Below are 57671 nucleotides of genomic sequence, written 5' to 3' on the forward strand. Positions count from 1 at the left end.
AATTGATAAGGATTTTGGTAAAATAGATGCATTAGTTAATAATGTAGGTGTTTTGGATAAACAATCAAAAGTTGAAAATTTAGAATTGGAACGTCTTCAAAAAACATTCAACTATAATGTTATAAGCTATTTTTTATGTTGCAAAGAAGCAATAAAAAGAATGTCTTCAAAAAATGGAGGAGCTGGAGGAGGAATAGTAAACGTTTCTTCTATTGCTTCAAAAACAGGAGCTCCAAATGAATATGTTGACTATGCTGCATCAAAAGCAGCAATTGACGCGCTAATTATTGGCCTCTCTAAAGAAGTTGCTAATGAGAAAATAAGAGTAAATGCGGTACGTCCTGGTTTTATTTACACAGATATTCACATAGATGGTGGTGAACCAAATAGAGTAGATAGAATAAAAGAAGAAATCCCTATGAAACGTGGTGGTAAACCAATTGAAGTTGCCCAAGCAATTTTATGGCTACTCTCTGAAAAGTCTTCTTTTTCTACAGGTATTTTTATTGATATTACTGGTGGTGTATGAAAAACTACTTCCAACAAAATGTATAATTAATTACTAGTTTTAGATTGGTTTGTATTTGCTAAACTAGGGGATTAAAACACACAACAAACCATATACAAACACGCTATCAAAACCTCTAATACGCATCAACATCAATAATAAAACGGATTGGTCTAAAATCTTTAACCGCTTCAAAAGTATTTCTGATTTTAGTTATTTGCTCTTTGGTTTTTCCTAACGATTGTTTTGGTGGAATTTTAATTACTAAGTTTTTAATATATAAGTTTCGAACACGAGAAACAGCTGGAGCTGTTGAATCCAAAACATTTTCTTGAAACACATTTTGTAACGACTTTGCTAGCCAATTCACCCCATTTTCTACACGATTGTAATCCTTGTGTTTTAATGTAATTTTTATCACTCTATAATACGGTGGATATTGAAATTGCCAACGTTCTTGTAACTGTTCTTTATACATTTCTGTATAATTTGTCGTAGAAACCTGTTGTAAAATTTGATGATACGGATTATATGTTTGTATGGCTACTTTACCTTGTTTTTTACTTCGCCCTGCCCTACCCGACACTTGTACCATTAGTTGATAAGCTCTTTCATGCGCTCTAAAATCCGGAAAATTAAGCATAGAGTCGGCACTTAAAACACCTACTAACGATACGTTTTCAAAATCTAGTCCTTTTGATAACATTTGTGTTCCTACCAAAATATCAATTTCCTGCGCTTCAAAAGCGCCTATTATTTTTTGATATCCGTATTTACCACGAGTAGTATCTAAATCCATTCTTCCAATTTTATACTTCGGAAAAAGTTCTTTTAGTTCTAATTCAATCTGTTCTGTTCCAAAACCTTTCGTGTCTAGTGTCGCGCTACCGCAAGCTCCACAACTATTAGGCATTGATCGTTGATAACTACAATAATGGCATTTTAATTCACGTCGGAACTTATGAAACGTTAAACTTACATCACAATTTGGGCATTCAGGAGAAACTCCACAAGTGGTACACTCTACAACAGGTGAAAATCCGCGACGATTTTGAAACAAAATAACCTGTTCTTTTTCATCCAATGCTTCAGTAATCATTTTTAATAAACGATCAGAAAAATGACCTTTCATTTCCTTTTTTCGATGTTTTTCTTTTACATCAATCAACTCAATTTTTGGCAATTGAATATTACCAAAACGCCTATTTAGTTCAACAAAACCATATTTATTTTGTTTTGCATTAAAATAACTTTCTAAGGATGGTGTTGCAGAACCTAATAATACTTTTGCTTGATGTAAATGCCCTAAAACGATGGCAGAATCTCGTGCATTATAACGAGGCGAAGGCTCAAATTGTTTATACGAACTTTCGTGCTCCTCATCAACAACTATTAATCCTAAGTTATTAAAAGGTAAAAAACCTGAAGAACGAGCTCCTAAAATAATTTGCGCTTTGGGTTTATTTTCTAACACATTATTCCAAACCTCTACACGCTCATTCATTGAATATTTTGAGTGGAATACTGATATAAAACTCCCGAAATAACGTTGTAAACGTGTAATTATTTGTGTTGTTAAAGCTATTTCGGGTAATAAAAACAATACTTGCTTTCCTTCTGCAATAACTTCTTTTATCAGTTTTACATAAATTTCTGTTTTACCAGAACCGGTAACTCCGTGCAAAAGCGTTACATTTTGAGTATCAAAAGAGGTTTTTATTTCATTAAAAGATTGCTGCTGAAATTCGTTTAATTCTTTTATTTGGTTGGTTTCACCTTTAAAATTAATTCGATCTGTTTGAATTTCATAAAACTCAAAAATATCTTTGTCAACCAACGCTTTTATTACTGTGGATGAAGTGCCTGATTTGTCTTCTAATTCCTTACTCTTTATTGGTTTTTTAGAAACTGATAACTGAAAATAAGTCAATACTGCTTCTCGTTGTTTTTTTGCTCTAGAAAGCGCTTCTAACAAACTCTGCAAAGCTTCGTTTGAGGTGTATTTCGAATTTAAACGAACATATTTTACCAATTTAGGTTTATAGGTTTCGTAAATTTCTTCTTTAATAAAAGCAGCTTCTTTGTTTATCAATCCATCAATAATAGGTAACACCGTTTTCTTACCTAAAATATCCGATACTTGATGAATAGTTAATTGTGAATGATTATGTAACGCTTCAAAAATTAAAAATTCTTCATCAGTTAAACTTGTTTCATCAGTAAAAGTTTCGTTTTTATAAATAATCGTTTCACTTTCTAATAAAAATGCCGATGGCAATGCTGCTCTATACACGTCTCCTAAAGAACACATATAATAACTAGAAATCCATTCCCAATGTTTTAATTGAGGCTCTGTTACAATAGGTTTTTCATCTAAAATTTGATGAATATCTTTTGCTTCGTATAATTCTGGCGCATTTTGATGAATATTAAACACCAACGCTGTATAAATTTTACTTTTACCAAAAGAAACAGCCACGCGCATTCCTTTTTTAAGGAATGAAAACTCTGTCTCATTTACCGAATAAGTAAATGTTTTTTTTAACGGAATTGGTAATATAACGTCGATGAAATATGGTGTCACTTCGAGTGATTTTATGATTGAAATGAGTAAAATTATATCGAGAAGTTTTATATTCTATTCTTGATAAAATTTTAATTTTCTCTTATCCGTTCAAATAAATTTTACTCGAACTGACAAATTCAAAACTACACAAAAATCACTACATTGTAAACAGAAAAATAAAGGTATTTATGACTTCATTAGAATGGAAAGCAAAAGGGAATATTATTAGAATTAATGATCGAGATATTTTTGTTATTGATGAAGGAAATCATAATAAAACATTAATCATTTTACACGGATACCCTACTTCGTCTTTTGATTATTATAAGGCGTTGCCTTATTTAACTAAAAAATATCGAGTGATTATTCACGATCATTTAGGATTTGGTTTCTCTGATAAGCCTTTAAATTATTCCTATTCTTTAATTGAGCAAACGGATATTGCTTTATTACTTTGGGAAAAACTATGTTTACAAAATGTTACTTTATTAGCACACGATTACGGAACAAGTATTGCTACCGAAATTATTGCGCGTTCCAATATAAATCAAGCAAATATTACGATAGATAAATTGATTTTATGTAACGGAAGCATGCATATTGAATTGGCTAAACTTAGAACAATTCAGAAATTATTAAAAAGTAAAATTACAGGTAAATGGGTTGCTAAATTGGCGAATCAAGCTCTTTTTAATCGAAATATCAGGAATATCTATTTTGATAAATCTAAGGTTTCTCAAGAGGAATTAAACGAAATGTGGTTTCAAATTAACCATAATAACGGGCGAAAAGTGATACATTTATTAAGTAATTACATTAACGAGCGTTATTATTTTTGGCATCGTTGGATTGGTGCTTTAACACAAACTAATATTACAACAAAAATTGTTTGGGCTACTCACGATCCTATTGCTGTAAAAGCTATTGCTACACAATTACAGAACGAAATCCCTAATAACGAGTTGTTTTGGTTAGATAACACAGGACATTTCCCGATGCTTGAAAATCCGAAAGAATGGAGTGAATTGGTTTTAAAAGATGAAGTTATTTAGCTTCTAAATGAAATTTATTAATGATAGACTCAATGCGTCAAACTGAACTTGTTTCAGGTTCTCATAACAATTAACAAGCTTCCTATCTGATGTGATTCCGAAATAAATTCGGAATGACGCTTAAAAATAATAGTATGAATAAAATTAACTTCTCACTTCTAAATGAAGATTATTCTTAATTATTCGTTATTAACGATAGACCAAATACGTCAACCTGAACTTGTTTCAGGTTCTCATAACAAATGACAAGCTTTCTGTCAGATGTGATTCCGAAATAAATTCGGAATGACGCTTAAAAATAATAGTATGAATAAAATTAACTTATAAATTTTAAATATAAGTTTTCAACTTTAGTTCTAGCCCAAGGAGTAGTTCTTAAGAACTTTAAACCAGATTTGTAAGTAGGATTATTTTTAAAAGCATTAATCTTTAAAATTTCACCTAATTCTTCCCAACCATATTCTAAATACAGTTCTTCTAACATGGTAGCTAATTTTATTCCGTGAAGCGGATTATTGGGTTGTTCTTGACTCATAGTATGTTTAAAACAACAAAAGTAAAGTTTCTACTTGATTAATTCGTCTAATAATTCTCTAACTTTAGCACTATTCCAATTTGCTGCACCTTTTTTATCGGTAACAATGTTTCCTTTTTTATCAATAATAAAAGTAGCAGGAATCGAATTACTTTTTAATTGCCCTGGAGTTTTACTCAACGTATTATAGGTTGGTAAATTATAATTGTTTTTGATGTAAAAACCATCAATCGTATTCCAATCTTCATTACTTATAAAAACAAAGGTTACTTTGTCTTTATAATCATCATATAATTTTTGAATGCTTGGCATTTCTGCAATACAAGGAGGACACCAAGTTGCCCAAAAATTTATGAAAACAACCTTATTTTTGGTTTCATTAAAATCAATATTCGCCGTATTTAATCCTTTTAAGTTCCAGTTGTAATCCGTTAATTTTTCTTGTTTATCATTAGTAATAACCGAAGGTGAAAAAGAAATCAACCTTATAAAATATACTTTCGTTGGCGGATACAATAGCAAACCTATTATAATTACAAATACAATATTAGAAATCGTTTTTTTGGTAAACTTCATTACTAGTTATTTAAGACTCCTCAAATGTACTACTCTTCTCGATTATTTACTTCTTAAAATATTAAATTGAATGACACTATTTGTTTGTCATATTTTCAATATTTTAGCAGTACTTTTTATAAAACAAACAACATTAAAATGAAAAATACTGCATTAACACATATTCATGAAGCTTTAGGCGCTAAAATAGTTCCGTTTGCTGGTTACAACATGCCTGTACAATATGAAGGTATCAATATAGAACACGAAACTGTTAGAAAAGGAGTTGGTGTTTTTGATGTAAGTCACATGGGTGAGTTTTTCTTAAAAGGAGAAAATGCGTTGGCTTTAATTCAGAAAATTGCTACTAACGATGCTTCTAAATTAGTACCAGGAAAGGCACAATATAGTTGTATGCCAAATGCTGATGGTGGAATTGTAGATGATTTAATCATTTATATGATTGCCGAAAATGAGTATATGTTAGTGGTAAATGCTTCTAATATTGAAAAAGATTGGAACTGGATATCTAAACATAACGATTTAAAAGTTGAAATGGAAGATCGTTCTGACGATTGGTCTTTATTAGCTATTCAAGGTCCAAAAGCTGTTGAAGCAATGCAATCTTTAACGTCTGTAAACTTATCTACTATTAAGTTTTATACATTTGAAATTACTGATTTTGCTGGAATACCAAACGTAGTTGTATCTGCAACAGGTTATACAGGTTCTGGAGGATTTGAGATTTATGTTAAAAACAAAGATGTTGAACAACTTTGGAAAAAAGTTTTTGAAGCTGGTGCTGATTGGGGAATTAAACCGATTGGTTTAGCAGCTCGTGATACCTTGCGTTTAGAAATGGGATATTGTTTATATGGTAATGATATTGATGATACTACTTCGCCTTTAGAAGCTGGTTTAGGTTGGATTACAAAGTTCACGAAAGACTTTGTAAATGCTGAAGCTTTAAAAGCTCAAAAAGAAGCTGGTGTTACTAAAAAACTAGTTGCTTTTGAATTAACAGAACGTGGTATTCCTCGTCATGATTATGATATTGTTAATGCTGATGGAACTAAAATAGGTCGTGTTACCTCTGGTACAATGAGCCCTTCATTAGGAAAAGGGATTGGTTTGGGATATGTTACCAAAGAACTTTCGAAAGTAGATTCTGAAATTTTTATTCAGGTTCGTAAAAAACAAATTCCAGCAAAGGTGGTTAAATTACCTTTTTATAAAGGATAATTAAACATTTTATATATAAAAAAAGCAACTCAAATGAGTTGCTTTTTTTATGTTTGAATACTAACTAATTTTAGTTATTCTCTTTTTTATCTTCTTCTTTAGAAACTTTGTTCCAAACTTTTATTTCATCTTCTGCAGTTACACCTTCAAGTATTTCTACATTTACTCCATCAGATAATCCTAATTTGATATCTTTTCTTTCAAATTTCTGTTCTCCCGTTTTAATTTCAATATATGGCTTTTCAGTTTTTCTATCAAATTGTAATAACGCTTCTTTTATAGATAAAACACTATCTCTTCTTGCTAAAACTATTTCAGCATTTGCACTATAACCCGCTCTAATGAAATGAGAATCATCTAAAGTAACATCCGCTTTAATTTTAAATTGAACTGCTCCTCCTTCATCTGTTCCTTTTGGAGCGATAAAGTTTAATACAGCTGGGAATTTTTTATCTTCAATAGCTCCTAAAGCTACTTCAATATTTGTTCCTTTAACCAACTTACCTACTTCTGATTCATCAACCTGACCTTCAAAAATCATTTTAGTCATATCAGCAATACGAGCAATAGTTGTACCTGCATTAAAATCATTTGTTTGAGTAACTTGATATCCTTTCTTTACTGGAATTTCAACAATCATACCAGAAGTTGTAGCTCTAATACTTGTATTTGCTGCATTCCCTAAACCAGAAGTTGTTCCTTTTTTGATGATATCCATATCAGATCTTGCGTTCGATAAAGATAAGTTTGCATTGTTATAACTCAATTCAGAGTTTTCAAATGCTTGACGAGAAATTACTCCTTTTTCAAAAAGTTTTTTATTTCTATCAAATTGAACTTTTGCATTATTAAAAGATAGTCTTGCGTTTTTAACACTTCCGTTAGCTCTATTTAATGAAGCTACATTTGGTACTACTCTTACAGTTGCTATTAAATCTCCTGCTTTTACAATTGCTCCTTCTTCAACTAAAATCTTATCTACAATTCCAGCTATTTGAGGCTTAATTTCAACTTCTTCTAAAGGAACTACTTTACCAGTAGCTACACTTTTCTTAACGATAGTTGCTTTAAATGCTTTTTCTGTTTTATACTCTATTGGTGAAGCGCTATTCTTCTTTCCAAACCATATTAACACTACGATTAATGCTAACGCTATTCCGCCAAAGATGATTACTTTTTTCATTTGTTTTTATTTATATTCTTGTTAATTGACTTTTTTATTCTTCTCTTAATGCTTCAATTGGTTGTATAATTGTAGCCATGTATGCTGGTATAAATCCAATAAAAGTTCCTAATATTATTAACACTGCATAGGCTATTAATACAATTGGAATATTTACTGTTGGATTTGTTAAAATATCTGCTGAATCAATCAACATTAAAATTAACCCTCCGGCAATAATACCTAATGAACCTGCTAATAATGTTAAGAAAATTGATTCTAATATAATTTGTTGACGTATTTTTATAGGTGTTGCTCCTAATGCTCTACGAATACCAATTTCTTTGGTACGTTCTTTTACCGTAATTAATAAAATATTACCAATAGCAAAAACTCCTGCAATTAATGTTGCAATACCAACAAACCATGTTAAAAACTGCATTCCAGTTAAAAACCCTGTTACTTTTGCGATTTCTTTACCTAAGTTAAACCCGTTAAAAGCGCGGCTATCATCTGGGTGAATTTTATGAATGTTTTTTAATAATCCTTTAACATCTGTTTCAACTTGCTCAATATCAAAACCTGCTTTACCAGTAACCATCATCCATTGAAATTTGTTACCCGAATTATAGACTAAACGGAAGGTACTAAACGGAATATGTATGTTGTTACCACCACCACCAATTCTACCTGGTTTATAAACACCTACGACTTTATAACCGATATTGTTTACTTTTAAATAAGTACCTAAAACCTCTTCTTCTTTATCGTATAATTGTTCATAAACATCATCACTAATAACACAAACTTTTTTGTTTTCGTTGATATCATTTTGATTGATAAAACGACCTTCAATTAAGTTTTTCTTTTGAACTTTATCTAACAAAGGATAATCTCCAAAAATAGTAAGATTTGCCGTTCTTATCCCTTTAACAACTAAACCACCCGTAGCATTTCTTGGTACTACAAATTCTATTCCTTCAATTTCTGATTTAATTTTTTCAACATCATCTATTGTCAACTGAATTTGTCTTCCTTCCTGAAAACCTTTAAAAGCTTTTGATGTTCTACCACCCGCCATAAAAACACTATTGGTTGCAAAATCACCAAACATGCTGTTAAAACCGTTTTCAATTCCTTTGGCGGCTCCTAATAATCCTACAAGAAGTAGAATTCCCCAAAAAGCTCCAAAAATTGTAATTGCAGTTCTGGTTTTATTTTTACGAATACTTTCGTAAATTTCTTGCCATACATCTTTATCAAATAGAAATTTCATAATTAATCTGCTCTTAAAGCTACTATTGGTTTAATTTGTGCTGCTCTTTTTGCTGGTAAATACCCTGCAATAACTCCTGCTAATATCAATGTTATAGTAGCTCCTACTACAACTGGTTTTGATACTCCTGGGTTTAAAATAAAATACTTTTCTAAACTTGATCCAACGAGTTCTAAAATACCTACTCCAATTACCAATCCTAAATATCCTGCTAAAGCGGTTATTAAAATTGATTCTAACATAATCATTGTTATAATAGAACTTGGTTTAGCTCCTATGGCTTTTCTAATTCCTAATTCCTTAGTACGTTCTTTTACAACGTATACCATAATATTACTAATACCTACCACTCCTGCAATTAAAGTTCCTAAACCAATTATCAATATCAAAATACCTAAACCAACCATCATACTTGATACTTGTTTATTATCTGATGCATAATTGTTTACTCTAATTCCTCTTTGATCGTTTGGATCTATTTCATGTTTCTTTTTTAATTCACGAAGCATTTGACTTCCAAATGCAATAGCTTCATCAATACTTAATTTAGGATCGTATGTTAATCCAAAATCACCTATATGGTCGTTATTTCCATAAATTTGTTGCATTGTGGTAAATGGTGTGTAAATGTATCGTTCATCGCTATCACCTCCTGGATCAGAAAAAACACCGATAACTTTATACATAATTCCGTCAATGTTTAACTGCTTACCAAAAGCACTTAATTGACCGAATAAATCTTTTTCAACCATACGCCCAATAACAATAACTTTAGATCTTTCTTTTAAATCTCTAAAATTTAAAAAACGTCCTTCTGTTATTTCTGCAGATTCTAAAATATCATATTCAGGATATACGCCTCTAATTGTATAATTGTCTTCTTCTGTTTTATATACAACTTTTGATCCTCTTTGGATACGCGGACTAATCATTTGAATTTTATCAGAGTACTTTTCTTTTAAAAATTCAAAATCATCATTTTTAAATTGAACTCTTCTTCCTACCTGATGCCCTTTATAAGCTTTAGTAGTTCTGTTTGAACTAATATAAATTGAATTTGTTGCATCTGATGCAAACTGTTCTTTAAACGTATTTTGAAGTCCGTTACCAATACCAAAAAGTAAGGTAAATAATAAAATAGCAAAGGAAACCGTAAAACCTGACAATATAGATCGTAGTTTATTTTTGCTAATGCTTTGAAAAATTTCTCTCCAAGTATCTAAATCAAACATAATTATATTGCTTTAGCATTGGTATACTCGTCACTAATAATAACACCATCTTTTAAACGAACAATTCTATTGGTTTGCTCTGCTACTTCTTCTTCGTGCGTAATTACAAAAACGGTCATTCCTTCATCATTAATTTCTTGTAACAAATCCATAACAGAATCTGTTGTAGAAGAATCTAATGCTCCTGTTGGCTCATCGGCTAATACCACTTTTGGCTTGGTTGCTAATGCTCTTGCAATCGCTACACGTTGTTTTTGACCTCCCGAAAGTTCATTTGGTAAATGATGTGCCCAATCTTTTAACCCTACTTTTTCAAGGTAATTTAAAGCAATTTCTAAACGTTCTTTTCTTGCAACACCTTTATAGTATAATGGCAAAGCAACATTTTCTAACGCCGTTTTGTATGATATTAAGTTAAATGATTGAAAAATGAATCCTAAAAATTTATTACGTAAGATGGCGGCTTTTTTCTCATTTAAATTTTCAATTAATTCTCCATTTAAATAATACTTTCCCTCATCATGAGTATCTAATAAACCTACAATATTTAATAAGGTAGATTTTCCAGAACCTGATGATCCCATAATCGATACAAATTCACCTTCCTTTATATGTAAATCTAATCCTTTTAAAACATGAAGTGAGTCTTTTCCTATTGGATAAGATTTGTGTAGGTTTTCTATTTTAATCATAGTATTAGTTAATTTTTATATCAAAATAAATATTGATTTTTTCTTTAAATCTTTATTTACTTTCTTACTAGACGCTTCTTGTTTGATAATGTTACACTAATTATCTATATTTTTGTTTTAATTTTAATTAAACTACTTAAATGATTGATTTACCTAAGGATAAGCAACTTATTTTATTTGACGGAATTTGTAACTTTTGTAATAAATCGATATTAATGATTATTAAACACGATACTGAAAACAAGTTTATTTTTGCGTCTTTACAATCTGATATAGGAAAAGAAATTATAGCAAATCTAGCTATTGATACTTTAAAAATTGATTCTATTATTTTATATAAACCAGGTATTGCTTATTATATAAAATCAACTGCGGCTATAAAAATTATGAATCAATTTAATGGCTTATGGATAATTTCTTATTTATTATGGATTTTCCCAGAAGTTATCCGAAATGTTGTATATGATTTTATTGCTAAAAATCGTTATAAATGGTTTGGTAAAAAAGCGCAGTGTATGATTCCTACAAAAGAAATTCGAGCTAAATTTTTATCATAAAAAAAATCCTACCAATTAAGGTAGGATTCTTTCTTTTTCTTTTTTATAAATATGCAATTCTCCCGCTGTTTAAAACCTAACTTTTAATCCTAAATTATAATTTCTACCTCTAGCTGTATAAGCATTTACATCTTGAAAGTTTTCATTCAGTAAATTAGTCACACTTCCAAAGAATGTTACTTTATCTTTTATTACTTTGTGGTTTATGAAAAAGTCAATAATACTATAAGAATCTAAAATTCCTCCAAAAGTTTCTCTCTCACCTGTATACCTGTATGCTGCATTTACAAAAGTCTTTGAAGCCAATTGATAATTAACACTTGCTCCAAATTTTTGTTTTGGTAAATTAATTATACTTACTCCTCCTTTAAAATTAACGTAAGTATAATCAGCTAAAATTGATAGTTTTTTTAAAGGTTTATAAATAACTCCTGCTTCAATACCTTTTAAATTAAATGTTCCAATATTATTTAAATACCTTCCTGCACTATATGCAACTTTGTCTGTTTCCTCTCTATAAAAATAAGTAGCGTTTAAAGTTAAATTATCTAAAACATCAAATTCAAAACCACCTTCAATAGTAAAATCTTTTTCTGGTGTTAATTCGTCTATATTATCCGCTCTATTAAAAATCTCAGTTAAAGTTGGTGTTATAAATGCGGTACCGTAAGAAGCAAATAATTTTAAATTTTTATCCTCTAAAATTTCAAAATTATAAGATGGGTTAATATTATAAACAAAATGATTTCCATATTCATTATGAATATTCATACGAACACCACCATTTACATTAAATCCAAAATCAGAATTATAGTTTAATGATACGTAAGGGTCATAAAAATGTTGCTTTGCTGTACCTTTAGCTATATTACTATAAGATGTTTCTTGTAACATATCTTGATACTGTGCCGTAATTCCTGTTAAAAAAGAAAACTGATTAGAAAGTCTATAACTATTAAACACATCAAATCCTTTTACTTCTCCTTGATAAACACTTTTCGAAGACGAGTTAGACTCTCTATCTATTTCAGTATAAAAAGCTCTTGCTTTTAACTCTCCTTTTGCATATTTAAAATCGGTACTAAAAACAGCTCTATTCTGTTTACCTCCAGAAACATAATCAGCATCTTCAGGTGGATAAGAAGAATCAAATTCGTTATTAAATTCATTAAAACTTCCTTGAATACCTACTTTAACTTTATTATTAATTTTATAGCCAATTTTTAATAAAGCATTTTGACGGTAAAATTTATCTTCCTTATTTGCTTTACTGTTTAAGCTTTCAATTGCAGATAAACCAGATGAGCTATTTGAATTTAAACCTAATAAATAAGTTACCTTATCTACTTTACCTTTAAAATTAAAGTTAGCTTGTAATTCATCTCCTGCAAATGTTGTGTGTTCTGCTGATCTATTACTACCTAATGATGTTGTAAATGTCCCTTCGAACTCTTTTTTAGACTCTTTCTTTAAAATAATATTAATTACTCCTGCTGCTGCACCAGAACCATATAAAACTGAAGATGCTCCTTTTAATACTTCAATAGATTCTATTTGGTTTAAATCTAATTGTCTTAAATCAAAGTCTCCAGCAATAGATGATGGATCATTAACATTAATACCGTCTATTAAAACCGCAGTTTGTTTATTTCTACCGCCTCTAATATAAACACCTAAATTTTGTCCTCTATTACTTTGAGATCCATTAATTTCAATACCAGGAATTTCATTTAACAATTGTGTTAACGATTTTCCTTGTCTTTCTTCAATCTCTTTTGTTGTTAGTTTGTAAACTATTTTACCAACATTTTTTTTACTCATCTTTGTTTTAGTTGCAGTTACAATAACTTCATCTAATTCTTCGATTTTCTCCTGCTCTTGAGCAATAATTTTTGTGCTTGCAAATAATGTTGCAATAGCACCAACAATTAATAATTGTTTGTTCATTTTTAATGATTTAATTTTTACAATTAATCAGGTAAATTTCGTGTACGATACAAAATAGTAATAAGTACAGTAACCTTTATCCCGAAAGTTTTACTTTTTTTGATTTTGGCAGGTCTCCTGACTTACGTCTTGTAACTTACCTTCCCATTTTAATAAAAAACAGTGGTAAAAGTGATAGTTACAAGCTTTATAGCTTACAGTTGCGGGAACAGTTTTGGATTTTAACCAAATTCCCTTTTAATTTCTTTAAGAAGATTTCTTTAAGAAAACCAAATTCGCGGCAAATGTAGTTTAAAAATTGGTATTACAAAATAGTTTTGTATCCTTGTTGCAAAAATATAAAAATGATGAGTGTTACTTTTTTAAAAAAATATGTATTCTTTATACTTTGCATATTGATAACTTCCTGCAAACCAAAAAACAAAGTAGAAAACCCTAGTAAAAACAAAACTAAAAGTAGTATAACTCATGCTTTAGGTTTTAACTTAATTGAGAAAGAAAACTCAACGACACTTATTATAAAAACACCTTATCCAAACGCTAAAGAAACATTTACTTATAGTTTAGGTGCTGAAAATACAGATATAAAAACTCCCATTAATAAAATAGTAGTTACTTCAACCACTCATATTCCTGTTTTAGAATTATTAGGTAAAGAAAAAACTTTAATTGGTTTTCCGCACACTAAATATGTTTCTTCAGAAAAAACAAGAGCTTTAATTGATAGCGGTTTTGTACGTGAACTTGGTAAAGAACAATCTTTAAATACCGAAATTTTATTAGATATTAAACCTGATTTAGTTGTCGGTTTTTCGATGGGTAAAACAAACAAAACACTAAACACAGTTAAAAACGCTGGAATCCCAGTAATTATTAATGGAGATTGGTTAGAAGAAACACCGCTTGGTAGAGCTGAATGGGTAAAGGTTTTTGGTGCTTTATATAACAAAAGTAAAAAAGCAGACAGCCTTTTTAATGCCATAAAAAACAATTATTTAGAGGCTATAGAAATTGCAAAAAAGGCAACAAAACAACCTACAATACTCTCTGGTGCAATTATGAGTAAAGATATTTGGAACTTACCAGCAGGCGAAAGTTTTGTAGCACAATATTTAAAAGATGCTAATCTTAATTATTTATGGAAACACACCAAAGAAAAAGGGAGTTTATCGCTAAGTTTTGAAAGTATTTTAGACAAAGGAAAAGAAGCTGATTTTTGGATTGCTCCTGGTTATTTTACTTCTAAAGAACAAATGTTAAATAGTAATAAACATTATGCTGAATTTAAAGCTTTTAAAAATGATAACATATATTCACCTGCTTTGAAAAAAGGAAAAACTGGTGGTGTTTTATATTTTGAATTAGCGCCTACTCGACCTGACTTAGTTTTAAAAGATGTTATAAAAATTACACATCCTGAATTGTTACCTAACTATAAATTAACCTTTTTCGAAAAAATGAAATAAGTTTAGTTTAATACTTTATTTAATCTATAAAACTAAAGTTATTATAAAAAATATTCTGTATCGCATGAAAATTAGTAAAAACCAATTAAAATTTCACGTATTTTTATCAATATTTTCATTTCTGATTTTACTTTTTTCTTGTCAAGACACAGTTAATAAATCGACTAAAACCGAATCTATTGGTCCAAAAAATGGTGCATTATTAATTGGTGGTGGTGGAATGACTGATGAAATGTGGCAAGTATTTTATGATTTTGCTGGCGGAAAATCGGCAAAACTTGTCATAATTCCAACCGCTTTTGATGAAAACTCGATAAACTACGATCCAGAATTTAAAATTTTAAAAAGGCAATTTACTAGTCGTGGATTTGAGGACATTCAATTTATGCACACAAGAGATACTTTAGTCGCAAATAGTGATGAATTTATACAACCTTTAAAAAATGCCACAGCAGTTTGGTTAACTGGCGGAAGACAATGGCGAACTGCAGATGCATATTTAAATACAAAAACTCACTTTGAGTTAAATAACCTTCTAAAACGTGGTGGAATTATTGGCGGACATTCAGCTGGTGCATCTATTCAGGGTTCTTATTTAGTAAGAGGTGGACGAGATTTAAATGGTAATTATAAAATAATTAGCAATTCAGATGTAGGATTTGGATTTGTTACCAATACGGCTTTTGATCAACATCATCTTGATAGAAATAGACAATATGATATGTTTGATTTATTAAAAATTAAACCAAAATTATTAGGTATTGGTATAGATGAAAATACAGGAATTTTAGTACAAGGAAATGAATTTCAAGTTATAGGTAATAAATTTGTATCAATTTATGACAATACATTTTGGTCGCCTTTTTTCAATAAAATTGATACACTTGAAAAAGGAAAGAATAAATTTTATGTCTTAAAAAATGGTGATAAATACAATCTTAAAAAGCGAAGAATTCAACTAAATAAATTCTTAAAACCAAAAAAACTTACTTCTAACCAACAAAATGAATATCTAGGTACTTATTTGTTTGAGAAAAGTAAAGTTTTCTGGAACAACATCATAATTGAAAATGATACTTTAAAATTCCAAATTGTACGTAGAAATATTGTTAGAGATCCAATTCCTATTTATGCTTACAAAAAAGATTTATTTTTTGATACAGATGCAGAATTATGGTTTCACTTTGAGCGAGATAGCTTAGGTAAAATTATTAGTTTTGATAAAAAAACACATAAGTTTATAAACGGTATGAATCAAAAATTTAACAAAATTTCAAAATAAAAACTATGCACTAATAACATAAGTATTTAAAAATAAAAAACTGTTCCCGTTGCTAAAAATTCAATGACTTCCCTTTCTGTACTAACCTTAATTTAATAGTTAACTAACCTATTTTTCAATAGTTCGAAAAGTTAAATTAATTCGTGGTCGGTGTATTTTTTTTGTGGGTGGTAAACGATGTAACCAATGCTTTTGTGTTTCGTCTTTCATCACCAATAATGAACCATGTTCTAATACTTTATAAACCGTTTCTTTGGTTTCTTTATGTTTAAAACCAAACTTACGTTCGGCACCTAAACTTAAAGATGCAATGGCTCCTTGTTCTTTTAAATCTCGTTCACCATCACTATGCCAAGCCATTCCTTCAGATCCGTCGTGGTATAAATTTAACAAGCAAGAATTGTAGGTTTCGTTTGTTTGTTTTTCTACCAATTCTTTTAATTCTAACAATTCATTCGTAAAAAGTAATGCCCTTTTAGTACTGTTTGAATAAGAATAATCAAAAGAACTTTCTGCATACCAAGCTACCTTTCTTTTAGTAAATATTTGTTTTCCAAATATAATAGCTTCATCATTTTTCCATTCTATGCTATTTAAAAGAGTATTATAATAAGTATCAGCTTTTAATCTTGATAAAACTATTCCGTAGTAATTTACAGTTCCATCTTTGGGAAGTAAGTTTTGAGGAAAATCATTAAATTGTGAGAATAAATCCATCGATTATAAAAATAAAAAACTCCCGCTTAAAACAGGAGTTTTCATAGTATTTATTTAAAAACTAATTTCTAAATTTATTTCTTGTAATAATATGCTTTAATTTCTCTTTTAAATCGCTACCAGTATCATATACCATCTGTTCGTTAGATGGAAAACGTACAGATTTTAACTTTGTTAAATTCAAATAATTGTTATCTAACGCTCTTCTATCACCTTTATAATTTGCATATACATGTTCAAAAACAAACTCACTTTGAATAGGAAAACTTTCTATTAATTGATTGTTTGAATTCTGATAATATTTTACAACTCCAATAACTTTACTACTCTTATATTGCGTAAATCGATATAATTGACATCTGATTTTTCTAAATTTATCAACTTTAATTTTATTTCCTAAACTATCTTTTACGTAAACTCCTTTGTTGTTTACTAAATATTTAAAACCATCTTTAAGTTGTTTTTCTTTTATAATTTCTTTTTCATGAATTTGTTCAGGAGAAATTTTAATTTCTCTAAGGTTTAATTCTAAATCAAAATCATATCTAATTTGCTTGTTTTTTTGTGAATGATATACGGTCCATAAATTATTTAATCCATACGTATCCATCGCTAACAAATCGTCTTCTAACCTTCTTGGTATTATTTGATCTGTTTCATTACTTACTGATAAAAAAACATAATCAGTACCTTTAATATGGGCTTCTTCAAGTAAATCTCTAGTATTTTTATAATTCGAACTAATTTTATCTAAATATTTTAATTCATCATAAGCTCTTCTATAATTTATCTTATTTCTAACTCCAGATTTTAACAGAGCTACACCATTTTCATATAAATAGTTCGCATAATTTTCTTTAGATTGTAGAATTTCATTATCATAATTCGTTAATTTAAAATTTACATTTTTTAACGGTAATAAAGGTTTTATCTTTTCTTGTCTATTATTTAAACGATGATATAAGTTATAAATGGTTTCAAGATTTTCTGCATTATCTTCTTTTTCTAAAAATGAAATTCTAGAAAGATCTCTATCACTTGCTTTTTTAAAAGCATTGTGAAGCATTACAACGTATGGTTGATTTTTTTCTTTATACTTATTTTTCGCTAAGTTTTTAACCGACAAAGAAATTGCCTTGTCATAATCACCAGTATTAATTGCCTTTTCAGTCGTTTTTATACTGTTGCAAGAAAAAAATATAAGTATTGAAAATAATAGTAAAGTAGTTTTTTTCATAAAATTTAGTTTTGTTAGAATAGACAATTATTATGCCAACAACATAAGGTTTTATTTATTTTCTGATTGTTTATTCTAATAATTTTGCCATAGCAATTTTAACTATTTCAATATTAATTATCTTGTTAGATAGGTTTGCTTTTTTTTGTTTTTGTGCTACTTGCCTTAACAAATTTACGCCAACTTTATCAAAATTATATTGCTTATACTGAATTCCTTTAGCCACAATATCATTTGCTAAATTCTTAATAGCTTCGGTATTATTACTTATCGCTATTTTATCGTAAGCTTTTTTATATAAAGATTGTATTTTTTTATTCTGACTTAAATACATTCCCGACATAACATTGCTTGCTATAAAGTTTAACTCATCATCATCATTTTCTTCTAAATAAATACGAGTTAAAGGCGTTGCTATAATTTTTTTAACTTCAATTGGTAATGTTTTCGATTTTTTAATAGCTAATGTTTTGTCTACATAATACATTCCTACTAATGATTTTCCTAAAACAGCATATGATTTACTTTGCAATCCTTTTTCGAAAACCATTTTCAGTTCAGGATCTGTTAATTTACCTAAAGTTTCAATTGCTGCTGCTTGTACTAATGTTTTAGGATCGTTCATTGCCAACAATTTTATCTTCTCAATCACTCTTTTTTTAGAGTTCTTATTTACTAAGTTGATGTTTTTTAAAGCTAATAATCTAATTTTATAAAAATCATCATTCATTGCATTAGCAATTGCATCAAACGCTTTTTTATCATCCTGATATCTAGCTACCTCAACTAAAGCTTCTTTTTTATGCATAAAATTATCAGCATATTTTAATTGATGAATATAATCACTCAATATTTTATTCTCTCTTATGTCACATAACAAAACTCCATCTGCATTTACCTGAATTAAATTAGGTTGTTTTATATATGGAAATGAAAATGATGCGTCTTTACCATCTACAAAAACAGTATAACGTGTGCGCTTACTTCCTTCAAAAATATCAATAGCAAAAGGAAATTTAAATTCATTTTCTTGATTCTGGATAATATTTACTGTTACCGTTTTTCTTAATTTATTAAAATCGCAAGAAATTTCTAACTTCGGATGCCCACTATTAAAATACCATTGATTAAAAAACCAATTTAAATCTTTTCCGCTTATTTCTTCAAAAGCCAAACGCAATTGATGCGCTTCTCCGGTACTATATTTATGAGTAGTTAAATAGTTGTTTAATCCTGCATAAAATGCTTCATCTCCTAAATAATTACGCAACATATGTAAGATTGCGCCACCTTTATTGTAGCTAACCCCGTCAAACATATCTTCTTTATCGTGATAATTAAAACGGACTAAATGTTTATCAAAATTCTGACCATTTTTATATCCTTCAACATCCTCTAACAAATGTGCATCTGCATCGTTTTTTCCATATTTGTATTCGCGCCATAAATATTCACTATAATTAGCAAAACTTTCATTTACAGTTAAATTACTCCAACTTTCAGCAGTTACTAAATCTCCAAACCAATGATGAAAAGCTTCGTGAGCAATGGTATTTTCTTGTATGTTCTCATCAATTAACTGCCCTGGCATCTGATAAGCATTTTCACCATGAATAACGGCTGTTGTATTTTCCATCGCACCACTTACGTAATCACGCCCAACAATTTGTGCATATTTATTCCACGGATATTCTATTCCAGTAATTTTTGAAAAGAATGCTAACATTTCTGGTGTTTTTCCAAAAATATCTTTGGCATATGGCGCATATTTTTTTTCTACATAATAATCTACCGGAATATTCTTATAAGTGTCTTTAACAATCTCATATTCTCCTACTCCCATAAAAAATAAATATGGTGCATGTTTTTGTGTAAAATTCCAATAATCAGTTCTTGTTCCGTTTGTATTAGTTGTTTGATTTTCTAACTTTCCGTTTGATAGTGTTACGTATTTTGTAGGAACGGTAATATAAATTTCTTGTGATGTTTTCTGATTTGGTGCATCTATTGTTGGAAACCAACAACTACTTGCTTCTGTTTCTCCTTGCGTCCAAATTTGAGTTGGTTTATTTTTATCCAACCCAGTTGGATTTATAAAATACAATCCTTTGGCAGCTGTTATCGCTGCGCTTCCTTTTTGTTTTACTCTTTCAGGACGCGCTGTATACTTTATATATATCGTAAATTCTTCGTTTCGCTTATAAACACGAGGTAAATCGATTATTAACTTAAAATCATCATAATTATAGTCTAATGATTTATTATCTATTGTAATTTTATGAATAAGCATCGCTTTAGCATCTAACGTTACTTTAGCCGTTTCGTAAAAATGAGGTTTTATTGTTAACCATTCTTCACCGTTTAACTGCTTTTCTTTAAAGTTAAAATCAACTTTTAATTTAGTATGAATTAAATCGTGGACTTTATCTTTTTCTGCTCTATAAGTATTCTCTGATTGAGAAAACATTGTAAGCGTAAAAAGAGTTAGTATTAGTAGAAAGGTTTTTTGAAACTTCATAAAATATTTTCGTTTGAGCACCAAAAATAAGGAAATCTATTGGGAGGCTTGTTAATGAGGCGTTAAAAAGAAAGCGCCATCAAATATTTGATGGCGCTTTCTTTTCTGTTATTCTTAAAAACCTACTCTACAACCTCTTCGGTATGTACTTCAATAGCTTTTTTTTCTGTTTTATTGTTTATATTGATTCCTCCTAAAAGAGATTTAAACTTTCCTAAATCCATATCACTTCCATCAACTTTAGATTTCTGCATCATTTGCATAATCTTAGCAGGGTTCATGTTATCACCTAAAATACGTGCAATACCAACCCCCATTTCTTTACCATAACCAAAAGCTATAATTTCGTTGATAGCATCTGTTTTTCCTGAATAATAAATTGCAGCATGCATACCATCTTTCTTAAAATTGATTAACTTTTTATAATCTGAATTATTAAGAATTTCTTTTAATTTTCCTTTTTCTGCTTCGTACGTTGTTTCGTTAGTATCTTTATAAGGTAATCCTGTTATGTTTACTTTACGAATACTTTCAAACGCTTTTTTATCTTCTTCAGAAGCTTTATCCATACTTAATTGAAGTACACTTGCAGGAACATCTAAAGTTATAAATCCTTTTTTGTCTTGACTCTCTACTAAATAACTTTGTAATGAGGCTTCATTTTTACATGAAACAGTAACAAAAGCAACTAGTAATAATGAATATATAAATATTTTTTTCATTGTAGTATCTGTTTTATTAATTGATTAAAAACAGGGATAAAATTTTGGCTCTTACCCCTATTTTAAAAGTAATATTACTTGTTATTTACTTCAACCTTTACGTTTTTATCTTTTGAAAACGTTTCAGCTAGTTTCGACATTTTATTAATATCAATAGTTCCTGTTAAAGATACAATAACCGATTCTGCCCCTCCTTTTTTAGAACTTTTATCTTTTACAAACATTAAAACTTCGCTAACAAAATCTTTATTTTTTGTTGATTTCACATAAATTTTAACACGTGATCCTTTATCTTTCACTCGCATTAACTCTATTAGGTTATTCTTACTTACTGAAGATTTTACCATGTTTTCCATTTGTGCAGAAACAGCAGTATCATCTGTCGAAAATACTTTTAACTCTTTTAAGTCTTTTATCATATTAAAAACTTCCATGGCTTCATTGTCTCCAGAACCTACATTAAATTTAGATAGCATTTCAAAGGCATCTTTGTTTACTACAACAGATGATACTTCGTCAATATTTTCTAATTTATCAAACATTGATTGTCCAAAAGTTAAGTTTGCTGTGAATACGAATGCGAATATTATAATTATTTTTTTCATGATGTTTATTGTTTATTAAGTACTTGGTTTTACTTTTTTTTGATTATTAATTTACTTTGTTTATTACTTTATTTACTGTTTCTTCATAGGTATTTAAGTGAGCTAAGGCATCATTTCCTTTGTTTAAGTTTTTTGAAACTGCATATAATGCATCGTTTCCTTTGTTTAGATTAAATGAAACCATTTGCAATGCAGCTGTTACTTGTGCAAACTGTTTTCTTTGTTGATGCTCTTGATACTTTTGATTTCCCATAAATGCAGTAAATAGTAAAACTACTGATGCTGCTACCGATAACCATTTCCAGTTCTTCTTAGGTTTCTCAGGTTTTAACTGAATGGTTTTGGTAAAAGTTTCGTTTTTACTTTGTTTAAAATAACCAAACAACATACTATACTCTTGCAAATGTGCTGCCACATTACCTGAAGTAAAATACTCTTGTAGTATTTGTTCTTCTTGCAAAGTAGTTTCTGCGTTTAGATATTTTTCTACTAATTTCTCTATGTTAGCTAACTCCATAGTTGTGTTTTTTTATTAATTCTTCTCTTATTGTTTTTCTTGCTCTTGATAAGGCTACTCTAACAGCAGTTGGTTTCATATCCACCATTTTACATATCTCATCAAAATCATATTGTTCTATATCTCTTAATTGAATAATTGTTTTTTGTTGTTCAGGCAATTTCTCAATTAATTTGTGTACTAAACTTACACTATCGTTATACTCTACTTTTTTATCTAACGAAGTATCTTTTTCCTTATAATTACTATGAACCAATGTTAAATTACTTGCTTGTTTCGATTTTAAACGATCATAACAATAATTCTTTGTCATGGTCATTGCAAATGCTTCTACATTTTTATAGTCAGCCAATTTTTCTTTGTTTCGCCATAGCTTAAAAATTAATTCTTGCGTAGCGTCTTCAGCTTCTTCTGTAGAAACTAAAAGTCTTTTTGCTAAACGAAAGACTTTGTCTTTAAACGGTAACACAACTTTTAAAAAGTCTGATTGATTCATTGTTTAGTTAATTAGTTTTGTAAACTTAATAATAAAACCTCGTCTTATCTATCTGGTTTACATAACTACGACGACGGGGTTTCAAGTTTGTTACATCAAAAGTTAAAAAAAATAATATTATTGAGTAAATTGCGTTGATGTTATAGCTAATATATCCCTTATGAAATTACTTAAAGTCGTTCTTATTGTTCTTGTATCACTAACCATAGTATCTTGTACTAGTAAAGATGATACTCCTAATGATATTCAAATTCAAAATTTTGTTTGGAAAGGAATGAATGCTTACTACTTATGGCAAAATGAAATTCCTGATTTATCAGACAGACGTTTTAATAACAATAAAGAACTTTTTGGTTATTTAGATAATTATAATAACCCTGCAAATTTATTCTACAACTTATTATACACTCCTAATGAATATCCGAAGGATCCAAATAAAACCTATTCTTGGATTGTTGATGATTATATCGCCTTAGAACAATCTTTTGAAGGTACCCGACAAACTACAGGTATGAAAGTTAAAGGAGCCGATTATGCTGATGGTTCTGGTAAATATTATGTGTATGTATATGATGTGGTAAAAAATTCTGATGCTGAAACTAAAGGAATTGTTAGAGGAATGCTTATTACTGAAGTAAACGGAACACCTTTAACTAGAGCGAATGTAAACTCTTTATTTAGTGCAGATTCATTTACTGTACATTTAGCCGATTACAATGCCGGAAACCCTATAAGTAACGCAACTACAATAACATTAACAAAAGCAATTATAACAGAAAGCCCAATTAAAAAAACAACCGTTATTGTTGATGGCGGAAATACTATCGGTTATTTAATGTACAATCAATTTTCGAGTGATTTTGATGGAGATTTAAATACCGAATTTGCTAATTTTATGACAGCAGGAATTACCGACCTAGTAGTTGACTTACGTTACAACGGTGGTGGCTCTGTACAAACAGCCGTGTATTTAGGAAGTATGATTGCAGGACAAGGTAATGATGAGTTGTTCTCAAAACAAATTTGGAATAACAAAGTAATGGCTGGTAGAGAGCCAAGCGATTTCATTGATAATTTCACAGATAAAATTTTAAATAAAGATAGTAACGGTAGCATTGTTTTAGATGAAACCATTAATAATTTAAACTTAACTACGGTTTATTTTATTGTTTCTGAAAACACAGCTTCTGCATCCGAATTGGTTATAAATGCATTATCACCTTATATTAACGTAAAATTAGTAGGAACTCAAACCTACGGAAAACATGTAGGTTCTATAACATTATATGACTCTGAAAATTTTTCTAAAAACGGACCTAATTTTAAAACTAATCATGCTTGGGCAATGCAACCAATTGTTTTAGAAATACAGAATAGCAACGGAGAAAATAAACCCGAAGGTTTTATTCCTGAAGTAATAATGGAAGAAGACCCTGGTAATTTAGGCGTTTTTGGTGATCCTACAGAGCCTTTATTAGAAAGAACAATACAATATATTACCACAGGAGCAAAAGGATTTCCTTTAGCTAAAAAAAGAACTGCTATTTATTCGTCATGGAACTCATCAATGAATTACCCTGACTATAATAATATGTATATTGATTTAAAGTAAATCTACTTCGTAAAGCTGAACTTGTTTCAGGCTCTCATCATAACATAGATTATAATTTTAAATAAGTAAATAATCCAGCTTTAAAGCTGGATTATTTATGTTACAACAAACTCATTTGCTGATTTATATTTTCATTCGGAACTTTTAAATCAGTTCCCAATACATTGTTTAATTTCTTTATAAAATAAGCTGCTAACAAAGGTGATTCTACTTCTATATTCTGATGAATAAAAAAGTGTATGTTTTTTAATCCTAAATCGCTCCATTCTTTTAAACGGTACACCCAAGCATCCAAACGTTCATAGTCCAACGGATGATTTGCTCCTACAAATCTGATAAATGCTTCATTATTTGTCATATTCATATGTAACATATCTCGCCGACCAGCAGTATCTACTAATATATTTGCAATAGTATTCTCTTCTAATAACTGCGTCAACTCATCAAAAACAATCACATCAGAAAACCATTCTTTATGCCGAACTTCTATCGCAAGTGGAACTCCTTTTGGCCAACTGACAACAAAATTTCTTAGTACCTCAAAATTACTAGGACCAAAATCAGCATGCATTTGTAAAAAAATAGTTCCTAATTTTTCTTGTAGATGAGCAGCATTATCTAAAAATAAATTCACGGAATCTTGAGTTTGCTGTAAGCGCTTAAAATGACTAATATCCTGTGTCAATTTCGGAAAAAACTTAAATCCTTTTGGTGTTTTTAAATTCCATTTTTCAAATTGTTCTGCTGAAAAAACACGGTAAAACGTGGCATTTAATTCAATTGAATTAAACTGTTCTGAATAATACCCTAATTCATCTTTTGTTCCCTTCGGATAAAATCCTTTTAAATCTGCCTTATTCCATTTTGCACAACCAACATATATTGTCGGTTTCTCTACCTTATCAAAAGAGCTTAATAAACTTACGGTTTTGTGATGTGTTTTAGGTAAGGTAAAATCTATTAATTCAGGATTGGCAACTTTTCCAAACTTCATAAACTATGCGTTTTCTAACCCTTCTTCTACCTCTTTATTATCAATCATTTCTGGTCTAAACTCGCTCATTTTATCATCATCAATTTTTTTAGCATAATTATAGCCAGATTTCCACCATTTTTTCATTTTCTCTTTATCAAAAACCAATGAATTGGTTGTTAAAACAGTTGGTGTATAATATAGGTTTAGTTTTACACCGTGTTGTTTTGCAAAAAGTTTTCCAATTGTAATATTGTGTTTTTCTACATTTTCGAGCATAAAATCAAAAGTATCCATCATTAATGAAAACGGATTTTTTGCTGGTAATCTATTTATTTGCGTTACCTCAGTTGCTAAAATAATTGCATCTACTTCGGTGGCACCTCTAAGAATTGCTTCTCTTATCGGAACCAAACTACCAAAACCTCCATCGGCATATTGGCAATGATTTTTTTCTAACAAGCTCATAAAAGGCACATAATTACATGAACCCCAAATCCAATCGCAAAAATCATCATAATCACAATCTAAAATCGATTTATATTCTATCTGATTCGCTGTTAAATTTGATACCGTAACAACTACCTCTTTGTTTTTTTCTCTAATTTCATTGTAAATTTCTTTGGTAACTTTTTTCTTTATTAGTTTTCGTAAGTTTTTACTTTCACCAAAAGTTTTTCTACCGTTTAAAAAATTCCAAAAAGTATTTATATGACGAATAGAAATTACTTTCTCTCCATGAACAGATTTCACTTTAAACGGACTGTTACTAAAAATAGCTTTCTGATCCACCGAAGTATACAACTCTTTTAACTCATCAACCATACCTAAAGCCAAATGCGACACCATTAAACTTCCTGTTGATGTTCCTAAAAACATATCGTACTCTTTCTTCTTTTTTTCATCAAATACTGGGCTACACCACCGCCAAATGCTCCCTTACTACCTCCTCCAGAAATTACCAATGCTTTTTTCATTGTTTTAATTTGATTTGTCTATTTTTAGTTCTGTAAAAATATCAAAAAAATGAAACACTTTTCACTTTTAATTATAGTCGCTTTTATTTCTTTTTCTTGCAAAAAAGAATATCAACCAAGATTATTAAAAAATGTAATAATTACTGAATTTAAACAAGATAGTACAAGTATCAGAGCTATTTATCCAATAAATAAAACTAGTTTGTATTACGCTGGTTCTAATGGAAAAATTGGTTTCACAAAAAGTAATGGAGAAAAATGGGGTGAAAATTCTTTTATCAAAATTAAAGATAATGACACTCTTATTCCTAATTTTAGAAGTATTGCTTATAACGGAACAGCTGTTTTTGCTTTAAGTATTGGCAACCCTGCACTACTTTATAAATTAAATAACACATCAAAAACAACAAACTTAGTATATACCGAAACACATGAAAAAGTTTTTTATGACAGTATGAAATTCTTTCCAGATAATAAACACGGAATCGCAGTTGGCGATCCTACCGAAAATTGTGCTTCTATTATTTTAACTTCGGATGGTGGAAATACTTGGAATAAATTACCTTGTGAGAACTTACCTGTTTTTGAAGAAGGCGAAGCTTTTTTTGCAGCTAGTAATACCAATATAAAAATTGTAAACAATACAGTTTGGATAGCTTCTGGAGGAACGAAAGCTCGAATTTTAAAATCTACTGATTTTGGAAAAACATGGCAAATTTATAATACTCCTATAATTCAAGGAGATGGACCTCAGGGAATTTATTCTATCGATTTTTATGATGAATTAAACGGTATTGTCATTGGTGGTAATTATGCAAAACCTAATGATAATTGTGCCAACAAAGCCATAACTTCTGATGGTGGAAAAACTTGGACGTTAGTTGCCGATAATCAAAACCCTAATTACAAAAGTTGCGTGCAATATGTACCAAATACCAACGGAAAAGAGGTTTTTGCTGTAGGTAAAACCGGTGTTTCATTTTCTAATGATGGCGGACATACTTGGACGGAAGTAAGCACCGATTCTTACTACGCTATTCAGTTTGTAGACAAAAACATTGCTTGGCTATCAGGGCATCAAAAAATTGGAAAGTTAGTCTTAAAATAATCTTAATTATTTGTTAAAACATTATTTACTCACTATTAAATAAATATCTTTATCACATAACTAAACTTAATCATTAATGAAAAAAATACTTATGTTACTAGTATTTCTTTGTGCATCAGTCATTCATGCGCAAGAATACTTTCCAAGTAATACAGGAGTTAAAACCTCAAAAAATAAATTATTCGCATTTACAAATGCAAAAATTTATGTAAGTCCAACCAACATTATTAAAAAAGGAACATTACTTATTAAAGACGGTAAAGTTTTAGAAATAGGTAAATCTGTAAAAATTCCGCAAGGAACAGAAATTATTAATTTAAAAGGAAAAACTATTTATCCTTCTTTTGTAGATGCTTATAGCACCTTTGGAATAAAAGCACCTAAAAGAAAAAGCGGTAGAGATTCACAATACGATGCTAGCAGAAAAGGGTATTATTGGAACGATCATATTCGTCCTGACACTGATGCTTTTGATGCTTTTGCTTTTGATACTAAAAAAGCTAAAGAATTAGTCAATTTAGGTTTTGGTGTTGTAAATACACATCAAAATGACGGAATTATGCAAGGTAATGGTGTACTAGTAGCCTTAAACACTGCAACCTCTGATGCTTATCGTATTTTAAATAAAAAATCTGCTAATTATTTATCATTTAGTAAAAGTAACAAATCACGTCAGTCGTATCCTACTTCTCGTATGGGTGCAATGTCTTTATTACGTCAAACATATTCTGATGCAAATTGGTATGCTGCTGGTAATATTAACAATACAGATTTAGCTTTACAAGCTTTAAATGATAAAAAAGAGCTTCCTCAAATATTTAGCGCTGGAAATTATTTAGATGATTTACGTGCTGACAAAATTGGTGATGAATTCGGAATTCAATACACAATCCTTGGAGGCGGAAATGAATACGAGCGAGTAAACGATATTAAAAACACCAATGCTACTTTTATAATTCCTATTAATTTCAGAAAAGCTTATGATGTAAGTAATGCTTTTTTAGCTGATAAAATTGCGTTGAGTGATATGCGTAAATGGAATCAAGAACCTGCAAACCCTGCTGTTCTTGCTAAAAACAATGTGCCATTTGCTTTAACTACTTTTAAATTAAAAAAAGTAAAAGAATTTAATGCTAATTTAAACAAAGCTATTAAATTCGGATTAGATAAAACTACAGCTTTAAAAGCCTTAACAAGTGTTCCTGCTAAAATTTTACAAAATGATAGAATCGGAAACTTAAATAAAGGTAGTTATGCTAACTTTTTAATTACTTCTGGAGATATTTTTGATAAAAACACTACTCTTTACGAAAACTGGGTACAAGGAAACAAAAATGTTGTAAACGATATTACTATTAAAGATCTTTCGGGTGAATATTCATTGGCAGTTAATGGTAATACCTATAACATGTCTATCAGCGGAAAAGGTACTAAGCAAAAAGCAACAATTAAAAAAGATGGAAAAAAGGTAAACTCTAAATTTTCTTTTAAAGATAATTGGATGTCTATTACTTTAAGAGAAGGTGATGCTTTTACACGTTTATCAGGAATGGTAGATGCTAAAAATATTAAAGGAAAGGCCATAACCAATACTGGTGATGAAACCAATTGGACAGCTACTTTCAATTCTAAAAAAGAAGACAAAAAGAAAAAGAAGAAAAAAGAAGACAATATTAATGTTGTTGCTGTTTCTTATCCAAATATCGGATATGGTAATTATACTAAAACACAAAAAGAAACTATTTTAATAAAAAACACCACTGTTTGGACTTCTGAAAACAAAGAAATCTTAACAAATACTGATGTTTTAATTAAAGACGGAAAAATTTCTCAAATAGGAAAAAATATTTCAGCAAGAGGAGCCAAAGTTCTTAATGGTGAAGGAAAATATTTAACCGCTGGTATTATTGACGAGCATTCTCATATTGCAACTTCTGCAGTAAACGAATCTGGTCATAACTCTACTGCCGAAGTTACTATTGAAGATGTTGTTGATCCTGATGATGTAAATATTTATAGAAATATTGCAGGAGGAGTTACTTCAATCCAAATTTTACATGGTTCTGCTAATCCAATTGGTGGTCGTTCTGCAATTATCAAACTTAAATGGGGAGAAAATGCTGATGGATTAATCTATAAAAACAGTCCGAAGTTTATCAAATTTGCCTTAGGTGAAAATGTAAAACAAGCCAACTGGGGAGATTTACAAACAGTTCGTTTTCCACAAACACGTATGGGAGTTGAACAGGTTTATATCGATTATTTTCAACGTGCAAAAGAATACGACGCTAAAAAGAAAAGCGGACAACCTTATCGTAAAGATATCGAGTTAGAAACGTTAGCTGAAATCATTAATAAAGAACGTTTTATTTCGTGTCACTCTTACGTACAATCAGAAATTAATATGTTAATGAAAGTTGCTGAAAAATTTGATTTTAACATCAACACATTCACACATATTTTAGAAGGATACAAAGTAGCTGATAAAATGATAGAACACGGCGTTGGTGGTTCTACATTTGCAGATTGGTGGGCGTACAAATACGAAGTTAACGATGCAATTCCTTATAATGCTGCAATTATGCATAACCAAGGAATTACAGTTGCTATTAATTCTGATGATGCTGAAATGTCGCGTCGCTTAAATCAAGAAGCTGCTAAATTGATAAAATATGGTGGATTAAGTGAACAAGAAGCTTGGGAAACTGTTACCATAAATCCTGCTAAATTATTACACTTAAACGATCGTACTGGTAGTATAAAAGTTGGTAAAGATGCAGATGTTGTTTTATGGAGCGGAAATCCTTTATCTATTTATAGTAAAGCTGAAAAAACAATTATTGATGGTGCTGTTTATTTTGATATTAAAGAAGATAAAAAGAAACGTGCTACAATTAAGGCAGAGCGTGCTAAATTGATTAACATGATGTTGCAAGAAAAATTAAAAGGAGCTAAAACTCAAGCACCTGTTAAGAAGTCTAAAAAATTATTTCACTGTGATACAGAATAAGAAACCAAAAACATTAAACATGAAAATTAAAGTTATATATAGTTTATTATGTTTCTTATTAATAGGAAATATAATGGCGCAACAAACACCCGCCGCAAAACAAACACAAAATTATAGTATCGAGGGAGCAACCGCTCACTTAGGAAACGGAAAAGTGATTGAAAATTCATTAATCATGTTTTCTGAAGGGAAAATTTCTTTTGTTGGTAGTGCAATGATGAAAATTGCCAGAAAAGGGAAAGTCATAAATGCTAAAGGAAAGCATGTGTATCCTGGGTTTATTGCTGCAAACACTTCTTTAGGATTGGCAGAAATTGATGCCGTAAGAGCTACTGTAGATGCTGATGAAGTTGGTGCTATGCTACCTCACATTCGTAGTATTATTGCTTATAATACAGAAAGTAAAATAGTGGAATCTATGCGTCCGAACGGAGTATTAATGGGACAAATTACACCTCGTGGTGGTGTTATTTCAGGAACTTCATCTGTAGTACAGTTTGATGCTTGGAACTGGGAAGATGCTGCTTTAAAAACGGATGATGGAATTCACATGAACTGGCCAAGTGATTTTAGTCGTGGTCGTTGGTGGTTAGGAGAAGATCCTGCCTTAAAACCAAATAAAAACTACGCTAAAAACATCAATCAGATTACTGATTATATTAACAATGCAAAAACATATTTAGCAAGTAACAAATCTGCTAAAATTTTACCTTATGAAGCTTTACAAGGGGTTTTAAATGGTTCTCAAAAAATGTTTGTGCATGTAAGCGGGCAAAAAGCAATTACTGATGCAGTAAAGACTTTAAAAAAGGTTGGGATTAAAAGTATTGTTATTGTTCACGGAACCGAAGCTGAAAAAGTAGCCGATTTATTAAAAGAAAATAATATCCCAGTAATTTTAGAGCGTGCACACCGTTTACCTGGTGCTGAAGATGAAGATTATGATTTACCTTATCGTGCTGCTAAAATATTATCAGATGCTGGTATTTTAATTGGTTTAGGTATGGAAGGCGAAATGGAACGCATGAGTACGCGTAACTTACCTTTTTATGCTGGTACTTATGCTGCTTATGGTTTAGGTAAAGAAAAAGCATTGCAATTAATTACACAAAATAATGCCAAGATTTTAGGCATTGATGATAAAGTAGGTACTTTAGAAGTTGGTAAAAATGCCACTTTATTTATCTCAGAAGGTGATGCGTTAGATATGCGAACTAATATTTTAACAGAAGCTTTTATTCAAGGTAGAAAAATTAGCTTAGAAACGCACCAAACAAAACTTTGGAAACGTTACTCTAATAAATACAAAAATCAATAACAACAAAAAAGCTCGGTATAAATACCGAGCTTTTCATTTTAATTCAAATAAATATTAAAAAAATGTCCCCTTATTACATTTTTTAATAATAAAACTGAATTTACAATTGCTTTACAAAGATTAAAATAAAATCAATAGTAAAAAATACCCTTAATTGGGTATTTTTGTATTTATGAAACAAATTAGCAGCATACAAAACCCTTTTATCAAGGATTTATTAAAGTTACAAGACAAATCTCGCGAGCGAAAAAAGAAAGGATTGTTTTTAGTAGAAGGACAACGTGAAATATCTTTAGTTGTTGGCGGTGGTTATGAAATAGAAACTATTTTATTTGTTCCGAATATGTTGTCTAACGAAAATTTAGATAAGCTGTTAAAACATACGGCAAACTGTATAGAAATCACCAAAGAAATCTACAAAAAAATTGCCTATCGCGATACTACCGAAGGTGTAATTGCTGTTGTTAAGTCAAAATATTTTAATCTAGAAAATATTAATTTTAATACCACTACTCCACTTATTTTAGTTTTAGAAGGTATTGAAAAACCCGGTAATATTGGTGCCATGTTGCGTACAGCAGATGCTGCAAATGTAGATGCTGTTTTTATAGCAAACCCTAAAACCGATTTGTTTAATCCTAATATTGTGCGCTCTAGTGTTGGTTGTTTATTTACCAATCAGATTGGTATAGGAACATCCGAAGAAATTATTGATTTTTTACAACAGCATAAAATTAATATCTATAGTGCTACGCTTCAAAATTCTAACGAATATCACAAAAACGATTATACCAGACCTACTGCATTAGTTGTAGGAACCGAAGCAACGGGGCTAACACAAGTTTGGCGAGATAAAGCAACGCAAAACATTAATATACCTATGCAAGGACAAATAGATTCGATGAATGTTTCTGTAGCCGCTGCCATTTTAACTTTCGAAGCCAAAAGACAACGTGGGTTTTAAATATACTTTTAACATAATAATTTTATTGTCGTAACTCAAGTTTTTTAGTAATTTCGAGTTTCTAAATAGTTTTAATGAAAGTCTGTATTGCCGAAAAGCCGAGTGTAGCACGCGAAATTGCTAATATATTAGGAGCCAATACCAAACGAGATGGTTATTTCGAAGGTAATGGTTATGCAGTTACCTATACTTTCGGACATTTATGTACACTTTTAGAACCTAAAGACTACAAACCGCATTGGAAAAGTTGGGATTTAAACAACTTACCCATGCTTCCCGAGCGTTTTAATACCAAAGTAACCAACGATGGAGGTATAAAAAAACAGTTTAATATCGTTAAATCATTATTTGAAAGAGCAGATGTTGTTATAAACTGTGGGGATGCTGGTACAGAAGGAGAACTCATACAACGTTGGGTAATAAACCAAGCAAATTATAAAGGAGAAGTACAACGCTTATGGATTTCTTCACTAACCGAAGAAGCTATTAGAGAAGGTTTTAATAATTTAAAACCCGCCGCACAATACGATAATTTATATTACGCAGGTTTTTCTCGTGCCATTGGCGATTGGCTATTGGGCTTAAATGCAACGCGATTATACACCGTTAAATTCGGCGGTTACAAACAAGTATTATCGGTTGGTAGAGTGCAAACTCCTACCCTAGCCATGTTGGTAAATCGTTTTAAAGAAATTCAACATTTTAAGCCACAACCCTATTGGGAACTTCAAACTCTATATCGCGAAACACTTTTTAGTTACGAAGAAGGTCGTTTTCTTAAAAAAGAAGAAGGTCAGGTTTTTGCTGATAAAGTAAAAGAGAGTGATTTTGAAATTACTTCAGTTACCAAAAAGAAAGGAAAAGAATACGCTCCTAAATTATTTGATTTAACAGGTTTGCAAGTTTATTGTAATAATAAATTTGGATTTTCTGCGGATGAAACCTTAAAAATAGTACAGAAACTCTACGAAATGAAAGTAGTTACCTATCCGAGGGTTGATACTACTTTTTTACCGAATGATGTGTATCCGAAAATAGCAGGAATATTAACCAAGTTAACAGACTATAATCAGTTAACAAAACCGTTATTAGATCAAAAAATAAAGAAATCTAAAAAGGTTTTTGACGATAAAAAAGTTACCGATCACCACGCTATTATTCCTACCGGGATTCAGAATAATTTACAGTACAACCAACAACAAGTGTATGATATTATTACACGTCGTTTTATAGCTGTTTTTTATCCAGAAAGTGATGTTGCTAACACTTCAGTAATTGGTGAAGTTGATAAAATTTCTTTTAAAACAAGCGGAAAAGAAATAGTATCTAAAGGATGGCGTGTTGTTTTTGAGCACGGAAACGATACTAAAAAAACAGAAGCAAACACCTTACCTACTTTTGTAAAAGGTGAAAAAGGACCACACGAACCTAGCTTTTTAGAAAAAGAAACCAAACCGCCACGTAATTATACAGAAGCTAGTTTATTACGTGCTATGGAAACGGCAGGAAAGCAGGTTGATGATGATGAAATGCGAGAGTTAATGAAAGAAAACGGAATTGGTCGTCCGTCTACGCGTGCTAGTATAATAGAAACTTTATTTAGAAGAAAATATATCGAACGTCAAAAAAAATTAGTGATTCCTACACAAACAGGAATCGATTTAATTGATTTAATTGACAATGAATTATTAAAATCTGCCGAATTAACCGGTCGTTGGGAAAAGCGTTTAAAAGAAATTGAAAGAGGGGAATTTAATGCCGGAACTTTCATCAACAACATGAAAAAAATGGTGGATGAATTGGTGTATGAAGTCCGTTCTAGCACTAAAACAAAACGGCTGTCTTCTGAAAATGAAGCTCCGAAGGTGAAACCAAAAAAGGCAGCACCTAAGAAAAAAACAGTCGTTGCTAAAGAATGTCCGAAGTGTAAAAAAGGTCAGTTATTAAAAGGGAGTACCGCCTACGGATGTTCTGGTTATAAAAGCGGGTGTGATTTTAAATTGCCGTTCGAATTTATGGATAAAAAAATATCTGAAAATCAATTAATTCGTTTAATAGACAAAGGATGTACCACTAATTTAAAAGAATTTAAACACGGCAATGATAAAATTGAAGGTTTGGTTCGTTTTGATGATAATTTCAATTTAAAACTAGAACAAAAACAAACATCAGTTAAATCGGAGTCGAAAAACACAGAGACAATCACCTGCCCGAAATGTAAAAAAGGGGCTGTTTTAAAAGGAAAATCTGCTTACGGATGTTCTCATTACAAAAATGGTTGTGATTTTGTGTTTACGTTTGATAACATTAAAAAAATAGCCAACGGACAAGCGTTAACTAAAGAGTTGGTTTTAAAAATTATTAGTTCTAATTAATACTTAACGTCATTCTGAACTTGCTTCAGAATCGCATCTTGTAAAACAAGAACAAATCCGTTTGTATGTAAACCTAAAACAAACTCAGGTTGACGTAAAATACCCTCTTTTAAAAAATCAAAAAAATACTAAAATCCGTCATTCTGAACTTGTTTCAGAATCACATCCTATAAAAACGAATTAATTTATGTAAAACCTGAAACGAACTTAAGTTTTCAAATACTTTTATTTACTAAGCTCTTTATAATAGTGTGCTGTTAACTTTTCAGGATTTTTAATCGTGTTTTTAATCCATTCAAAATACAACTCTTTCTTTTCTGAATCACTTAATTGCCATTCGACATTTGTTTTCTTCAATCGAGAAGTTACATCATTTAAAGTAATTGCAGCGGCAACCGATATATTTAAACTTTCTGTAAAACCAACCATCGGAATTTTTAAAAATCCGTCAGCTTCTTGTTTAATATAATCTGAAATTCCGTCTTTTTCAGCTCCAAAAACAAAAGCAGATTTTTTAGTAACATCAAAATCAGCCAAAACACACGAATCGGTATGCGGCGTAGTACCAATTATCTGATATCCTTTTGCTCGTAAATCTTCTAAACAAGTTTTGGTATTATCGCCATCTTCTTTAAAGCGGTTAATATTTAACCATTTCTGACTTCCTTTTGCAACGTGACGAGAAACTTTATTGGTAAATCTGTTTTCAATGGCATACACATCTTGCACTCCGAAAATATCGCAACTTCTTACTACTGCACTTGCATTATGAGGTTGATAAATATCTTCTAACACAACTGTAAAATGGCGTGTTCGCTCATTTAACACTCTTGTAAATGTTTCTTTTCTTTTATCAGTAATAAAACCTTCTAAATACGCAAATAATCCTTCATCAATCATAGTACAAACATACTAAAATTTCATATTTTTAAGGAGTAAAACTTTTACTGATGAAAAAACGAATCGTAATATTAACAGGTGCGGGAATTAGTGCCGAAAGCGGGATAAAAACCTTTAGAGACGCTGATGGTTTGTGGGAAGGTCATGATATTTACGAAGTTGCCACACCTGAAGGTTTTTATAAAAACCCAGAATTAGTCCTCGACTTTTACAATCAACGAAGAAGACAATTACTTGCTGTTTCTCCTAACAAGGCTCATTACAATCTTGTTAAGTTAGAAGAAAATTATCATGTTGATATTATTACTCAGAATGTTGATGATTTACATGAACGTGCTAAAAGCACCAACGTTTTACATTTACACGGTGAGTTATTAAAAGCAAGAAGTACGGCTAATATCAATTTGGTTTACAGCTGTAAAAAAGATATTATTTCAGGTGATTTATGTGGAGAAAAATCGCAATTACGTCCTCATATTGTTTGGTTTGGCGAAGATGTACCAATGTTAGATAAAGCTATAGAAATAACGGCTAAAGCAGATGTTTTAGTAATTATTGGTACTTCTATGCAAGTATATCCTGCGGCTAGTTTAATTGATTATATCTCAAATAAAACACCTATTTATTTTATAGATCCAAAACCTGTGGTAAATAAAAACGCCTTTAGTAATTTAACAATTATTAAAGACGTTGCTAGTTTAGGAACTGAAAAGTTACTTACGATGTTAGCTTATTAAAATATTCAAATAGCTCCCCTTTAGAAATAGTACTTCCTTTTTCTATCAAATCGAAAACTTCGGTATTTCTTTCTTGTTCGTATTTTTTTGTTCCTGTAAAAAACTCTATTTTTTTGTCATTCGGATTTTTCATCAACCATTCAAAACCTTCTTGCTCTAATAAATTTATTTCTTTATCAACTTTTATAACAATACGATGAATTTCTTCTTCATCACATTTAAATAAGTTTACCACTTTTGGAGAAAAATGTTCTAAATATGCTGTTTTAGTAAGCACATCATCCCAAACTACATCACTAAAAACATTCATTTCATCTTCAGCTACTTGCGGTTTTTCTTCTTTTAATTCTTTCCATTCTTTAGCATCGATACTTTGTGAGGCTAAAAAACGAGCAAATTCTTCATGTAATCCTTCAAATTGTTCTTTGGTAAGTTGTCTATACTTCATTTGGCAATTTTAATAATAAATTAGGGTTTGGGCAATTTTCCTTGTAAAAATTAAGCGTCTTTTCTGATGATACTCCTGGGTAATCGCCTTGGTTACCTTCCATATCAATTATCAGTTGAAAATGTAAATGAGGAGCATAATCTCCGTTTACTGAGTTATCACCTAACACTGCTATTTTTTCACCTTGTGATACTTTATCTCCAACACTTAAGTTGTTTAGTGAATCTTCTGATAAATGGCCATAAAGCGAATAAAAAACACGATCACCAAAAGTGTGTTTTAAAATGATTGTTGAGCCGTAATCACCGTGATTTGTATTATTTTTAAAGCTATGTATCTCGCCATTTAAAACAGCTAAAACAGCGGTATTAGCATCACACCATAAATCGATACCTAAATGAATATTTCGTTGATTTTCTTTTAATTGTTTCGTAAAATATTCACTTCTGTTATAAATATCTCTTTTTTCCAAGTATCCTCCAAAAGCAACTTTCGCATTTTTTTCTTTAAGATACTGCGCTATATATATTTCCCATTCTGATGATGATGATACATCAAAATTTAATTGCTTATTTTCTGATGAAATTGAAATATGAATATATTCTTCAAAAGTAATAGATGAATCTATTACTTTTAATGGTTCTTCTGATATCTTATTTAGTAAATCTTTCATATTACAAAAATAAAGAACTCCAGGTAAAAACCTGGAGTTCTTTCGTGTTAACGATAAATTTTAATTATGCGTTTTGCTTTTTAATTAAGTTCAAAGCAGAACCTTCATTATACCATTCTATTTGTCCTTGATTATACGTATGATTTACCATAACAATATCTTTAGAACCATCGGCATGCACAACTTCAATTGTTAATTGTTTGTTAGGTGCAAAATCTTTTAAATCTGTAAAATTAAAGGTATCATTTTCTTGAATTAAATCATAATCTGATTCCTTAGCAAACGTTAAACCTAACATACCTTGTTTTTTAAGGTTTGTTTCATGAATACGTGCAAAAGATTTTACAATAACCGCTGCAACACCTAAATGACGTGGCTCCATAGCTGCATGCTCTCTTGATGAGCCTTCACCATAATTATGATCTCCAACAACAATAGTAGGTACTCCTGCTGCTTTATAAGCTCTAGCTACATCTGGCACACCACCAAACTCTCCTGTTAATTGATTTTTTACAAAATTTGTTTTCTTTCCAAAAGCGTTTACGGCACCAATTAAGCAGTTGTTAGAAATATTATCTAAATGCCCACGGTAACGTAACCATGGTCCTGCCATAGAAATATGATCTGTAGTACATTTACCAAATGCTTTTATTAATAATTTAGCCCCTTTTATATCATTTCCTAAAGGCGTAAAAGGTGTTAATAACTTCAAGCGTTCTGAGGTTGGATTTACTGATATATTTACACCGCTTCCATCTTTTAAAGGTTCTTCATAACCAGAATCTATAACATCAAATCCTAAAGGTGGTAACTCAATACCTTTTGGTTCATCTAATTTTATTTCTTCACCATCTTCATTAATCAACGTATCATTCATTGGATCGAAATCTAAACAACCTGAAATTGCAATAGCTGCAACCATTTCTGGTGATCCTACAAATGCATGTGTATTTGGGTTTCCGTCTGCACGCTTAGAAAAGTTTCTATTAAATGAATGTACAATTGTATTTTTTTCTTCGCCTTTTCTATCACTTCTGTCCCATTGCCCAATACATGGTGCACAGGCATTCGTAAAAATAGTAGCATCTAAATCTTCAAATATTTTTAAAACACCATCACGTTCAGCTGTAAAACGAATTTGCTCTGAACCAGGGTTGATTCCAAAATCAGATTTAGGTTTAATTTTTTTATCTACTACTTGCTTTGCTATTGATGCTGCTCTCGTTAAATCTTCGTAAGAAGAATTTGTACAAGAACCTATAAGTCCCCAATCTACTTTAATTGGCCAACCATTTTCTTTTGCTTTTGCACCTAACTCACCAACTGGCGTTGCTAAATCGGGTGTAAAAGGTCCGTTTAAATGTGGACGTAATGTACTTAAATCAATTTCAATAACTTGATCAAAATATTCTTCTGGATTAGCATATACTTCTGCATCACCTGTTAAATATTCTTTTACTTTGTTCGCTTCATCTGCAACATCACTTCTATCGGTAGCACGCAAATAACGCTCCATTGATTCATCATATCCAAAGGTAGAAGTAGTAGCGCCAATCTCAGCTCCCATATTACAAATGGTTCCTTTTCCTGTACAAGATAAGTTCCTTGCTCCTTCTCCGAAATATTCAACTATAGCTCCAGTACCACCTTTTACAGTAAGAATACCTGCTACTTTAAGAATAACATCTTTAGCAGACGTCCATCCATTTAAGCTACCTGTTAATTTTACCCCTATAAGTTTCGGGAATTTAAGTTCCCAAGCCATTCCTGCCATTACATCAACTGCATCTGCTCCACCTACACCAATTGCTACCATTCCTAAACCACCAGCATTTACGGTGTGAGAATCGGTGCCAATCATCATACCTCCTGGAAAGGCATAATTTTCTAAAACAACTTGATGAATAATTCCTGCTCCTGGTTTCCAAAAACCTATACCATATTTATTAGAAACTGAAGCTAAAAAATCAAAAACTTCACTACTTGTTTTGTTTGCTCGTTTTAAATCTACTGCAGCTCCTTGTTTTGCTTGAATCAAGTGGTCACAGTGTACTGTTGTTGGTACAGCTACTTTTGGTTTTCCGGCTTGCATAAATTGTAATAAAGCCATTTGTGCTGTAGCATCTTGACACGCAATTCTGTCTGGTGCAAAATTGACATAATCTTTACCTCTTTGAAATGCTTTGTTAGAAGTTTCATCCCAAAGGTGAGCGTATAAAATCTTTTCTGAAAGTGTTAACGGTTTTCCTACAATTTCTTTAGCTTTTTCTACACGCTCAGCCATTGTAGCATAAACCTTCTTTATCATTTCTATATCAAATGCCATAATAAATAATATTAGTTTAAAAGTAACCTAATATACAAAATAAAGTATGACTTTAATAAGTATTATAATTCTTTCAGTTTGATTTCTAAAGTGCGTTAGGGATTGAAATGGAAATCCTTTTTGTGAGGCACGAACAGAAAGATTGGAAAAGAAAGCCCGACCCTTGTGGTAACGCCCAACTTATTGGTATAATTTCTGATATTTTAGAAGTACTCTAAATGACTTTTAAATAAAAAATCCCGAGCCTAAGACTCGGGATTTTAACTATTTTATATAATCTTTTTTTATTATCTCACTAACTGCTTTGTAGAAGGTTTAAACTTCGTTAAAACAATACCATCTACAGCTGCTTCGTATTCTGCCATAGTTGGTGTTCTACCTAAAATTGTAGATAAAACTACTACTGGAGTTGATGATAATAGAGATTCTCCTTTTTTCTCACCAGAATCTTTTACAACTCTACCTTGAAATAAACGTGTTGATGTTGCCATAACCGTATCTCCTGGTGCTGCTTTTTCTTGGTTACCCATACATAAATTACAACCTGGTCGCTCTAAATATAACATGTTTTCGTACTTGGTACGTGCTAAACCTTTTGGTGCGTTATCGTCAAATTCGAATCCTGAGTATTTTTGTAATACTTCCCAATCTCCTTCTGCTTTTAACTCATCAACAATATTGTATGTTGGTGGTGCAACTACTAAAGGTGCTTTAAATTCAACTTTACCATGTTGTGTTTCAATGTTTTTTAACATTTGAGCTAATATTTTCATATCTCCTTTGTGAACCATACAAGATCCTACGAAACCTAAATCTACTTTTTTAGTTCCACCATAAAAAGATAATGGACGAATATTATCGTGTGTATAACGCTTAGAAACATCATCGTTATTTACATCTGGATCCGCAATCATTGGTTCTGCGATTTCATCTAAATCAATAATAACTTCTGCATGATACTTCGCGTTTGCATCTGGTCTTAAAGATGGTTTGATACCCGTTTTAAGTTCCGTTATTCTAGTATTAGCTTTATCAACTAAACCTTTAAGCACTTGCTTTGCATTGTCCATTCCTTTATCAATCATGATTTGGATACGGCCTTTAGCAATCTCTAAAGATTCTATTAAAGTATCATCTTCAGAAATACAAATAGATGCTTTTGCTTTCATCTCTGCAGTCCAATCTGTGAATGTAAAAGCTTCATCTGCAGTAAGCGTTCCAATATGAACCTCAATGATTCTTCCTTGAAAAACGTTTTCACCACCAAATTGCTTTAACATTTGAGATTGTGTAGCGTGCACTACATCACGGAAATCCATATAAGATTTCATTTGTCCTTTAAAAGTAACTTTTACAGATTGTGGAATTGGCATTGAAGCCTCACCTGTAGCTAATGCTAAGGCAACTGTTCCTGAATCTGCTCCAAAAGCAACTCCTTTAGACATACGTGTGTGAGAATCTCCTCCAATAATAATGTCCCAATCACCAACAGTAATATCGTTCAGTACTTTATGAATAACATCTGTCATTGGAAAATATTTCCCTTTAGGATCACGACCAGTAATTAAACCAAAATCGTTCATAAAGCTCATTAATCTTGGTATGTTTGCTTTCGATTTATCATCCCAAACTGAAGCTGTATGACAACCCGATTGGTAAGCACCATCTACAATTGGAGAAATAACTGTAGCAGCCATCATCTCTAATTCTTGAGAAGTCATTAACCCTGTAGTATCTTGAGAACCTACAATATTTACTTCTACACGAACATCAGATCCTGCATGTAAAACAGCTCCTGGTGTAGTACCAACGGCATTTTTATTGAATATTTTTTCAACAGCTGTTAAGCCTTGCCCTTCAATAGTAATTTCTTTTGATGGTGCATAAACTGGTATCACATCAATATTTAATACTTTAGATGCAAAAGTTTGTAATTTTTTACCGAAAACAACAGCATAAGAACCACCTGCTTTCATAAACTCCATTTTTTGTGGTGTAAATGCAGCAGAAATATCTTTTAACTCTTTATTGCCGTTGTATAATTTTTTCTCTTTTGTATTAATCGTCAGTACTGTTCCTGTAGCAACAGAATACTCTTCTTTTAATACTGGATCTCCATTTTCATCACGAATTGTGTTTCCTTCTGCATCTTTTTGTTGAACCCAGTTTTTAAGGTCTAAACCAATACCACCAGTTACACCAACAGTTGTTAAGAAAATTGGAGAAATTCCGTTTGTTCCAGCAATTGCCGGAGCGATATTAATAAAAGGTACATACGGACTCGATTTAATTCCTGTCCATAATGCGACGTTGTTTACACCAGACATTCTAGAAGAACCAACTCCCATTGTTCCTTTTTCAGCAATTAACATCACTCTTTTATCAGGATGCTGCGCTTGTACTGCTTTTAGTTCGGCTTGTTGTTCTTTATTGTGCTCAAATAAACACTGACCGTGTAATTCTCTATCTGAACGAGAGTGTGCATCACCACCTGGAGATAATAAATCTGTTGAGATATCACCAATTCCTGCGATAAATGTTACCACCTCTATTTTTTCATCTATTTCTGGTAATTTCGTAAAAAACTCCGCTTTTGCATAGCTTTCAATAAGCTCTTTTGCAATAGTGTTTCCTAATTTAAAAGCTTCTTCTAAGCGAGCAGTATCTGCTTCATAAAGAAAAACTTGAGTTTTAAGAACTTCTGCAGCTTGTTTAGCTAAATCTTCATCATTACCTAAAGCAAGATCCAATAAAACATTTACTGAAGGACCTCCTTTCATGTGAGATAACTGTTCGAAAGCAAAAGTTGGTGTAATTTCTTTTACTATTGATTCTCTTAAAATGATTTCCTTTAAAAATTGAGCTTTTACACCAGCTGCACTTGTAGTACCTGGCAAAACATTATAGATAAAGAAATTAAGAGAATCTTCTCTAAACTCATTATCTAAATCTTTTATTTGCTCAATAATTTGACTTAATAATTCAGCTCCATCAATTGGCTTTGGATGAAGTTCTTGAACTTTCCTGTCTTCTATCTCTTTTATATACTCTTTATAAATACTCATTCTAGAGGTTTTTTAAAACATTAAACACCTAACTACAATTAGCTGACTACATCTATTCTTTCATCAACTTTAGTATAAATACTATTGATCACATGAATAGAAAAAATCAAATTGTGTAATTTTTGTTGAGCAAAAGTACTATTTTTAGTCCAATTTTAAAAGATAAACACAGAACTAGGTGAATTACTAAGTAAAGAGTAATTTATATTCAAAAAAACAAGAAATCAATAATAAATAAAAGGTTAACTGTTAATTTTTTATCAAAAAAACAATTCAAAACCATTAAAATAATTAGTAAATCAATAGTTAAAATATATAAAAATAAAAAAGCAGACCTATAAGCTGGATTCTGTTCCTTATAAATAAGGCTCTTATCATTTCTCTAGTTTTACAATTACTTGTAAAATCAATCTGCCTACCCCTTAGAATCGCGCGAGTAGCGCTCGAGCTCTAATGTACATGACATTGCACCGCATAGAGTTTACCTGGTTTCACTACAGCCTTACCTGTACATACTTTCTGCTGCACTTGTCCTCGGTTTACACCGGACGGGTGTTATCCGCTATGCTACTCTATGGTGTCCAGACTTTCCTACTTATACTAAATATAAGTCGATAAGATGGTCTGCTTCAATATTTTTATAAAATTTGCTCTTTTCATAAAAAAACCCACTCAATAAATTGAGTGGGAAAATTGCTATGAAAAAGAAAAAGTGTCTAGAACGTCTTCTAGACGGTACAAATATAAGAATGTTTTTTAATTTATCTATCATTTTTTTAAAAATAATAAAAAACAAAACCCTTTCAAAAAAATGAAAGGGTTTCAAATACATTTAAATAACTACTAATTAAGTATTTAAATGTATTAAGAAAACATATCTTTTACTTTATCAAAAAATGATTTATCTGATTTTTGAGGATTTGGGCTAAAGTTATCGTCTTCTTTCATTTCTTCGAAAAAATTTCGTTGTTCTTTAGTTAGTTCTTGCGGTGTCCAAACATTAATATGTATTAAGAAATCGCCTTTTCCATAACGTTCTATACTTGGTAAACCTTTTCCTTTTAATCTTAAAATTTTACCCGATTGTGTTCCTGCCTCAATCTTTATTTTTACTTTTCCTGTTACTGTTTCTACTTCTTTAGAAATACCTAAAACTGCTTCAGAAAAATTAATATACAAATCATAATGCACATTACTTCCTTCTCTTTTTAAAGTTTCGTGCTGAACTTCTTCAATTAAAACTAATAAATCTCCTGGAATAGAGTTTTTACCTGGAGCTTCATTTCCTTTACCTCCTACTTTTAATTGAACACCTTCTGTAACTCCTTCTGGAATATTTATTGAAACAGTTTCTTCTTTAACAATTAAACCTTGCGCATCTGATCCACCTGGTTTACTATTAAGTATTTCTCCTGCTCCTTGACATGTACCACAAGTAGTTGCTGTTTGCATTCTACCTAAAATAGTATTGGTAACTCGCATTTGCTGACCACTACCATTACATGTTGTACACGTTTTATAAGTAACTCCGTCTGCCTGAACTTTTCTACGAACTTTAACCTTCTTCTCTACTCCGTTTGCGATTTCCTCTAAAGTAAGTTTTACTCTAATTCGCATGTTAGATCCTTTAACTCTGGCTTGTCGTTGACCTCCGCCGCCACCGAAACCGCCAAAGCCACCTCCGCCACCACCAAAAATATCTCCGAATTGGCTGAATATGTCATCCATATTCATTCCGCCACCGCCAAAGCCGCCACCGCCACCTTGTGCACCATCAAAAGCTGCATGACCATATTGATCGTAACGTGCTTTTTTATTCTCATCACTTAGTATTTCATATGCCTCGGCACATAACTTGAATTTCTCTTCAGCATTTTTATCATCCGGGTTTTTATCTGGATGATATTTTATCGCCATTTTACGATATCCTTTTTTTATCTCTGGTTGTGACGCCGATTTTGAAATACCTAATACTTCGTAATAATCTTGTTTTGCCATTGTATTGTTAATTGACAATCATCAATAAATAATTGATAATTGGAACTATTATTTTTTATGCTTGTGCTACTACTACTTTTGGATGACGAATAATTTTATCTCCTAACTTATATCCTGTTTCTATACAGTCAATAATCTTCCCCTTTAAATCATCTGAAGGTGCTGGAATTTGTGTAATTGCTTGGTGTACTTCTGCATCAAAAACATCTCCTTGCTTTACTTCAATAGCTGTTAAGCCTTTTTGTTCTAGTGTTTTTACCATTTTTTGGTAAATTAACAATACTCCTTTACGTAATTCTTCTGCTTCTTTATCATCATCTGCATGTGTCAGAGCACGTTCAAAATCATCTAAAATTGGCAGTAAAACTGTCATTACTTCCTTTCCTGCTGTTTTATAAAGCTCCATACGTTCTTTAGAAGTACGTTTTTTATAGTTTTCGAACTCTGCAAACAAACGTAAATGCTTGTCTTTCTCTGCCTGAAGTAACTCCTCAGTAGTTGGTTCTACTTCTTCTACAACCTCTTCTACTTCTGGTGTTTCATCAATTGGCGCATTATCAATAGCGTCTTTTAATTCGTCTTCTTTTGTATATTGATCTTTACTCATTGTAAATCGTTTCTTTAAATTCTTCAGCATAATTTTATCAATAATATTGCCAATAAAAAAATCGTGTCATGTTGACACGATTTTTATTTTATATTTTTACTTTTCTTACTCTTCTATTCTTTCAATTTTAGCTCCGATCGATTTTAAACGAGCTTCAATGTTTTCGTACCCTCTATCAATTTGTTCAATATTATTAATAATACTGGTTCCTTTTGCTGATAAAGCTGCTATTAATAAAGAGATTCCTGCGCGAATATCTGGCGAAGTCATTTTTGTTGCTTTTAACATCGATTTAAAATCATGACCAATTACCGTTGCTCTATGAGGATCACATAAAATTACTTTTGCGCCCATATCAATCAATTTATCAACAAAAAACAAACGACTTTCAAACATCTTTTGGTGGATTAATACCGTTCCTTTTGCTTGTGTTGCAATAACTAACACAATACTTAACAAATCTGGTGTAAATCCAGGCCAAGGTGCATCTGCAACTGTTAAAACAGATCCGTCAATATAATTTTGAATCTCATAACTATCTTGTGCCGGAATATAAATATCATCTCCTTTTTTCTCTAACTGAATTCCTAGTTTACGAAATACACTTGGTATTTGCCCTAAGTTTTTCCAACTAACATCTTTAATCGTTAATTCAGATCGCGTCATTGCCGCCACACCAATCCAACTACCAATTTCAATCATATCAGGTAATACTCTATGCTCGCATCCTGCTAAAGAAGTTACTCCTTCAATAGTTAATAAATTAGAGCCAACTCCTGTTATTTTAGCGCCCATAGAATTTAACATTTTAGATAATTGTTGAATATAAGGTTCGCAAGCTGCATTGTATATTGTTGTAGTTCCTTTGGCTAAAACTGCTGCCATAATAATATTGGCAGTTCCTGTTACCGAAGCTTCATCTAAAAGCATATCGGCACCAACCAATCCATCTTCAGCTTCAACACCGTAAAAATATTCTTCTTTATTGTAACGAAATTTAGCTCCAAGATTAATAAAGCCTTCAAAATGGGTATCTAAACGACGACGTCCAATTTTATCGCCTCCCGGACGTGGAATATATCCTTTACCAAAACGTGCTAATAAAGGACCAACAATCATTATTGAACCTCTTAATGAACTTCCGTCTCTTTTAAATTCAGGTGATTCTAAATATTGTAGATTGATTTCATCTGCCTGAAAACTATATGAATTTGCACTTAATTTTTCTACTTTAACACCTAGTTCTCCTAAAATAAATATTAGTTTGTTTACATCAATAATATCTGGAATATTATTAATTACTACTTTTTCGGCAGTTAATAATACCGCACATATAATTTGTAGTGCTTCGTTTTTTGCTCCTTGAGGTGTTATTACGCCACTAAGTTTGTGACCTCCTTCAATTTTAAATGATGCCATTTATTTTTTTCTGTGTTTATTATTACTGTAATTCGTTTTTCCTTTAGGAGAATTTTTATGATTTGTCTTACCCTGTTGAGTAGTACGTTTTCTTAATAAGTTTTTACTTTCTGCTAACTTTTCTGTAGTTTCTCTTAAGTCTATTTTTTTATCAGATAAATCATATAAATGCTTAAAAATAACAGCATCATCAACTGTATCTTTATTCCAATTTAAATAGCATTTTTTCATGTGATTAGCAATCGTAAAAACCAATGCTTCTCTTTTATCACCTTCTTCCCAAGTTAATGCAATATTTATCATGGTTTGAATGTTGTTACCGTAATAACGATATCTTGAAGCAGATTTTGGGTAATCCATCTTTTCTGGCTTCTCTGTTAGCTCTTCTTTAGATGGTGTTTCATATGGTGAATCAGCATCTAATTTAAAATCGGCAATTATATGTAACTGATCCCAAAGTTTGTGTTTAAAATCTGGCACATCGCGTAAATGAGGTTGTAAATTCCCCATTACATCTACAATCGCTTTTGCCATTGTATTTCTTTCTTCTTTTGTCTCTAAAGCGATGCAGTGATTTACTAATTTTTGTATATGTCTTCCGTATTCCGGAATTATTAAGTGATCTCTTTCTGAATTGTACTCTAAATCAAACGTCATTTCTCTATATTTATAGCTGCAAAATAGGTAATTATTACGAATTACGTAGTTATCCGATTACCTTTAATTTTGCGAATTGTAATAATAATTTCTTTTTACCTACGGTACCAAACTTAATTTCCGCCTTTTTATTAGGTCCTTTACCTTCTAAAGCAACTACTTCACCTGTTCCGAAACGATTGTGTTCTACAAAATTACCAATCACTATTTCACCATCAAATAAATTGATTGCAGAACTGACGTCTGATACCTTTTTCATTTTACTTTTTGGCGGTATAATATTTGGTTTTTCTTTTTTTGCTAAAAACTCTTTTCGTTGTTTTTGAATTGGTTTTTGAAAACGGATATTCTTAGGAGTATCATCATCAAACATACTTGCATCAATAAACCTATTAGCTAATGCTGCTGGTACTTTAGGTGCTAAATGCTCTACAAATTTATCATCAATTTCTTCTAAGAAACGACTTGGTTCTCCGTCTGTTAATTTACCCCAACGGTAACGTGTTTGCGCATACGTTAAGTAGGCTACTTTTTCTGCTCGTGTTAAGGCCACATAAAACAAACGACGCTCTTCTTCTAGCTCGCTACGTGTATTCATGCTCATTCCAGAAGGAAATAAACCTTCTTCTAAACCAACAATATACACATATTGATATTCTAATCCTTTTGATAAGTGAATGGTCATTAACGAAACCATTGGTGTATCGTCACTTTCACTATCAAAATCTGTTGCCAAGGCTACATCTTCTAAGAAAATAGGTAATGAAGCATCTTCACCTGTTTCAATTCTATCGGTTATAAAGTCTTTTATTCCGTTTAATAATTCCTGAACGTTTTCAACTTTATTTACCCCTTCTGGCGTACCATCTTTTTGTAAATCTTTTACTAATTGTGTTTGCTTTACTACCAAATCGGCAATTTCGAAAGCATTCATCTTTTGAGCGTCTATTTGAAAACGCTGAATCATTCTAGTAAAATTAGCTAACTTGGTTTTGGTACCTGAATTTATTTTTAAATCAACTTTATCTAAATTTAATAAAATGTCAAAAATTGATTTTTTATAGTGATTTGCTGCTATAGCTAATTTATCAATCGTTGTAGCGCCAATTCCTCGTGGCGGATAATTAATAACTCTCTTTAAAGCTTCTTCATCATTCGGATTTATTAACATACGTAAATACGATAATAAATCTTTTATTTCTTTACGCTGATAAAATGAAATACCTCCGTAAATTTTATACTTAATATCTTTTTTTCGCAAAGCATCTTCCATTGCTCTCGATTGCGCATTGGTACGGTATAGAATAGCAAAAGAATCATTTGTTAATTGATGATTCATTTTGTTGTCCCAAATAGATTGTGCTACGAAACGCCCTTCTTCTCCGTCAGAAATTGTTCGCATTACTTTTATACTTTCTCCGGGGTCATTAGCCGTCCAAACTTCCTTATCTAACTTTGTTTTATTTTTATCAATTACACTATTGGCAGCTTCAACAATATTACTTGTTGATCGGTAATTTTGTTCTAATTTAAATGTCTTAACATCTGGATAATCTTTTTGAAAATTTAAGATGTTATTGATATTTGCTCCACGGAAACTATAAATACTTTGCGAATCATCACCTACCACACAAATATTCTGAAAACGATCTGCTAATGCTCTAACAATTAAATATTGTGAGTGATTTGTATCCTGATACTCATCAACCATTATATATTTAAATCGACTTTGATATTTTGCTAAAACTTCAGGAAAACGAGTTAGTAATTCATTGGTTCTTAACAATAAATCATCAAAATCCATTGCTCCTGCCTTAAAACATCTTTCTACATAAGCTTTATAAATATCACCTACTTTTGGCCTGCTTGCTTCTAAATCTGCCTCTTGTAAATCTGAATTATTAAAATAAGCTCTAACCGTAATTAGGCTATTTTTAAACGATGATATTCTGCTTAAAATCTGCTTTGGTTTGTAGCGGTCTTTATCTAATTTCATTTCTCTAATGATTGTAGAAATCAGCCTAACAGAATCTTGTGTGTCGTAAATTGTAAAGTTAGAAGGGTAGCCTAAACGATCTGCTTCTGATCGTAAAATACGAGAAAAAACAGAGTGAAAAGTTCCCATCCATAAATTCTTTGCTTCGCTATAACCAACAACGCCACCAATACGTTCTTTCATTTCGCGGGCTGCCTTATTTGTAAAGGTTAGCGATAAAATATTAAAAGAATCTACGCCTTCTTTCATTAAATGCGCTATCCGATAGGTTAAAACTCTCGTTTTACCCGATCCGGCTCCTGCAATAATTATCATTGTAGCCATCTTTTTGTAAAACGGCTGCTCTTTGTGGTTCGTTAAGTTGCTCTAAGTAAGTATTCAATAGAAAAAATTTGAAATAATTTTTAAAACGGAAATTTAACCATTCTTTTAGGTTATATAAAGAATGTAACCTTTTTTTTATTCACAATTTTTATTTGTTTAAAAACAGATAAAATAACATATCTACTCTCTAGCAGATAAATAAAATTATCTGCTTATTTACAGATAATTTTGGTCAATTCTAAATATTTAAGTATTTTTAAAACTTATAACCACCATTTAATGACAAGTATTTTAACAGGAGACATTGTAAAATCTAGGAGATCTGATAATAGTGTTTGGCTAGAAAAGCTAAAAACTATTCTTAATAAATTCGGAAAACAACCTATTGATTGGGAAATTTTTAGAGGTGATAGTTTTCAACTTGAAGTTCCTGCAGAGAAAGCTTTTTATGTAGCTTTTTTATTAAAAGCTCAACTAAAACAAGTAGATAATGTTGATGTTAGAATTGGTATTGGTATCGGCACCAAAGATTCTAAAAATTCACATATTACAGAAGCAAACGGACAAGCTTATGTTTATTCAGGTGAAGTTTTTGATAGCTTGGTAAAAAAACAATTAATTGCAATAAAAACTCCCTGGTTAGCGTTAGATGAAGAACTGAATTTAGCTTTAGATTTAGCTTTATTAACAATGAATAATTGGACAAAAAATTCAGCTGAAGTATTTCAATTATCAATAGAAAATCCTTTATTAACTCAAAGTGAGATTGGAAAAAAAATAGGTATAACACAAAGTAATATTAGCGAACGACAAAAACGCGCTGGTTACGATGCTATTATCAAATTAGAAAAAAGATACAGAGAATTAATACAACAAAAAACAGCTTCATTATGATCTTATTCTTAAAGTTTCTAATTGCTCATTTTTTAGGTGATTTTATTTTTCAATCAGAAAAATGGGTAAAAAACAAGGAGAAAAAAAAGTTTAAATCTAAAAAAATATACTTACATATTGCTGTTCATTTATTATTGTTATTAGTACTAACTAGCTTTAGTTTTAAATATATTTTAGGCATACTTTTTATAATTACAACTCACTATTGTATCGATTTAAGTAAATTATACTTGCAGCATAAAAAAAATAAAACATGGTTATTTTTTATAGATCAGTTTTTGCATATTTTGATGTTAGCTTTGGTAACTTATTGGTATATTCCTTACCAATTTAATATTGATTTTATTTTTTCACTAAAAACACTTCTACTTATATCTTGTCTGATTTTTGTAAGTTTTGTTGCATCCATAATTATACAAACGATAATATCGCAATGGAGTCCTGAAAAAGAGTTAAAAAAAGAAGATGATTCTTTAGCTAAGGCAGGAAAATATATCGGAATTTTAGAACGTTTATTAATATTTACATTCATTGTTATCGGACAATGGGCTGGTGTTGGGTTTTTATTAGCTGCAAAATCTATTTTCCGTTTTGGAGACTTAACTTCAGCAAAAGATAGAAAATTAACAGAATACATTTTAATCGGAACTTTATTAAGTTTTGGATTGGCTATTTTAACAGGACTTGTATATTCGCATTATGGAAGATAAAATTTTTGAAGGATTCGCATACGCTTTACCAGCATTAGTAACAGGATTTGTAGCATACTTTATATTAGGCGCTTTTATAAAGCAAGATAACAACGAAAAGAAATTTAATGCTTTAGTTGATAAAAAACGTGAAAGCTTACCTATTAAACTACAAGCTTATGAGCGCTTACTTTTGTTTTGTGAGCGTATAAACCCTACAAAATTATTGGTAAGAGTAATTCCTATTAGTGAGGATACTAATAGTTATGTTCAATTATTAATTGCTAATATCGAACAAGAATACGAACACAATATGGTGCAACAATTATATGTATCTGAAGATAGTTGGAAAGCAATAATAGCTGCAAAACTAACAATAATTGCTAAGCTTCGTAAAACATCAGAAACAGCAAAAACGGCAAAAGATTTACGCGAAAGTATATTAATTGATTATTCTCAGAATGAGAACCCAACACAAACATCAATTGCATATTTAAAACAAGAAGTTAAGAAATTAATTTAAACCCTATTTCTCAACTGGCAAGGCTAAAGTACTCGCCCATTCTGTCCATGAGCCATCATATACGGAATAATTTGTATTCCCCGCTAACTCATTTCCTAAAGCTAAAATACAGGCTGTAATACCAGATCCGCATGAAAAAATAACGGTTTCTTTCTTCGGATTTAATACTGAGAAAATTTCTTGTAATTTTTCTTTAGATTTCATCTTTCCATCAATCTGTAATTCGGAATGTGGTAAACTTTTAGAATTCGGAATATGACCTCCTCTTAAACCTTTTCTAGGTTCTGGCGATGTTGCTTCGAAGCGTCCTTTAGAACGTGCATCAAAAATATGTTTCTTATCATTTGACGCTATCAACACATCTTTAATAATACTTAAGTAATTAATTTTAAAATCTGCCTTAAAATTACCTTTTATTAGTTGTTTAGTATTCAACTTTTCTGTTGGATATTTTGCTTCTTGCCAGGCTGGCGATCCTCCGTTTAAAACAGCTACGTTTTCAAAACCAAACAGTTTAAATAACCACCAAACTCTAGGTGAAGAATACACACCTAAATCATCATAAATAATTACGCAACTATCTTTATTAACTCCCAGTTTTTGAACTTCTTTTTCAAAATATTTTGCTGTCGGAATTGTATTCGGAAACTCACCTTCTTTATCTGAAAAAACATTTTTTAAATCGAAGAAAACAGTATTTATAATACAATTCTTACTTTCTACTTTATTTTCTTGAGTGCCTACTTTTGCGATACTTGCATCTAAAATAATTAAATTATCTGCTTTTATATTTTCAAATAACCAATCAACAGAAACAAGCGAGCTCGGAATTGTAATTTTCATTTATCTCTTTTTTAAAACCTTTTATCTATATACGTCTCATTAAACTTAAAAAACATCAATGTTAAATTACACATTGATGTTTTTATTCTATTGTTCACTTTTGATGATTTTTTTGTCAATTCGAGTGAATTTTACGATTGAAATGAGTAAAATTTATATCGAGAATTAAAGTTATTACTTCAAAATTAGTTCTCGATACTATTTTTTATCAAAAATCACTCGAACTGACATTATAAAGTCTTTTTTAACTCAAAAACCACATTCATTTTTTATTTTACATCATCATAATTATCATCCCAATTTTTAGGCTTAGGATCGTGTAATTTACCTACTGATTTTGCTACAATCATAGACACAGTTGCATCTCCAGTAACATTAATAGTAGTACGTAACATATCTAAAGGTCTATCTACAGCAAAAATTAATGCTAAAGCTACCGGATATAAATCTTTAGGAAAACCAATAGATTCTAACACAATAACTAACATTACCATTCCTGCTCCAGGAACAGCAGCACTACCAATAGATGCTAATAAAGCCGTTAAAACAATTGCCATTTGATTTGCAAAACCTAAACCTTCTGGCCATAAAACTTGCATTACAAATACTGCTGCTACTGCTTGATATAAACTTGTTCCGTCCATATTTATAGTTGCACCTACTGGCAACACAAAACTAGATACTTCTTTATCTACTCCAATATGTTCCTCTACACGCTCCATCGTAACGGGTAACGTTGCCGCACTCGAACTTGTAGAAAAAGCTAATAATTGTGCTGGACTTAATTGTTTTAAAACCCAAAAAGGATTTTTCTTTGTGTAAACGCTAACTAAAACTGAATAGAAAACAATCATTAACAACAAGCCTAAAACAACAACACCTGCATATTTTAATAAGGCTAATAAAATATCTGGATCACCAGAAGTAACCACAACATTTGCCAATAAAGCAAAAACTGCAAATGGAGAAATTAACATTATAAGATCTACCATTTTTAAAATCGCTTCATTTAATGAATCGAAAAACTTCTTTAAAGGTTTTGCTTTCTTCTCGCCAATTAACAACATTGATATTCCTAAGAAAATAGTAAAGAATATTACTTGTAACATTGCTTTATTATTACTCATCGCACTTACTGCGTTATCTGGTACCATATCAACAACAAACTGTAACGATCCACTACTCTGTTGCCTTGTTGCTTCTGAAATTTTAGCTATTACACCAGAACTTTTTGCATATGTGTTTGTTAGTTTATCTACTGTTTCTTGTGATATTCCGTCACCTGGCTGAATTAAATTCACCAATACCAAACCAATACTAATTGCAATTACAGTAGTACCTATATATATTAACATGGTTCTTACACCAATGCTTTTAAATTTAGAAATATCTTTTAAATCTGAAATTCCTTTAATTAATGAAGCTACAATTAACGGTACAGCTATTAATTTTAATAATTTTACAAAAATAGTTCCTAGTGGTTTTATCCAATCCTCTATAAAACTATTCCAGCCAAATTGTAATGCTAAAAATCCGAACAAGATTCCTAGAACCATTCCTATTAAAATTTTCCAATGTAACGCCAGTTTTTTCATCTATATGATTTAAATTTTTAAAGGTTGTAAGATAAAATAAATATTTAAAAAATGTGACCATTAATCCGTAACTTGTGTCATAATTACTGATAACTAATTACAAATCTTATAACAACATTAAAATGGCAGGAATTTTAGACTTATTAAACAGCGACTTAGGTAAATCGATTATATCAGGAGTAGCAGGATCTACAGGACAAGATACTAACAAAACAAGTAGTGTTTTAACAATGGCTTTGCCTGTTTTAATGAAAGCAATGCAACGTAATGCTACTTCACCACAAGGTGCAGAAGGTTTAATGGGAGCGTTAAACAAACATGATGGTGGTATTTTAGATAATTTAGGTGATTTATTTAATGGCGGTGTAAATGCTGATGTTTTACAAGATGGTGGTAACATTTTAAAGCATGTTTTAGGAAACAAACAACAAGGAGTTGAGCAAGTAATTGGTCAAAAATCTGGAATGGATGCTGGTGCAGTTGCTAGTATTTTAAAAACTGCAGCGCCTATCTTAATGGGAGTCTTAGGAAAACAATCTCGTCAAGAGAAAGTTGGAAACTCAAGTGATTTAGGTGGTTTGTTAGGTGGGCTACTTGGTGGTAACTCTGCTGATAAAGAGCAAAGTTTTTTAGAGCAAATTTTAGATGCTGACGGTGATGGAAGTATTGTTGATGATGTTGCTGGTATGGTTTTAGGAAGCGGTAGCCAACAAAAATCTGGCGGAGGATTACTTGGTGGATTACTTGGCGGAATTTTTGGAAAAAAATAAATCTCACATTTATATAATATCAAAAAGGGTAAACATTTGTTTGCCCTTTTTCTTTTAATTACTTTTGCCGCCATGGAAAAATTAAAACAACGTTGGGGTTTAAAAACCAATTGGGATGTAATAGCAGTACTAATCGTATTTTCTATTAACGGTTCGTTTGCTTCTTGGGTTGCAAAACCTATTACTGCTTTTTTCGGACTCTCTCTTGAAACTACTTCTCCTTGGGTGTATTGGCCTTTACGTATTTTTCTTATTTTTCCTATTTATCAAACTACCTTGCCTTTAGTTGGTTGGCTATTTGGTCAATTTAAATTCTTTTGGGCTTTTGAAAAGAAATTTTTAAGTAGATTAGGTTTGGGTTTTTTATTTAAAGACTAATTTTTAAATTTACCTATTATTTTTATTAAGTTTATAAGGATAAATAAACATCATATTTATAACTAAATCATTGTGGTAAAAGAAATAATAAATAATATCTATCCAATTTCTGAAAACTCAATGAAATCAATTGAAATAAAAATTGATTTCAGTATTATTAAAAAAGGTGAGACATTTATTAAGCGTAATAAAAGAAATAATAAGGAATACTTTATTATTGATGGAGTTTCTAGAAGCTACTTAATAAATCCGGAAGGAGAAGACATTACAATTTCTTTTTTCACTAAAAACGCTATTATTTCTCCATTTTCTACTCGAACCGAAAATGAAGTTTCTATTTTAAATTTTCAAGCATTAACTGAGTTAAAAATTGCAACTATTGATGCTGCTTTATTTGAACAATTAATGCTCGATAATAAAGAGATTAGAAACTTTGGTAATAAAGTACTTAGAAACGAGCTTAAACAAAAAACTTCTAAAGAAATAGGCTTAGCATCCTTATCGGCTAAAGAACGACTTCAAAGCTTCAGGAAGGATTACCGTAACTTAGAAAACTTAATACCACACACAATAATTGCCACTTATTTAGGTATAACTAATATATCTTTAAGTAGATTAAGAGGTGATTTAGCCAAATAATTTCACTTTTTATCATTTGTTAATTGAAATTCTTTGTAATACAGAGAATTTTGTATTCATAAATATTTAACAAATGACGAAAAAAATTATTACAACCTTTTTAATCCTAGCCAGTTTAACTCTGTATAGTCAAAACAATAAATACCTTAGATTGTATGCTAATATGGGGGTTCAGATTAATCAATTAAACTCTAATTTTAATACCGACTTAGCTACTAATTACTCTTTTCAAATAGGAGCTGGTAGTAGTTATAAATTAAAACAATTTGTAGTAGGAACAGAATTTTACAATTCGAAAGGAGCTACAGAAAACAACAATAACAAAATCGATTCTCAAGAGTTTACCTCTATCATTTATTTTGGATATGATTTTTTAAAATGTACAAGTGCTGCTCTTGAACCTACTTTGGGTATTTCATTTTCTAATAAACAATCTATATTGTATGACTATCAAAATCAAAAATCCTTAGTTTATAAGATTAATCAATTAGGAATTACACCAGCTTTAACCTACACTAAGTTTAATAGTTTAGGTGTTAGTATAGGTTTTAAAATTGGTTGTAATTACACTTTAAATAATAACTATTGGAACAAAGGTATTGATGATACTAAAACCAACAATGCCATAAATAAGTTTACTCCGTTTATTCAATTAAATATTGGAGGGAAAATAAAACTTTTTAAAAATAAATAACTTATAAACTTTTAAAGATGACAACAGTAGTAATAGATAATAACGGAAACAAATTACATTCAAAAGTTTATTTAAATAAAGGTAAAGAAACTATAATTTTATTACATGGAGGTCCTGGCGTTCCAGACGATTTATTACCTGTTGTTGATCTTTTAAAAGATACATTTCAAGTTATAACTTTTCATCAGAGAGGTACAAAATTATCCCCTTGCATTAATCATGATTATTCGATGAATGCTTATGTAAATGATATTCAATCAATAAAAAAGCACTTT

The 57671-nt window shown here is 30.8% G+C and carries 48 protein-coding genes, 1 other RNA gene, 2 pseudogenes and 1 riboswitch (2 of these 52 cut by a window edge); of the genes and pseudogenes, 21 read left to right on the forward strand and 30 right to left on the reverse strand.

Features of this window, described 5'->3' with window-relative positions:
* A protein-coding gene (locus tag PG912_RS07345; protein ID WP_275687010.1) for an SDR family oxidoreductase crosses the window boundary here: on the forward strand, positions 1 to 529 show its 3' portion. Its footprint begins 227 nt before the window's first position; only the last 529 of its 756 coding nucleotides appear in the window; its start codon lies off the left edge, out of view; the stop codon is at positions 527 to 529.
* Between the two features lie 115 nt (positions 530 to 644).
* Here the strand turns inward: PG912_RS07345 and priA are convergent, their stop codons facing one another.
* Positions 645 to 3092, reverse strand: a complete 2448-nt coding sequence (gene priA / locus PG912_RS07350; RefSeq protein ID WP_275687011.1) for a replication restart helicase PriA — start codon at positions 3090 to 3092, stop codon at positions 645 to 647.
* Positions 3093 to 3262: 170 nt separating this feature from the next.
* On the opposite strand from priA, the gene PG912_RS07355 reads away from it, so the two are divergent.
* Entirely contained in the window at positions 3263 to 4126 is an 864-nt protein-coding gene (locus tag PG912_RS07355; RefSeq protein WP_275687012.1) for an alpha/beta fold hydrolase, read from the forward strand.
* Positions 4127 to 4442: 316 nt separating this feature from the next.
* On the opposite strand, the gene PG912_RS07360 is transcribed toward PG912_RS07355, so the two are convergent.
* Together PG912_RS07360 and PG912_RS07365 are read right to left on the reverse strand one after the other, a co-directional pair.
* Positions 4443 to 4661: a VF530 family protein gene (locus PG912_RS07360; RefSeq protein WP_275687013.1), complete on the reverse strand. Its 219-nt coding sequence runs from the start codon at positions 4659 to 4661 to the stop codon at positions 4443 to 4445.
* A 30-nt stretch (positions 4662 to 4691) separates the two neighbouring features.
* On the reverse strand, positions 4692 to 5237 hold the full coding sequence (locus tag PG912_RS07365; protein ID WP_275687014.1) for a TlpA family protein disulfide reductase: 546 nt from the start codon (positions 5235 to 5237) through the stop codon (positions 4692 to 4694).
* Positions 5238 to 5375: 138 nt separating this feature from the next.
* Here PG912_RS07365 and gcvT point away from each other — a divergent pair, with 138 nt between their 5' ends.
* Positions 5376 to 6458: a glycine cleavage system aminomethyltransferase GcvT gene (gene gcvT, locus PG912_RS07370; RefSeq protein WP_260586061.1), complete on the forward strand. Its 1083-nt coding sequence runs from the start codon at positions 5376 to 5378 to the stop codon at positions 6456 to 6458.
* 70 nt (positions 6459 to 6528) lie between these two features.
* Here gcvT and PG912_RS07375 read toward each other — a convergent pair whose 3' ends face one another.
* From PG912_RS07375 to PG912_RS07390, 4 genes are read right to left on the reverse strand one after another with little or no spacing between them, the layout of a single operon-like run.
* A complete protein-coding gene (locus tag PG912_RS07375; RefSeq protein ID WP_275687015.1) occupies positions 6529 to 7641 on the reverse strand; it encodes an efflux RND transporter periplasmic adaptor subunit in 1113 nt (370 codons plus the stop codon).
* 34 nt (positions 7642 to 7675) lie between these two features.
* Positions 7676 to 8896, reverse strand: coding sequence for an ABC transporter permease (locus PG912_RS07380; protein ID WP_260586063.1), 1221 nt, complete (start codon positions 8894 to 8896; stop codon positions 7676 to 7678).
* Between the two features lie 2 nt (positions 8897 to 8898).
* Positions 8899 to 10128 carry an ABC transporter permease gene (locus tag PG912_RS07385; protein WP_275687016.1) on the reverse strand — a complete coding sequence of 410 codons (1230 nt, stop codon included), beginning with the start codon at positions 10126 to 10128 and terminating at the stop codon, positions 8899 to 8901.
* Between the two features lie 2 nt (positions 10129 to 10130).
* Complete coding sequence (locus tag PG912_RS07390) at positions 10131 to 10820, reverse strand: ABC transporter ATP-binding protein (RefSeq protein WP_260586065.1); 690 nt, start codon at positions 10818 to 10820, stop codon at positions 10131 to 10133.
* A 140-nt stretch (positions 10821 to 10960) separates the two neighbouring features.
* Here PG912_RS07390 and PG912_RS07395 point away from each other — a divergent pair, with 140 nt between their 5' ends.
* Complete coding sequence (locus tag PG912_RS07395; RefSeq protein WP_275687017.1) at positions 10961 to 11377, forward strand: thiol-disulfide oxidoreductase DCC family protein; 417 nt, start codon at positions 10961 to 10963, stop codon at positions 11375 to 11377.
* Positions 11378 to 11446: 69 nt separating this feature from the next.
* Here the strand turns inward: PG912_RS07395 and PG912_RS07400 are convergent, their stop codons facing one another.
* Positions 11447 to 13324 (reverse strand): TonB-dependent receptor plug domain-containing protein, encoded by a 1878-nt coding sequence (locus PG912_RS07400; protein WP_275687018.1) that lies wholly within the window; start codon positions 13322 to 13324, stop codon positions 11447 to 11449.
* A gap of 90 nt (positions 13325 to 13414) precedes the next feature.
* A riboswitch (cobalamin riboswitch) is annotated at positions 13415 to 13613 on the reverse strand.
* 58 nt (positions 13614 to 13671) lie between these two features.
* On the opposite strand from PG912_RS07400, the gene PG912_RS07405 reads away from it, so the two are divergent.
* Both PG912_RS07405 and PG912_RS07410 read left to right on the forward strand, forming a co-directional pair.
* Positions 13672 to 14790: an ABC transporter substrate-binding protein gene (locus PG912_RS07405; protein ID WP_275687019.1), complete on the forward strand. Its 1119-nt coding sequence runs from the start codon at positions 13672 to 13674 to the stop codon at positions 14788 to 14790.
* 64 nt (positions 14791 to 14854) lie between these two features.
* Positions 14855 to 16072, forward strand: a complete 1218-nt coding sequence (locus PG912_RS07410; protein WP_275687020.1) for a cyanophycinase — start codon at positions 14855 to 14857, stop codon at positions 16070 to 16072.
* A gap of 108 nt (positions 16073 to 16180) precedes the next feature.
* Here the strand turns inward: PG912_RS07410 and PG912_RS07415 are convergent, their stop codons facing one another.
* The 7 genes from PG912_RS07415 to PG912_RS07445 all read right to left on the reverse strand — a co-directional run bounded on the left by PG912_RS07415 (position 16181) and on the right by PG912_RS07445 (position 22884).
* Entirely contained in the window at positions 16181 to 16789 is a 609-nt protein-coding gene (locus PG912_RS07415; protein ID WP_275687021.1) for an alpha-ketoglutarate-dependent dioxygenase AlkB family protein, read from the reverse strand.
* Positions 16790 to 16850: 61 nt separating this feature from the next.
* Positions 16851 to 18026 carry a hypothetical protein gene (locus tag PG912_RS07420; RefSeq protein WP_275687022.1) on the reverse strand — a complete coding sequence of 392 codons (1176 nt, stop codon included), beginning with the start codon at positions 18024 to 18026 and terminating at the stop codon, positions 16851 to 16853.
* 70 nt (positions 18027 to 18096) lie between these two features.
* A complete protein-coding gene (locus tag PG912_RS07425) occupies positions 18097 to 20544 on the reverse strand; it encodes a M1 family metallopeptidase (RefSeq protein ID WP_275687023.1) in 2448 nt (815 codons plus the stop codon).
* Between the two features lie 122 nt (positions 20545 to 20666).
* The gene (locus tag PG912_RS07430) at positions 20667 to 21266 is read right to left on the reverse strand and encodes a DUF4252 domain-containing protein (protein WP_260586078.1); all 600 of its coding nucleotides are present in this window, start codon (positions 21264 to 21266) and stop codon (positions 20667 to 20669) included.
* Positions 21267 to 21340: 74 nt separating this feature from the next.
* Positions 21341 to 21871, reverse strand: coding sequence for a DUF4252 domain-containing protein (locus tag PG912_RS07435; protein ID WP_275687024.1), 531 nt, complete (start codon positions 21869 to 21871; stop codon positions 21341 to 21343).
* A gap of 46 nt (positions 21872 to 21917) precedes the next feature.
* Positions 21918 to 22388 carry a hypothetical protein gene (locus PG912_RS07440; protein ID WP_275687025.1) on the reverse strand — a complete coding sequence of 157 codons (471 nt, stop codon included), beginning with the start codon at positions 22386 to 22388 and terminating at the stop codon, positions 21918 to 21920.
* Entirely contained in the window at positions 22375 to 22884 is a 510-nt protein-coding gene (locus tag PG912_RS07445) for an RNA polymerase sigma factor (RefSeq protein WP_260586081.1), read from the reverse strand. The genes PG912_RS07440 and PG912_RS07445 overlap by 14 nt, the downstream gene beginning before the upstream one ends.
* Before the next feature lie 160 nt (positions 22885 to 23044).
* On the opposite strand from PG912_RS07445, the gene PG912_RS07450 reads away from it, so the two are divergent.
* Positions 23045 to 24496, forward strand: a complete 1452-nt coding sequence (locus PG912_RS07450) for a S41 family peptidase (RefSeq protein WP_275687026.1) — start codon at positions 23045 to 23047, stop codon at positions 24494 to 24496.
* A gap of 100 nt (positions 24497 to 24596) precedes the next feature.
* Here PG912_RS07450 and PG912_RS07455 read toward each other — a convergent pair whose 3' ends face one another.
* Together PG912_RS07455 and PG912_RS07460 are read right to left on the reverse strand one after the other, a co-directional pair.
* Entirely contained in the window at positions 24597 to 25490 is an 894-nt protein-coding gene (locus tag PG912_RS07455) for a DUF72 domain-containing protein (protein WP_275687027.1), read from the reverse strand.
* Positions 25491 to 25493: 3 nt separating this feature from the next.
* Positions 25494 to 26446, reverse strand: a pseudogene (locus PG912_RS07460) (patatin-like phospholipase family protein).
* Positions 26447 to 26495: 49 nt separating this feature from the next.
* Here PG912_RS07460 and PG912_RS07465 point away from each other — a divergent pair.
* The 5 genes from PG912_RS07465 (at position 26496) to PG912_RS07485 (ending at position 35221) form a co-directional block, all read left to right on the forward strand.
* Positions 26496 to 27554, forward strand: coding sequence for a beta propeller repeat protein (locus tag PG912_RS07465; protein ID WP_275687028.1), 1059 nt, complete (start codon positions 26496 to 26498; stop codon positions 27552 to 27554).
* Positions 27555 to 27630: 76 nt separating this feature from the next.
* Positions 27631 to 30564, forward strand: a complete 2934-nt coding sequence (locus PG912_RS07470) for an amidohydrolase family protein (protein WP_275687029.1) — start codon at positions 27631 to 27633, stop codon at positions 30562 to 30564.
* A 19-nt stretch (positions 30565 to 30583) separates the two neighbouring features.
* Entirely contained in the window at positions 30584 to 31882 is a 1299-nt protein-coding gene (locus PG912_RS07475) for an amidohydrolase family protein (protein WP_275687030.1), read from the forward strand.
* A 172-nt stretch (positions 31883 to 32054) separates the two neighbouring features.
* Positions 32055 to 32846: a TrmH family RNA methyltransferase gene (locus PG912_RS07480; RefSeq protein WP_275687031.1), complete on the forward strand. Its 792-nt coding sequence runs from the start codon at positions 32055 to 32057 to the stop codon at positions 32844 to 32846.
* A 74-nt stretch (positions 32847 to 32920) separates the two neighbouring features.
* Complete coding sequence (locus PG912_RS07485; RefSeq protein ID WP_275687032.1) at positions 32921 to 35221, forward strand: DNA topoisomerase 3; 2301 nt, start codon at positions 32921 to 32923, stop codon at positions 35219 to 35221.
* A 225-nt stretch (positions 35222 to 35446) separates the two neighbouring features.
* Here PG912_RS07485 and PG912_RS07490 read toward each other — a convergent pair whose 3' ends face one another.
* On the reverse strand, positions 35447 to 36121 hold the full coding sequence (locus tag PG912_RS07490) for a TrmH family RNA methyltransferase (protein WP_275687033.1): 675 nt from the start codon (positions 36119 to 36121) through the stop codon (positions 35447 to 35449).
* Positions 36122 to 36171: 50 nt separating this feature from the next.
* Between PG912_RS07490 and PG912_RS07495 the strand changes: the two genes are divergently transcribed.
* Positions 36172 to 36858, forward strand: a complete 687-nt coding sequence (locus PG912_RS07495) for an SIR2 family NAD-dependent protein deacylase (protein ID WP_275687034.1) — start codon at positions 36172 to 36174, stop codon at positions 36856 to 36858.
* Here the strand turns inward: PG912_RS07495 and PG912_RS07500 are convergent.
* From PG912_RS07500 to PG912_RS07545, 10 genes and pseudogenes are all read right to left on the reverse strand, one after another.
* On the reverse strand, positions 36839 to 37306 hold the full coding sequence (locus tag PG912_RS07500) for a DUF6495 family protein (RefSeq protein ID WP_275687035.1): 468 nt from the start codon (positions 37304 to 37306) through the stop codon (positions 36839 to 36841). The genes PG912_RS07495 and PG912_RS07500 overlap by 20 nt on opposite strands.
* Positions 37296 to 37979, reverse strand: a complete 684-nt coding sequence (locus PG912_RS07505; protein ID WP_275687036.1) for a peptidoglycan DD-metalloendopeptidase family protein — start codon at positions 37977 to 37979, stop codon at positions 37296 to 37298. Before PG912_RS07505 ends, PG912_RS07500 begins: the two co-directional genes overlap by 11 nt.
* 64 nt (positions 37980 to 38043) lie before the next feature.
* Positions 38044 to 40305, reverse strand: coding sequence for an aconitate hydratase (locus PG912_RS07510; RefSeq protein WP_275687037.1), 2262 nt, complete (start codon positions 40303 to 40305; stop codon positions 38044 to 38046).
* A gap of 287 nt (positions 40306 to 40592) precedes the next feature.
* A complete protein-coding gene (locus PG912_RS07515; protein ID WP_275687038.1) occupies positions 40593 to 43370 on the reverse strand; it encodes a bifunctional aconitate hydratase 2/2-methylisocitrate dehydratase in 2778 nt (925 codons plus the stop codon).
* A gap of 322 nt (positions 43371 to 43692) precedes the next feature.
* Positions 43693 to 44001: RNase P RNA component class A (gene rnpB / locus PG912_RS07520), an RNA gene on the reverse strand.
* A gap of 233 nt (positions 44002 to 44234) precedes the next feature.
* The gene (dnaJ, locus tag PG912_RS07525) at positions 44235 to 45368 is read right to left on the reverse strand and encodes a molecular chaperone DnaJ (protein ID WP_275687039.1); all 1134 of its coding nucleotides are present in this window, start codon (positions 45366 to 45368) and stop codon (positions 44235 to 44237) included.
* Positions 45369 to 45423: 55 nt separating this feature from the next.
* Positions 45424 to 46005, reverse strand: a complete 582-nt coding sequence (locus tag PG912_RS07530; RefSeq protein ID WP_260586098.1) for a nucleotide exchange factor GrpE — start codon at positions 46003 to 46005, stop codon at positions 45424 to 45426.
* Between the two features lie 75 nt (positions 46006 to 46080).
* A complete protein-coding gene (gene murA, locus PG912_RS07535) occupies positions 46081 to 47394 on the reverse strand; it encodes a UDP-N-acetylglucosamine 1-carboxyvinyltransferase (RefSeq protein WP_275687040.1) in 1314 nt (437 codons plus the stop codon).
* Positions 47395 to 48051 (reverse strand): DUF4290 domain-containing protein, encoded by a 657-nt coding sequence (locus PG912_RS07540; protein WP_275687041.1) that lies wholly within the window; start codon positions 48049 to 48051, stop codon positions 47395 to 47397.
* 49 nt (positions 48052 to 48100) lie between these two features.
* Positions 48101 to 50429, reverse strand: a pseudogene (locus PG912_RS07545) (ATP-dependent helicase).
* Between the two features lie 221 nt (positions 50430 to 50650).
* Between PG912_RS07545 and PG912_RS07550 the strand changes: the two are divergent.
* Genes PG912_RS07550 through PG912_RS07560 form a run of 3 tightly spaced genes read left to right on the forward strand, consistent with a single transcriptional unit; the run spans position 50651 to position 52477 of the window.
* The gene (locus PG912_RS07550; protein WP_275687042.1) at positions 50651 to 51265 is read left to right on the forward strand and encodes a SatD family protein; all 615 of its coding nucleotides are present in this window, start codon (positions 50651 to 50653) and stop codon (positions 51263 to 51265) included.
* Complete coding sequence (locus tag PG912_RS07555) at positions 51262 to 51975, forward strand: DUF3307 domain-containing protein (protein WP_275687043.1); 714 nt, start codon at positions 51262 to 51264, stop codon at positions 51973 to 51975. Before PG912_RS07550 ends, PG912_RS07555 begins: the two co-directional genes overlap by 4 nt.
* The gene (locus PG912_RS07560) at positions 51965 to 52477 is read left to right on the forward strand and encodes a DUF7935 family protein (RefSeq protein ID WP_275687044.1); all 513 of its coding nucleotides are present in this window, start codon (positions 51965 to 51967) and stop codon (positions 52475 to 52477) included. The genes PG912_RS07555 and PG912_RS07560 overlap by 11 nt, the downstream gene beginning before the upstream one ends.
* Positions 52478 to 52480: 3 nt before the next feature.
* Here PG912_RS07560 and PG912_RS07565 read toward each other — a convergent pair whose 3' ends face one another.
* Together PG912_RS07565 and PG912_RS07570 are read right to left on the reverse strand one after the other, a co-directional pair.
* Positions 52481 to 53320 carry a sulfurtransferase gene (locus PG912_RS07565; protein ID WP_275687045.1) on the reverse strand — a complete coding sequence of 280 codons (840 nt, stop codon included), beginning with the start codon at positions 53318 to 53320 and terminating at the stop codon, positions 52481 to 52483.
* A gap of 269 nt (positions 53321 to 53589) precedes the next feature.
* Positions 53590 to 54915: a dicarboxylate/amino acid:cation symporter gene (locus tag PG912_RS07570; protein ID WP_275687046.1), complete on the reverse strand. Its 1326-nt coding sequence runs from the start codon at positions 54913 to 54915 to the stop codon at positions 53590 to 53592.
* Between the two features lie 122 nt (positions 54916 to 55037).
* Here PG912_RS07570 and PG912_RS07575 point away from each other — a divergent pair, with 122 nt between their 5' ends.
* The 5 genes from PG912_RS07575 to PG912_RS07595 all read left to right on the forward strand — a co-directional run.
* The gene (locus tag PG912_RS07575; protein ID WP_275687047.1) at positions 55038 to 55685 is read left to right on the forward strand and encodes a DUF937 domain-containing protein; all 648 of its coding nucleotides are present in this window, start codon (positions 55038 to 55040) and stop codon (positions 55683 to 55685) included.
* Between the two features lie 72 nt (positions 55686 to 55757).
* The gene (locus tag PG912_RS07580) at positions 55758 to 56063 is read left to right on the forward strand and encodes a DUF6787 family protein (RefSeq protein ID WP_260586109.1); all 306 of its coding nucleotides are present in this window, start codon (positions 55758 to 55760) and stop codon (positions 56061 to 56063) included.
* Positions 56064 to 56135: 72 nt separating this feature from the next.
* Positions 56136 to 56702, forward strand: a complete 567-nt coding sequence (locus PG912_RS07585) for a Crp/Fnr family transcriptional regulator (protein ID WP_275687048.1) — start codon at positions 56136 to 56138, stop codon at positions 56700 to 56702.
* Positions 56703 to 56775: 73 nt separating this feature from the next.
* Positions 56776 to 57396, forward strand: a complete 621-nt coding sequence (locus PG912_RS07590) for a hypothetical protein (RefSeq protein WP_260586111.1) — start codon at positions 56776 to 56778, stop codon at positions 57394 to 57396.
* A 17-nt stretch (positions 57397 to 57413) separates the two neighbouring features.
* Positions 57414 to 57671, forward strand: the start of a protein-coding gene (locus PG912_RS07595; RefSeq protein ID WP_275687049.1) for an alpha/beta hydrolase. The gene runs 603 nt beyond the window's last position; the window shows 258 of its 861 coding nt (coding positions 1–258); it begins with the start codon at positions 57414 to 57416; the stop codon falls past the right edge of the window.

This window comes from Tenacibaculum retecalamus, assembly GCF_027941755.1.
Taxonomy (GTDB): domain Bacteria; phylum Bacteroidota; class Bacteroidia; order Flavobacteriales; family Flavobacteriaceae; genus Polaribacter; species Polaribacter haliotis_B.

Coding starts and splice junctions, on each gene's coding strand:
- PG912_RS07355 (WP_275687012.1), top strand. CDS start 3,263: ATGACTTCATTAGAATGGAAAGCAAAAGGGAATATTATTAGAATTAAT.
- PG912_RS07360 (WP_275687013.1), bottom strand. CDS start 4,661: ATGAGTCAAGAACAACCCAATAATCCGCTTCACGGAATAAAATTAGCT.
- PG912_RS07365 (WP_275687014.1), bottom strand. CDS start 5,237: ATGAAGTTTACCAAAAAAACGATTTCTAATATTGTATTTGTAATTATA.
- gcvT (WP_260586061.1), top strand. CDS start 5,376: ATGAAAAATACTGCATTAACACATATTCATGAAGCTTTAGGCGCTAAA.
- PG912_RS07375 (WP_275687015.1), bottom strand. CDS start 7,641: ATGAAAAAAGTAATCATCTTTGGCGGAATAGCGTTAGCATTAATCGTA.
- PG912_RS07380 (WP_260586063.1), bottom strand. CDS start 8,896: ATGAAATTTCTATTTGATAAAGATGTATGGCAAGAAATTTACGAAAGT.
- PG912_RS07385 (WP_275687016.1), bottom strand. CDS start 10,128: ATGTTTGATTTAGATACTTGGAGAGAAATTTTTCAAAGCATTAGCAAA.
- PG912_RS07390 (WP_260586065.1), bottom strand. CDS start 10,820: ATGATTAAAATAGAAAACCTACACAAATCTTATCCAATAGGAAAAGAC.
- PG912_RS07395 (WP_275687017.1), top strand. CDS start 10,961: ATGATTGATTTACCTAAGGATAAGCAACTTATTTTATTTGACGGAATT.
- PG912_RS07400 (WP_275687018.1), bottom strand. CDS start 13,324: ATGAACAAACAATTATTAATTGTTGGTGCTATTGCAACATTATTTGCA.
- PG912_RS07405 (WP_275687019.1), top strand. CDS start 13,672: ATGAGTGTTACTTTTTTAAAAAAATATGTATTCTTTATACTTTGCATA.
- PG912_RS07410 (WP_275687020.1), top strand. CDS start 14,855: ATGAAAATTAGTAAAAACCAATTAAAATTTCACGTATTTTTATCAATA.
- PG912_RS07415 (WP_275687021.1), bottom strand. CDS start 16,789: ATGGATTTATTCTCACAATTTAATGATTTTCCTCAAAACTTACTTCCC.
- PG912_RS07420 (WP_275687022.1), bottom strand. CDS start 18,026: ATGAAAAAAACTACTTTACTATTATTTTCAATACTTATATTTTTTTCT.
- PG912_RS07425 (WP_275687023.1), bottom strand. CDS start 20,544: ATGAAGTTTCAAAAAACCTTTCTACTAATACTAACTCTTTTTACGCTT.
- PG912_RS07430 (WP_260586078.1), bottom strand. CDS start 21,266: ATGAAAAAAATATTTATATATTCATTATTACTAGTTGCTTTTGTTACT.
- PG912_RS07435 (WP_275687024.1), bottom strand. CDS start 21,871: ATGAAAAAAATAATTATAATATTCGCATTCGTATTCACAGCAAACTTA.
- PG912_RS07440 (WP_275687025.1), bottom strand. CDS start 22,388: ATGGAGTTAGCTAACATAGAGAAATTAGTAGAAAAATATCTAAACGCA.
- PG912_RS07445 (WP_260586081.1), bottom strand. CDS start 22,884: ATGAATCAATCAGACTTTTTAAAAGTTGTGTTACCGTTTAAAGACAAA.
- PG912_RS07450 (WP_275687026.1), top strand. CDS start 23,045: ATGAAATTACTTAAAGTCGTTCTTATTGTTCTTGTATCACTAACCATA.
- PG912_RS07455 (WP_275687027.1), bottom strand. CDS start 25,490: ATGAAGTTTGGAAAAGTTGCCAATCCTGAATTAATAGATTTTACCTTA.
- PG912_RS07465 (WP_275687028.1), top strand. CDS start 26,496: ATGAAACACTTTTCACTTTTAATTATAGTCGCTTTTATTTCTTTTTCT.
- PG912_RS07470 (WP_275687029.1), top strand. CDS start 27,631: ATGAAAAAAATACTTATGTTACTAGTATTTCTTTGTGCATCAGTCATT.
- PG912_RS07475 (WP_275687030.1), top strand. CDS start 30,584: ATGAAAATTAAAGTTATATATAGTTTATTATGTTTCTTATTAATAGGA.
- PG912_RS07480 (WP_275687031.1), top strand. CDS start 32,055: ATGAAACAAATTAGCAGCATACAAAACCCTTTTATCAAGGATTTATTA.
- PG912_RS07485 (WP_275687032.1), top strand. CDS start 32,921: ATGAAAGTCTGTATTGCCGAAAAGCCGAGTGTAGCACGCGAAATTGCT.
- PG912_RS07490 (WP_275687033.1), bottom strand. CDS start 36,121: ATGATTGATGAAGGATTATTTGCGTATTTAGAAGGTTTTATTACTGAT.
- PG912_RS07495 (WP_275687034.1), top strand. CDS start 36,172: ATGAAAAAACGAATCGTAATATTAACAGGTGCGGGAATTAGTGCCGAA.
- PG912_RS07500 (WP_275687035.1), bottom strand. CDS start 37,306: ATGAAGTATAGACAACTTACCAAAGAACAATTTGAAGGATTACATGAA.
- PG912_RS07505 (WP_275687036.1), bottom strand. CDS start 37,979: ATGAAAGATTTACTAAATAAGATATCAGAAGAACCATTAAAAGTAATA.
- PG912_RS07510 (WP_275687037.1), bottom strand. CDS start 40,305: ATGGCATTTGATATAGAAATGATAAAGAAGGTTTATGCTACAATGGCT.
- PG912_RS07515 (WP_275687038.1), bottom strand. CDS start 43,370: ATGAGTATTTATAAAGAGTATATAAAAGAGATAGAAGACAGGAAAGTT.
- dnaJ (WP_275687039.1), bottom strand. CDS start 45,368: ATGGCAAAACAAGATTATTACGAAGTATTAGGTATTTCAAAATCGGCG.
- PG912_RS07530 (WP_260586098.1), bottom strand. CDS start 46,005: ATGCTGAAGAATTTAAAGAAACGATTTACAATGAGTAAAGATCAATAT.
- murA (WP_275687040.1), bottom strand. CDS start 47,394: ATGGCATCATTTAAAATTGAAGGAGGTCACAAACTTAGTGGCGTAATA.
- PG912_RS07540 (WP_275687041.1), bottom strand. CDS start 48,051: ATGACGTTTGATTTAGAGTACAATTCAGAAAGAGATCACTTAATAATT.
- PG912_RS07550 (WP_275687042.1), top strand. CDS start 50,651: ATGACAAGTATTTTAACAGGAGACATTGTAAAATCTAGGAGATCTGAT.
- PG912_RS07555 (WP_275687043.1), top strand. CDS start 51,262: ATGATCTTATTCTTAAAGTTTCTAATTGCTCATTTTTTAGGTGATTTT.
- PG912_RS07560 (WP_275687044.1), top strand. CDS start 51,965: ATGGAAGATAAAATTTTTGAAGGATTCGCATACGCTTTACCAGCATTA.
- PG912_RS07565 (WP_275687045.1), bottom strand. CDS start 53,320: ATGAAAATTACAATTCCGAGCTCGCTTGTTTCTGTTGATTGGTTATTT.
- PG912_RS07570 (WP_275687046.1), bottom strand. CDS start 54,915: ATGAAAAAACTGGCGTTACATTGGAAAATTTTAATAGGAATGGTTCTA.
- PG912_RS07575 (WP_275687047.1), top strand. CDS start 55,038: ATGGCAGGAATTTTAGACTTATTAAACAGCGACTTAGGTAAATCGATT.
- PG912_RS07580 (WP_260586109.1), top strand. CDS start 55,758: ATGGAAAAATTAAAACAACGTTGGGGTTTAAAAACCAATTGGGATGTA.
- PG912_RS07590 (WP_260586111.1), top strand. CDS start 56,776: ATGACGAAAAAAATTATTACAACCTTTTTAATCCTAGCCAGTTTAACT.